The 56235-nt window shown below is 67.2% G+C and carries 56 protein-coding genes and 1 tRNA gene (2 of these 57 cut by a window edge); 43 read left to right on the forward strand and 14 right to left on the reverse strand.

All coding sequences use genetic code 11. The annotated features are described in order from the left end of the window. Nucleotides 1–408 carry the 5' portion of an IclR family transcriptional regulator gene (locus tag CAL26_RS07005; protein ID WP_094846221.1) on the reverse strand. The gene continues 354 nt to the left of window position 1, outside the view, so the window shows 408 of its 762 coding nt (coding positions 1–408); the start codon lies at nucleotides 406–408; its stop codon lies beyond the left edge, outside the window. 240 nt (nucleotides 409–648) lie between these two features. Between CAL26_RS07005 and CAL26_RS07010 the strand changes: the two genes are divergently transcribed. Beyond that, entirely contained in the window at nucleotides 649–1635 is a 987-nt protein-coding gene (locus CAL26_RS07010) for a Bug family tripartite tricarboxylate transporter substrate binding protein (RefSeq protein WP_094846222.1), read from the forward strand. A gap of 19 nt (nucleotides 1636–1654) precedes the next feature. Here CAL26_RS07010 and CAL26_RS07015 read toward each other — a convergent pair whose 3' ends face one another. After that, on the reverse strand, nucleotides 1655–2452 hold the full coding sequence (locus CAL26_RS07015) for an RNA methyltransferase (RefSeq protein ID WP_094846223.1): 798 nt from the start codon (nucleotides 2450–2452) through the stop codon (nucleotides 1655–1657). Nucleotides 2453–2533: 81 nt separating this feature from the next. Between CAL26_RS07015 and CAL26_RS07020 the strand changes: the two genes are divergently transcribed. The 3 genes from CAL26_RS07020 (at nucleotide 2534) to CAL26_RS07030 (ending at nucleotide 6096) form a co-directional block, all read left to right on the forward strand. Then, entirely contained in the window at nucleotides 2534–3316 is a 783-nt protein-coding gene (locus CAL26_RS07020; protein ID WP_094846224.1) for an inositol monophosphatase family protein, read from the forward strand. Between the two features lie 282 nt (nucleotides 3317–3598). Next, a complete protein-coding gene (locus CAL26_RS07025) occupies nucleotides 3599–5188 on the forward strand; it encodes a TerC family protein (RefSeq protein WP_094846225.1) in 1590 nt (529 codons plus the stop codon). Nucleotides 5189–5238: 50 nt separating this feature from the next. Beyond that, entirely contained in the window at nucleotides 5239–6096 is an 858-nt protein-coding gene (locus CAL26_RS07030; protein WP_094846226.1) for an undecaprenyl-diphosphate phosphatase, read from the forward strand. Between the two features lie 104 nt (nucleotides 6097–6200). Here the strand turns inward: CAL26_RS07030 and CAL26_RS07035 are convergent, their stop codons facing one another. The 3 genes from CAL26_RS07035 to CAL26_RS07045 all read right to left on the reverse strand — a co-directional run bounded on the left by CAL26_RS07035 (nucleotide 6201) and on the right by CAL26_RS07045 (nucleotide 8312). Next, a complete protein-coding gene (locus tag CAL26_RS07035) occupies nucleotides 6201–6980 on the reverse strand; it encodes a UDP-2,3-diacylglucosamine diphosphatase (protein ID WP_094846227.1) in 780 nt (259 codons plus the stop codon). Further along, nucleotides 6973–7482 carry a peptidylprolyl isomerase gene (locus CAL26_RS07040; protein ID WP_086067731.1) on the reverse strand — a complete coding sequence of 170 codons (510 nt, stop codon included), beginning with the start codon at nucleotides 7480–7482 and terminating at the stop codon, nucleotides 6973–6975. Before CAL26_RS07040 ends, CAL26_RS07035 begins: the two co-directional genes overlap by 8 nt. A 134-nt stretch (nucleotides 7483–7616) precedes the next feature. Further along, a complete protein-coding gene (locus tag CAL26_RS07045) occupies nucleotides 7617–8312 on the reverse strand; it encodes a tetratricopeptide repeat protein (RefSeq protein ID WP_094846228.1) in 696 nt (231 codons plus the stop codon). A gap of 242 nt (nucleotides 8313–8554) precedes the next feature. Here CAL26_RS07045 and cysS point away from each other — a divergent pair, with 242 nt between their 5' ends. The 6 genes from cysS (at nucleotide 8555) to CAL26_RS07075 (ending at nucleotide 14400) form a co-directional block, all read left to right on the forward strand. Then, nucleotides 8555–10003: a cysteine--tRNA ligase gene (cysS, locus tag CAL26_RS07050; RefSeq protein WP_094846229.1), complete on the forward strand. Its 1449-nt coding sequence runs from the start codon at nucleotides 8555–8557 to the stop codon at nucleotides 10001–10003. Between the two features lie 23 nt (nucleotides 10004–10026). Continuing rightward, nucleotides 10027–10665 (forward strand): DNA-3-methyladenine glycosylase family protein, encoded by a 639-nt coding sequence (locus tag CAL26_RS07055; RefSeq protein WP_094846960.1) that lies wholly within the window; start codon nucleotides 10027–10029, stop codon nucleotides 10663–10665. 44 nt (nucleotides 10666–10709) lie between these two features. Beyond that, the gene (locus tag CAL26_RS07060) at nucleotides 10710–11675 is read left to right on the forward strand and encodes an acetyl-CoA carboxylase carboxyltransferase subunit alpha (protein WP_094846230.1); all 966 of its coding nucleotides are present in this window, start codon (nucleotides 10710–10712) and stop codon (nucleotides 11673–11675) included. Nucleotides 11676–11774: 99 nt separating this feature from the next. Next, nucleotides 11775–12779 (forward strand): tRNA lysidine(34) synthetase TilS, encoded by a 1005-nt coding sequence (gene tilS, locus CAL26_RS07065; protein ID WP_256988127.1) that lies wholly within the window; start codon nucleotides 11775–11777, stop codon nucleotides 12777–12779. Between the two features lie 171 nt (nucleotides 12780–12950). Beyond that, entirely contained in the window at nucleotides 12951–14216 is a 1266-nt protein-coding gene (locus CAL26_RS07070) for an aspartate kinase (RefSeq protein ID WP_094846232.1), read from the forward strand. Nucleotides 14217–14307: 91 nt separating this feature from the next. Continuing rightward, nucleotides 14308–14400 (forward strand) — tRNA-Ser (locus CAL26_RS07075). Nucleotides 14401–14594: 194 nt separating this feature from the next. Here CAL26_RS07075 and CAL26_RS07080 read toward each other — a convergent pair. Together CAL26_RS07080 and CAL26_RS28040 are read right to left on the reverse strand one after the other, a co-directional pair. Beyond that, nucleotides 14595–14834, reverse strand: a complete 240-nt coding sequence (locus CAL26_RS07080) for a type II toxin-antitoxin system Phd/YefM family antitoxin (RefSeq protein ID WP_256988319.1) — start codon at nucleotides 14832–14834, stop codon at nucleotides 14595–14597. Nucleotides 14835–14958: 124 nt separating this feature from the next. Then, nucleotides 14959–15696, reverse strand: a complete 738-nt coding sequence (locus tag CAL26_RS28040; RefSeq protein ID WP_179283286.1) for a GntR family transcriptional regulator — start codon at nucleotides 15694–15696, stop codon at nucleotides 14959–14961. 275 nt (nucleotides 15697–15971) lie between these two features. Between CAL26_RS28040 and CAL26_RS07095 the strand changes: the two genes are divergently transcribed. Genes CAL26_RS07095 through CAL26_RS28565 form a run of 3 tightly spaced genes read left to right on the forward strand, consistent with a single transcriptional unit; the run spans nucleotide 15972 to nucleotide 18232 of the window. Then, entirely contained in the window at nucleotides 15972–16970 is a 999-nt protein-coding gene (locus tag CAL26_RS07095) for a Bug family tripartite tricarboxylate transporter substrate binding protein (protein WP_179283287.1), read from the forward strand. Between the two features lie 37 nt (nucleotides 16971–17007). Further along, complete coding sequence (locus CAL26_RS07100) at nucleotides 17008–17988, forward strand: hypothetical protein (protein ID WP_094846235.1); 981 nt, start codon at nucleotides 17008–17010, stop codon at nucleotides 17986–17988. Continuing rightward, the gene (locus CAL26_RS28565) at nucleotides 17915–18232 is read left to right on the forward strand and encodes a 2-hydroxymuconate tautomerase (RefSeq protein WP_256988129.1); all 318 of its coding nucleotides are present in this window, start codon (nucleotides 17915–17917) and stop codon (nucleotides 18230–18232) included. The genes CAL26_RS07100 and CAL26_RS28565 overlap by 74 nt, the downstream gene beginning before the upstream one ends. Nucleotides 18233–18241: 9 nt before the next feature. On the opposite strand, the gene CAL26_RS07110 is transcribed toward CAL26_RS28565, so the two are convergent. After that, nucleotides 18242–19231 carry a LysR family transcriptional regulator gene (locus CAL26_RS07110; protein WP_094846237.1) on the reverse strand — a complete coding sequence of 330 codons (990 nt, stop codon included), beginning with the start codon at nucleotides 19229–19231 and terminating at the stop codon, nucleotides 18242–18244. A 125-nt stretch (nucleotides 19232–19356) separates the two neighbouring features. Between CAL26_RS07110 and CAL26_RS07115 the strand changes: the two genes are divergently transcribed. The 3 genes from CAL26_RS07115 to CAL26_RS07125 are packed head-to-tail and all read left to right on the forward strand — an operon-like array spanning nucleotide 19357 to nucleotide 22504. Further along, nucleotides 19357–20340, forward strand: a complete 984-nt coding sequence (locus CAL26_RS07115) for a Bug family tripartite tricarboxylate transporter substrate binding protein (protein WP_256988130.1) — start codon at nucleotides 19357–19359, stop codon at nucleotides 20338–20340. A gap of 25 nt (nucleotides 20341–20365) precedes the next feature. After that, the gene (locus tag CAL26_RS07120; protein WP_179283288.1) at nucleotides 20366–21325 is read left to right on the forward strand and encodes a glutamate cyclase domain-containing protein; all 960 of its coding nucleotides are present in this window, start codon (nucleotides 20366–20368) and stop codon (nucleotides 21323–21325) included. Nucleotides 21326–21373: 48 nt separating this feature from the next. Continuing rightward, the gene (locus CAL26_RS07125) at nucleotides 21374–22504 is read left to right on the forward strand and encodes a M24 family metallopeptidase (RefSeq protein ID WP_094846239.1); all 1131 of its coding nucleotides are present in this window, start codon (nucleotides 21374–21376) and stop codon (nucleotides 22502–22504) included. Nucleotides 22505–22541: 37 nt separating this feature from the next. On the opposite strand, the gene CAL26_RS07130 is transcribed toward CAL26_RS07125, so the two are convergent. After that, a complete protein-coding gene (locus tag CAL26_RS07130; RefSeq protein WP_094846240.1) occupies nucleotides 22542–22721 on the reverse strand; it encodes a DUF3606 domain-containing protein in 180 nt (59 codons plus the stop codon). A 113-nt stretch (nucleotides 22722–22834) separates the two neighbouring features. Then, on the reverse strand, nucleotides 22835–24019 hold the full coding sequence (locus CAL26_RS28450) for a GNAT family N-acetyltransferase (protein ID WP_218831517.1): 1185 nt from the start codon (nucleotides 24017–24019) through the stop codon (nucleotides 22835–22837). A gap of 88 nt (nucleotides 24020–24107) precedes the next feature. On the opposite strand from CAL26_RS28450, the gene kdsA reads away from it, so the two are divergent. Continuing rightward, entirely contained in the window at nucleotides 24108–24962 is an 855-nt protein-coding gene (kdsA, locus tag CAL26_RS07145) for a 3-deoxy-8-phosphooctulonate synthase (RefSeq protein WP_094846241.1), read from the forward strand. A 1-nt stretch (nucleotide 24963) separates the two neighbouring features. On the opposite strand, the gene CAL26_RS07150 is transcribed toward kdsA, so the two are convergent. Next, nucleotides 24964–25920 (reverse strand): LysR substrate-binding domain-containing protein, encoded by a 957-nt coding sequence (locus CAL26_RS07150; protein WP_094846242.1) that lies wholly within the window; start codon nucleotides 25918–25920, stop codon nucleotides 24964–24966. 158 nt (nucleotides 25921–26078) lie between these two features. Here CAL26_RS07150 and CAL26_RS07155 point away from each other — a divergent pair, with 158 nt between their 5' ends. Both CAL26_RS07155 and CAL26_RS07160 read left to right on the forward strand, forming a co-directional pair. Beyond that, nucleotides 26079–27278 carry an MFS transporter gene (locus tag CAL26_RS07155; protein WP_256988320.1) on the forward strand — a complete coding sequence of 400 codons (1200 nt, stop codon included), beginning with the start codon at nucleotides 26079–26081 and terminating at the stop codon, nucleotides 27276–27278. An 84-nt stretch (nucleotides 27279–27362) separates the two neighbouring features. Continuing rightward, nucleotides 27363–28109: an SDR family oxidoreductase gene (locus CAL26_RS07160; protein ID WP_094846244.1), complete on the forward strand. Its 747-nt coding sequence runs from the start codon at nucleotides 27363–27365 to the stop codon at nucleotides 28107–28109. Between the two features lie 3 nt (nucleotides 28110–28112). On the opposite strand, the gene gcvA is transcribed toward CAL26_RS07160, so the two are convergent. Next, on the reverse strand, nucleotides 28113–29018 hold the full coding sequence (gene gcvA, locus CAL26_RS07165) for a transcriptional regulator GcvA (protein WP_094846245.1): 906 nt from the start codon (nucleotides 29016–29018) through the stop codon (nucleotides 28113–28115). A 173-nt stretch (nucleotides 29019–29191) separates the two neighbouring features. Between gcvA and leuC the strand changes: the two genes are divergently transcribed. The 24 genes from leuC to CAL26_RS07285 all read left to right on the forward strand — a co-directional run bounded on the left by leuC (nucleotide 29192) and on the right by CAL26_RS07285 (nucleotide 54629). Then, on the forward strand, nucleotides 29192–30673 hold the full coding sequence (leuC, locus tag CAL26_RS07170) for a 3-isopropylmalate dehydratase large subunit (protein ID WP_256988136.1): 1482 nt from the start codon (nucleotides 29192–29194) through the stop codon (nucleotides 30671–30673). After that, complete coding sequence (gene leuD / locus CAL26_RS07175; RefSeq protein WP_094846247.1) at nucleotides 30670–31317, forward strand: 3-isopropylmalate dehydratase small subunit; 648 nt, start codon at nucleotides 30670–30672, stop codon at nucleotides 31315–31317. Before leuC ends, leuD begins: the two co-directional genes overlap by 4 nt. Continuing rightward, entirely contained in the window at nucleotides 31314–32195 is an 882-nt protein-coding gene (locus CAL26_RS07180) for an isocitrate lyase/PEP mutase family protein (RefSeq protein ID WP_094846248.1), read from the forward strand. The genes leuD and CAL26_RS07180 overlap by 4 nt, the downstream gene beginning before the upstream one ends. A gap of 52 nt (nucleotides 32196–32247) precedes the next feature. After that, nucleotides 32248–33252: an ABC transporter substrate-binding protein gene (locus CAL26_RS07185; RefSeq protein WP_179283289.1), complete on the forward strand. Its 1005-nt coding sequence runs from the start codon at nucleotides 32248–32250 to the stop codon at nucleotides 33250–33252. Continuing rightward, entirely contained in the window at nucleotides 33253–34140 is an 888-nt protein-coding gene (locus CAL26_RS07190; protein WP_256988140.1) for an ABC transporter ATP-binding protein, read from the forward strand. It abuts the gene before it with no gap. After that, nucleotides 34137–34889 (forward strand): ABC transporter permease, encoded by a 753-nt coding sequence (locus tag CAL26_RS07195; protein WP_094846250.1) that lies wholly within the window; start codon nucleotides 34137–34139, stop codon nucleotides 34887–34889. Before CAL26_RS07190 ends, CAL26_RS07195 begins: the two co-directional genes overlap by 4 nt. Continuing rightward, the gene (locus CAL26_RS07200; RefSeq protein WP_094846251.1) at nucleotides 34886–35638 is read left to right on the forward strand and encodes an ABC transporter permease; all 753 of its coding nucleotides are present in this window, start codon (nucleotides 34886–34888) and stop codon (nucleotides 35636–35638) included. Before CAL26_RS07195 ends, CAL26_RS07200 begins: the two co-directional genes overlap by 4 nt. Before the next feature lie 78 nt (nucleotides 35639–35716). Continuing rightward, on the forward strand, nucleotides 35717–36226 hold the full coding sequence (locus CAL26_RS28570; protein WP_256988141.1) for a DUF2946 family protein: 510 nt from the start codon (nucleotides 35717–35719) through the stop codon (nucleotides 36224–36226). Nucleotides 36227–36376: 150 nt separating this feature from the next. Beyond that, on the forward strand, nucleotides 36377–38644 hold the full coding sequence (locus CAL26_RS07210) for a TonB-dependent receptor (RefSeq protein WP_373454465.1): 2268 nt from the start codon (nucleotides 36377–36379) through the stop codon (nucleotides 38642–38644). 278 nt (nucleotides 38645–38922) lie between these two features. After that, entirely contained in the window at nucleotides 38923–39747 is an 825-nt protein-coding gene (locus CAL26_RS07215; RefSeq protein ID WP_373454466.1) for a nitrilase family protein, read from the forward strand. Nucleotides 39748–39835: 88 nt separating this feature from the next. Continuing rightward, nucleotides 39836–40999: a substrate-binding protein gene (locus CAL26_RS07220; RefSeq protein ID WP_094846254.1), complete on the forward strand. Its 1164-nt coding sequence runs from the start codon at nucleotides 39836–39838 to the stop codon at nucleotides 40997–40999. A 44-nt stretch (nucleotides 41000–41043) separates the two neighbouring features. Then, nucleotides 41044–41877, forward strand: a complete 834-nt coding sequence (locus CAL26_RS07225; RefSeq protein WP_094846255.1) for a branched-chain amino acid ABC transporter permease — start codon at nucleotides 41044–41046, stop codon at nucleotides 41875–41877. After that, on the forward strand, nucleotides 41870–43696 hold the full coding sequence (locus CAL26_RS07230) for an ABC transporter permease subunit (protein WP_094846256.1): 1827 nt from the start codon (nucleotides 41870–41872) through the stop codon (nucleotides 43694–43696). Before CAL26_RS07225 ends, CAL26_RS07230 begins: the two co-directional genes overlap by 8 nt. Next, on the forward strand, nucleotides 43693–44394 hold the full coding sequence (locus tag CAL26_RS07235; protein WP_094846257.1) for a branched-chain amino acid ABC transporter ATP-binding protein: 702 nt from the start codon (nucleotides 43693–43695) through the stop codon (nucleotides 44392–44394). Before CAL26_RS07230 ends, CAL26_RS07235 begins: the two co-directional genes overlap by 4 nt. Nucleotides 44395–44421: 27 nt before the next feature. Further along, on the forward strand, nucleotides 44422–45564 hold the full coding sequence (locus CAL26_RS07240; RefSeq protein ID WP_094846258.1) for a transporter substrate-binding domain-containing protein: 1143 nt from the start codon (nucleotides 44422–44424) through the stop codon (nucleotides 45562–45564). A gap of 4 nt (nucleotides 45565–45568) precedes the next feature. Further along, nucleotides 45569–46180 (forward strand): ANTAR domain-containing response regulator, encoded by a 612-nt coding sequence (locus CAL26_RS07245; RefSeq protein ID WP_179283290.1) that lies wholly within the window; start codon nucleotides 45569–45571, stop codon nucleotides 46178–46180. A gap of 179 nt (nucleotides 46181–46359) precedes the next feature. After that, nucleotides 46360–48726, forward strand: coding sequence for a hybrid sensor histidine kinase/response regulator (locus CAL26_RS07250; protein WP_094846259.1), 2367 nt, complete (start codon nucleotides 46360–46362; stop codon nucleotides 48724–48726). 112 nt (nucleotides 48727–48838) lie between these two features. Next, complete coding sequence (locus CAL26_RS07255; protein ID WP_094846260.1) at nucleotides 48839–49552, forward strand: succinate dehydrogenase/fumarate reductase iron-sulfur subunit; 714 nt, start codon at nucleotides 48839–48841, stop codon at nucleotides 49550–49552. A gap of 8 nt (nucleotides 49553–49560) precedes the next feature. Continuing rightward, complete coding sequence (locus CAL26_RS07260; RefSeq protein WP_373454458.1) at nucleotides 49561–49899, forward strand: succinate dehydrogenase; 339 nt, start codon at nucleotides 49561–49563, stop codon at nucleotides 49897–49899. Then, nucleotides 49899–50252, forward strand: coding sequence for a succinate dehydrogenase, cytochrome b556 subunit (gene sdhC / locus CAL26_RS07265; RefSeq protein WP_094846262.1), 354 nt, complete (start codon nucleotides 49899–49901; stop codon nucleotides 50250–50252). Before CAL26_RS07260 ends, sdhC begins: the two co-directional genes overlap by 1 nt. Before the next feature lie 67 nt (nucleotides 50253–50319). Continuing rightward, nucleotides 50320–51345 carry a Bug family tripartite tricarboxylate transporter substrate binding protein gene (locus CAL26_RS07270; RefSeq protein ID WP_094846263.1) on the forward strand — a complete coding sequence of 342 codons (1026 nt, stop codon included), beginning with the start codon at nucleotides 50320–50322 and terminating at the stop codon, nucleotides 51343–51345. 58 nt (nucleotides 51346–51403) lie between these two features. Then, nucleotides 51404–52279: a fumarate hydratase gene (locus CAL26_RS07275; RefSeq protein WP_094846264.1), complete on the forward strand. Its 876-nt coding sequence runs from the start codon at nucleotides 51404–51406 to the stop codon at nucleotides 52277–52279. Nucleotides 52280–52281: 2 nt separating this feature from the next. Then, a complete protein-coding gene (locus CAL26_RS07280; RefSeq protein ID WP_094846265.1) occupies nucleotides 52282–52896 on the forward strand; it encodes a fumarate hydratase C-terminal domain-containing protein in 615 nt (204 codons plus the stop codon). Further along, nucleotides 52893–54629 carry an L-aspartate oxidase gene (locus CAL26_RS07285; protein WP_094846266.1) on the forward strand — a complete coding sequence of 579 codons (1737 nt, stop codon included), beginning with the start codon at nucleotides 52893–52895 and terminating at the stop codon, nucleotides 54627–54629. Before CAL26_RS07280 ends, CAL26_RS07285 begins: the two co-directional genes overlap by 4 nt. 13 nt (nucleotides 54630–54642) lie before the next feature. On the opposite strand, the gene CAL26_RS07290 is transcribed toward CAL26_RS07285, so the two are convergent. Together CAL26_RS07290 and CAL26_RS07295 are read right to left on the reverse strand one after the other, a co-directional pair. Continuing rightward, nucleotides 54643–55425, reverse strand: a complete 783-nt coding sequence (locus CAL26_RS07290; RefSeq protein WP_094846267.1) for a sulfite exporter TauE/SafE family protein — start codon at nucleotides 55423–55425, stop codon at nucleotides 54643–54645. Between the two features lie 21 nt (nucleotides 55426–55446). Then, nucleotides 55447–56235: the 3' portion of a thiamine pyrophosphate-binding protein gene (locus CAL26_RS07295; RefSeq protein WP_094846268.1), read on the reverse strand. Its footprint extends 858 nt past the window's final position; 789 of the gene's 1647 nt are visible here — the last part of the coding sequence; the start codon falls outside the window, past its right edge — the gene reads right to left on this strand; the stop codon is at nucleotides 55447–55449.

Consider the following 56235-nt stretch of genomic DNA (forward strand, 5'->3'; position numbering starts at 1 on the left):
CTTGCCGGCGTAAGTGGCCAGGATCTGCACCGGATAGCCGCCGATCTCGCGATGCAGGCTGATCGATTCATCGCCGTCGCGCACGACCAGGAACACCGCGTCGCCGGTGCGTTCGGCCAGGCGCCGGAGCGCGGGCAGGGTCTGCCGCAGCCGCGGATCGGAATCCGGCGCGCCGGCCTCCTGCGCCAGCCGCGCCCGATAGCGCTTGCTGCCCGTCACCTGCTGCGCCAGGCCGGCTTCCATCAGCGCGGCCATCAGGCGATAGATGGTGGGGCGCTGGATGCCGGTATAACGGGCCAGGTCCGTCACGCACAGGCCGTCCGTGCCGTGATCGCGCAGGGCCGCCAGGACCTGCAGGCCTCGGCGTAGCGTCCGCGGGCCGGCGGCGGTGGGCGTAAAGTCTTCCATAGGTCTAGCGGCCGGGGCCGTTGTCGATGTACGCGCGCGGCCGGCGCGGAAAGCAAAATGAAGGCGAAACGTCCGCCTGACGGACGAAAGAGCGACAAGGTGTTGCAGCGGACGCGGGTTTCGGGAAAATCCGCCGAGAAAAATTCCAAACGTCCATTACCTGGACGATAAATTTAGCGTCCATCACCTGGACATTCAAGCCTAAACGTCCATTACCTGGACACTATTGGAGTGAGACAGATGAGTCAAAAGCTTGCCCTGTTCAAACGGGCGGCCGCCGCCTTGGTCGCGGCCGCCGCATTCTGCGCCGTCAGCGCGCCGGCCCAGGCCGCCTATCCCGACAAGCCGGTGCGCATCGTCGTGGGCTTCAGCGCCGGCGGTACGACCGACGTGATCGCCCGCATCATGGCCAAGGAGCTCACCGAAGCCCTGGGCCAGTCCTTCGTCATCGAAAACAAACCGGGCGCCGGCAGCAATATCGGCACGGAATACGTCGCGCGGTCCACCCCCGACGGCTACACCCTGTATTTCGTCGCGGTCACCAGCGCCATCAACCAGACCCTGTATTCCAAGCTGAACTTCGACCTGGTGAAGGATTTCGCGCCGGTGGCGCTGGCCGCCAAGGTGCCCAACGTGCTGGTGGTCAATCCGCAGGTGCCCGTCAAGTCGGTCAAGGAACTGGTCGATTACGCCAAGGCCCATCCCGGCAAGCTGGCCTTCGCGTCCTCGGGCAGCGGGACGTCCATCCACATGGCGGGCGAGCTGTTCAAGCTGAAGGCCGGCGTCGACGTGCTGCACGTGCCTTACAAGGGCAGCGCCCCGGCGTTGACCGACCTGATCGGCGGCCAGGTGCAGTTCATGTTCGACAACATGCCGTCTTCCTGGCCGCACGTGCAATCGGGCAAGCTGCGCGCCCTGGCGGTCACCACCAAGGAACGCTCGCCGACGGCGCCGGATCTGCCCACCATGGCGGAATCGGGTTTCCCGGGCTTTGACGTGTCCTCGTGGTTCGGCCTGATCGCCCCCAAGGGCACGCCGCCGGAGGTCATCAAGACCCTGAACGCGGCCATGCTCAAGGCCCTGGACAAGCCGGAAGTGAAGGACGCCTTCGACAAGCTGGGCGCCGTGCCGGCCAAGACCACGCCGGAGCAGTTCGGCCAGTTCATCCAATCCGAAGTGCAGACCTGGGCGACCGTCGTCAAGGCGTCCGGCGCGCGCGTGGATTGACGCTTGCCGCGCGGACGGGCTATCGCTCCGTCCGCGCGGCCTTCAGCATCGCGGTGCAGACGCCCCTGAGCATGTCGACCTCGTCGCGGGTCAGGGCGCTGCGGCTGAACAGGTGCCGCATGCGCGGCATCAGTTTCTTCGGATGCTTCGGATCCAGGAACTTGACCGCCACCAATGCCTCTTCCCAATGCGCCAGCAGCGCATGCACGGCTTCGGCCGGGGCCGGGGCGGCGCCCGGATCGGGCGCGTGCGCGGTCGTCGTGGGCAGCAGGCTGCCGCCCTGCGCCGAAATCAGGGCATAGCGCAGCTCCCAGGCGGCCAGCTGCAAGGCCTGCGCCACGTTCAGGGAGCTGTATTCCGGATTCGCCGGGATATGGCAGATGCGGTGGCAGGCGGCGATCTGGGCATTGGTCAGCCCCGCCCGCTCCGTTCCCAGGACGATGGCCACGCCGCCCGTTTCGTGGGCGCCCAGATGCTCGCGCGCCAGGACGGCCGCTTCGCGGATATCGCAGGGCGGGGGGCCCAGGTCGCGCACGCGCGCGGTCAGGGCGAAGGCCAGCGTCACCGGGCCCAGCGCGGCTTCCAGGGTGTCGTGCACGCTGGCGGCCGCCAGCACGTCGCCCGCGCCGCTGGCCAATGCCACCGCTTCCGGCTGCGCCGTCATGTCCGGCAGGCGCGGCGCCACCAGCGCCAGATCGCCGAATCCCATGGTCTTGATGGCCCGCGCGGCCGAGCCCACATTGCCCGGATGGCTGGGCTCGACCATGACAAAACGCACGCGTTGGAACCCCGGCGGGGTGGTGGAAGCCTGAGTCATTTAAAATGCCACGTTTGGCGCGGCGGAACCGGCCATCCGGCAGGCTGCCGACCGCGCATTAGCGAAATCGTACGGAATTCTATGCACCCGATGCTCAACATCGCCATCAAGGCGGCCCGGCGTGCCGGCACCATTATCAACCGTGCCAGCCTCGACCTGGAAAGACTGAACGTGGCCAAAAAGGGGCCGCGGGATTATGTCACGGAAGTCGACCAGGCGGCCGAGACCTCCATCGTGGAGACCTTGCGCACGGCGTATCCCGATCACGCCGTCATGGGCGAGGAATACGGCCTGCAGGGCGACGAGCAGGCCGAGTTCCGCTGGATCATCGATCCTCTGGACGGCACCACCAACTTCATCCACGGGCTGCCCAACTATGCGGTATCGATCGCCCTGATGCAGCGTAACGTCATGACGCAGGCCGTGATCTACGACCCGTCGCGCAACGAGATGTTCACCGCCAGCCGCGGCGGCGGCGCCTTCCTGAACGACCGCCGGGTGCGGGTATCCGGCCGCACGCGCTTCCATGAAGCGCTGCTGGGCGCGCATTGGCCGGGATCGGCCGGCCCCGACCAGGGCGGCGGCAAGTTCAAGCAGATCGCGCAGGGCAGCGCCGGCGTGCGCCGCATGGGCGCGACCGTGCTGGACCTGGCCTATGTCGCATGCGGCCGCCTGGATGGATTCTGCGGCGTGGCGCTGCAGCCCTGGGACATGGCGGCGGGCAGCCTGCTGGTGCTGGAAGCCGGCGGCCTGGTGGCCGATTTCACCGGCGAACAGGGCTGGCTCGAATCCGGCAACGTGCTGGCGGCCAGCCCCAAGGTCTTCACGCAGATGCTGGGCATCCTTCAAGGCCCCGCGGCCTGAAGGCGGAAATGGTCAGACCCGTCGGTCTGGCGTTGCGCGCGCGGGGCCAAATGGGTAGGCCGGGGGAGAGGGGGGCCGCGGGCGCTCGGGCAGAAAACCGATCGGGTCTGTAGGCGTATTTCAGCGCCGGTCGACTGAGCGCGCCATCGTCCAGACGGTCTACGGCATCGCCCCGCCGCGATACGGGGCATGGCGCGGTCCGCGCGCCGCCTGCTGTTCCGTGACCGGCGTGTTGCTGGTTTTCCATGTACGATTACCGGTCCCTTACTGCTGGAGTTGCCAATGGAGTGGCTGCTGGACCCCGCTGCCTGGGTCGGCCTGCTTACCCTAGTCATCCTCGAAATCGTTCTCGGGATCGACAACCTCATTTTCATTGCCATCCTGGCGGACAAGCTGCCACCCGCGCAACGGGACCGCGCGCGGATCATGGGCCTGTCCATGGCCCTGGTCATGCGGCTGGTGCTGCTATCCGTCATGTCATGGCTCGTCACGCTGACGGAACCGCTGTTCTACGTCGGCCCGCTCCATCCATCGGCACGCGACCTCATCCTCCTCATAGGCGGTTTCTTCCTGCTCTTCAAGGGCACCATGGAACTGCACGAGCGCCTGGAAGGCAGCGCGCAGGTCAGCTCCGGTCCGCGCGTCTACGCCAGCTTCTGGGTCATCGTCACGCAGATCGTCGTGCTGGACGCGGTGTTCTCGCTGGATTCCATCATCACGGCCGTCGGCATGGTCGATCATCTGGCGATCATGATGATCGCCGTCGTCATCGCGATCGGCATCATGCTGGTGGCGTCCAAGCCGCTGACCCGCTTCGTCAATGCGCATCCCACAGTGGTGGTGCTGTGCCTGGGCTTCCTGCTGATGATCGGCTTTTCCCTGGTGGCGGAGGCCTTCGGCTTCAAGGTGCCCAAGGGCTACCTGTATGCCGCGATCGGCTTCTCGGTGCTGATCGAGGCGCTGAACCAGGTGGCGCGCCGCAACCTGCTCAAGTTGGATGCGCGCCGGCCCATGCGCGAACGCACGGCGGAAGGCGTGCTGCGCATGCTGGGCAAGCGGCCGCCGCAGCCGGTCATGGACGAGCCCGACGACGCCGAATCGATCGAGCCCGGGGACGTGCCGGCCTTCGGCGTGGAGGAACGCAACATGGTCAGCGGCGTGCTGACACTGGCCGAGCGCTCCATCCATTCCATCATGACGCCGCGCACGGATATCTCGTGGATAGACATCAACGATGACGCGCAGACCATGCGCGCCCAGATCGAGGCCGCGCCGCACACCTTCTTCCCGGTCTGCCGCGGCAGCCTGGACGAAGTCCTGGGCATCGGCCGCGCCAAGGAAATGGTGGCCGACCTGATCACCGAAGGCGCCATCCGCCGCAATCGCCTGCGCGAGCCCATCATCGTGCACGAATCCATCGGCATCCTGCGCCTGATGGACACGCTCAAGCGCGCGCGCGGCCAGCTGGTGCTGGTGGCCGACGAGTTCGGCGCCATCGAAGGCCTGGTCACGCCCATGGACGTGTTCGAAGCCATCGCCGGCGAATTCCCCGACGAAGACGAACTGCCCGACATCGTCCATGAAGGCGATGGCAAGTGGAAGATCGACGGCGCCGCCGATCTGCATCACGTGGAGCAGGTGCTGGAAACGGACGGCCTGGTCGACGAGGCCCAGGACTACGCCACGCTGGCGGGCTATCTGCTGTCGCGTTTCGGCCATCTGCCGCAGCCCGGCGACAGCTGCGAATTCGTGGCGCCGCATCAGCGCTATCGATTCGAAGTCCTGCAATTGGCCGGAAGGCGTATAGCTTCGGTTGGTGTCGAACGCCTACCCTTCGAACTTTCGTCCACCGACGAAGTCGAATCGTCCTGATCCGTCCTGATCCGTCCTGACCCCGTCCCGACCCCTCCGAGCCGCACATCGTGACCGACTACACGCTTTACCTGATCAAGGCTTTCTTCCTGGGCATCATCGAAGGCCTGACCGAGTTCATCCCGGTCTCCAGCACGGGCCACCTTATCCTGTTCGGCGACTGGATCAATTTCCAGTCGAGTTCGGCCAAGGTGTTCGAAGTCGTCATCCAGTTCGGCTCCATCCTGGCGGTGATGTGGATCTTCCGCGCACGCCTGTGGCAGTTGATCCACGGCACCCTGACCGGCGTGCGCAGCGAAGTCATGTTCACCCGCAACCTGTTGGTGGCCTTCCTGCCCGCGGCGGTCATCGGCGCGATCTTCATCCACGCGATCAAGAACCTGTTCTATCACCCGGGCGTGGTGGCGACCACGCTGGTGCTGGGCGGACTGATCATGCTGTATGTGGAGCGCCATACGCACCACGCCCGGGGCGCGGCCGCGGGCGATGACAGCGCGTCGCAGGTTCAGGCCACGGCGCACCGGCTGGAAGAGATCACCTGGAAGCAGGCCCTGGGCGTGGGCTGCGCGCAATGCGTCGCCATGATCCCGGGCGTATCGCGCTCGGGGTCCACCATCATCGGCGGCATGATCGCCGGCATCCAGCGCAAGACGGCGACGGAGTTTTCCTTCTTCCTGGCCATGCCCACGATGCTGGGCGCCGCCGTCTACGACTCCTATCGCAACATGTCGGTGCTCAGCCAGCATGACGTGGTGGGCATCGCCGTCGGCTTCATCGCTGCTTTCCTGAGCGCGCTGCTGGTGGTGCGGGCGGTGCTGCGCTTCGTGGCGAACCACACCTATCGCGTGTTCGCGTGGTATCGCATCGCGCTGGGCATCGTGGTCGCGCTGGTGCTGATCACCCGCTGATTGGCGGATAGGGCGACGGGGCGTTCAGCCCCGCGCCTATCGTGCTCGTTGTGCCAGTCGTGCCAGTCGTGCCAGCCGCGCTGTCCGGGCGGACCCGGGCGGCCTCAGGCCACTTCCAGATCGAAGAATTGCAGACCGTCGCGATCGATGGCCAGCCAGCCGCCGCGCGGCGGTTGCGCATGATCGCAGTCCCAGTCGGGCAGCACCCAGCGTTCGCGGCGCCTGCCGGCGATTTCCAGCACGTGCCGGTCCGGGCGATGGGTATGGCCGTGCACCAGCGTGGGCACGCCGGTATCGCGGAACAGCGCTTCGACCGCGCCGGGATTCACGTCCATGATCTCCGCCCGCGAGGCCTGCAGCGCCTGCGTCGCGGCCTTGCTTTCGCCACGCGCCTGCTGCGCCAGCGCCAGGCGTTCGGGAATGGATTTGCCCAGGAATTCCTGCTGCCATTTAGGGTCGCGCACCATGGTCCGGAAGGCCTGGTAGGCTTCGTCGTCCAGGCAGAGCTCGTCGCCGTGCGTCAGCAGGACGAGACCGTAGTCCGTATCCAGCACCGCCGGCTCGGGCAGCAGGCGGGCCCCCACGGTCTCGGCCAATTCCTGGCCGATCAGGAAGTCGCGATTGCCGCGGCCCAGCCACACGGGCGTGGTGCCTGTCGTGCGCTTGATGGCCTGCAGGATGGCGGCCAGCCAGGGCGGTGCCTGCCGGATGACGTCGTCGCCTATCCAGGCGTCGAAGATGTCGCCCGGCAACAGCACTGCCGATGCTTCGGCCGCCGCCGCTTCCAGAAAACCCAGGAAGGCTTCGGACGTGGCCGGCGTCGCCGGCCCCAGATGCATATCCGACGCCACCCAGATGGTTCCGGGCAGCGTAAGCTTATTCAAGGACTTCGGCCTTTTCGATCACGACGTCCTGGGCCGGCACGTTCTGGTGGAAACCGCTGTTGCCGGTCTTGACCGCCTTGATCTTGTCCACGACGTCGGTGCCTTCGGTGACCTTGCCGAACACCGCGTAGCCCCAGCCGTTGGCGGTGGGCGCGGTGAAGTTCAGGAAGTCATTGTCGGCGACGTTGATGAAGAATTGCGCCGTCGCCGATTGCGGATCGCTGGTGCGTGCCATGGCGACGGTGTACTTGTCGTTCTTCAGGCCATTGTTGGCCTCGTTTTCCACGGGCGCGTGGGTCTGTTTCTGCTTCATGCCGGGTTCGAAGCCGCCGCCCTGGATCATGAAGCCGTCGATGACGCGATGGAAAACCGTGTTGTTGTAGAAGCCTTCCTTGGTGTAGGTCAGGAAATTGGCCACCGTCTTCGGGGCCTTGTCGGCGTCCAGAGTAATGACAAAGGCGCCGTAGTTGGTGGTCATCTTGACGCGGGGGGAAGAAGACATGGACTGTTTACCCTCGGTAGTGTTGGTTGATGCCGCGCCGGTGGGCGCGGCGCCGGCGGCCGCCGGCAGGATCGCGGCGAGCGCCACGCCGCATGCCGCATGGCGCAGCACACGCAGTACAGAATCTGAAAACATCATTGTTTGCTTGGTTCCTTCAGCAGGTTGTCAACGGCGCGGGCCTTGTTGCCACTGCCCGTGACGCCGAGTTTCGCCGCTTCGCCATACGAGCGCTTGGCCTGCGCCAGCTGGATGTCGGCCAGGTTGGCGCGCGCCGCCGCGTAGTTGGGATCGGCGCGCAAGGCGTTGCGGACGGCGGTTTCGGCGCGATCGATTTCGCCGCGCTTGGCATAGATGACCGCCATGTTATTCCACGGTTCCGGAAGTTCCGGAAACCGGGACGTCATGTCTTCGTAGATGTCCAGCGCTTCCTGGTCCCGGCCCATCGCCGCCAGCACGCGGGCATGCTGGAACTCCAGCTGCACGTCGGTGCCGCCCGGCGGCGGGGGATTCGCCGTTTCGGCCAGACGCTTTTCTATCATCTTCAGCGCTTCATCGTTGCGGCCGGCGGTGATCAGTTGCTCGATCCGGTCGGTGATCTGCGAAGGCGTGGGCTGCAGCCGCGTATCGACGCCGGGTTTCGCGGCTTCCAGCAGGCGCGCCAGCGCGTCCCAGCCGCCTTCGGGCGGGGGCTCGTCCAGCGTGGTGGCGTTGGCGTTGCGACCGGGGGTGCCGCCGCCGCCCGGCATGCCCTGGGCATGGCCGGAATCGGGGGAAAGCCATAGCAGGGCGGCCGCGAGCAGGGCCGGCAGGAATCTGGTCTTGATGGTCACAGGGGTTTCCGGTGTTGGCCAGGCCCTGCGCGATGGGCGCACGGTCGGGCTGCTTGCTATACTTGACGACCGCCATTTTAGCCTTGGTTCAGTTTCAGGGTCAGGCTTGTCCCTGCGACCCGCGGCGGAACCGAACATGGGCAACCTGGGGCAACCCGGGGCAACCCTAAGCCATCACCCACGAGACCTATCCCAAGGGTAGTGCCAGGAAGCGCCTGGACGCCCGCGGCAGTCTTCTTTTTATGCTGCACATCCACGACACGTTATCGCGCACGAAAGTCCCTTTCACCCCTGTCGAAGCCGGCCGGGTGCGCATGTATGTGTGCGGCATGACCGTCTACGACTATTGCCACCTGGGCCACGCCCGGATGCTGGTCAGTTTCGACATCGTGCAGCGGTGGCTGCGGGCCAGCGGCCTGCAGGTGGATTACGTCCGCAACATCACCGACATCGATGACAAGATCATCCGCCGCGCCGTGCAGACCAACCGGCGCATCGGCGACGTGACGTCCTTCTACATCGACGCGATGCATGCGGACGAGCGCGCGCTGGGCGTGCAGCGGCCCGACCACGAACCGCGCGCCACGGCCCATATCGGCGACATGCTGGACATCATCGGCCGCCTGGAAGACAAGGGCCTGGCGTACCGCGCCGAAGACGGCGACGTCAATTTCGCGGTGCGCGGCTTCGCCGGCTACGGCAAGCTGTCCGGCAAGTCGCTGGACGATCTGCGCGCGGGCGAACGCGTGGCGGTCGCCGCCGGCAAGCGCGACCCGCTGGATTTCGTGCTGTGGAAGTCAGCCAAGACGGATGAACCGGACGACACCAAATGGCAGTCGCCCTATGGCCTGGGCCGTCCCGGCTGGCATATCGAATGCTCGGCGATGAGCAAAAGCCTGCTGGGCCTGCCGCTGGACATCCATGGCGGCGGTCCGGACCTGAAATTCCCGCATCACGAAAACGAGATCGCCCAGACCGAAGGCGCTTTCGGCGGCGTGCTCGCCAACGTGTGGATGCACTGCGGCCCGCTCATGGTCGACGACGACAAGATGTCGAAGTCCCTGAATAATTTCCGCACCATCCGCCAGACCGTGGCGATGGGCGAACCCGACGACACGCGCGCCGACTATGCCGTCAATCCGCGCGAAGCGGAAATGGTGCGCTTCTTCATCGCGCGCAACCACTATCGCAGCCCGCAGAACTACACGCCCGACAATCTGAACGACGCGCAGAACGCGCTGGATCGCCTGTACCAGGCCCTGGCCAACGTCGCGCCGGACGACCAGGGCGTGGACTGGAACGAACCGCAGGCCCAGGCCTTCAAGGCCGCCATGGACGACGACTTCAACACGTCGGGCGCGGTGGCCGCGTTGTTCCAGCTGGCCAGCGACGCCAACCGCACGGGCAGCGCGCGCACCGCGGGCCAGCTGAAAGGGCTGGCCGCCATCCTCGGCCTGCTGCAGCAGGATCCGCAGGCCTACCTGCGCGCGCCCACCCGCTACAAGCTGGGCGCGGCCGCGCCGTCGGCCGCCATGGACGACCAGGCCATCCAGGAAATGATCGACGCGCGGGCCGCCGCCAAGCGCGGACGCGACTTCGCCGAAGCCGACCGCATCCGCGCCGCGTTGCGCGACGCCGGCGTCGAGCTCGAAGACAAGCCGGGCGGCGTCACCAACTGGCGCCGGGTTTGAGCCGCATCCAGGAGCCGCCCGTCATGCCGAGCGCTGAAGTCGCTGTAAGCAAGCCGCACTATTGGGAAGACGCCGTCGCCCACCTGGTGCGCCGCGACCGCATTTTGAAAAAACTCATCCCCCAGCATCCGGAGGTCTGGCTGACTCCGCTGGGTACGCCTTTCGTCACGCTGGCCCGTTCCATCGTCGGCCAGCAGATTTCCGTCAAGGCCGCCGAAGCGGCCTGGCAGCGGTTCGTCCAGGCCGCCGGCGCGCGGCCATCGCCGACTTCCGTGCTGCGCGTGGGCGTGGACGGGCTGCGCGAAGCCGGCCTGTCCAAGCGCAAGGCCGAATACGTGCAGGACCTGGCGACGCATTTCAGCGAACGCAAGGTCCATCCGGACCGCTGGCCCCTGATGGAAGACGAGGCGGTGATCGACGAACTGGTCGCCATCCGCGGCATCAGCCGCTGGACAGCGGAGATGTTCCTGATCTTCAATCTGCAGCGGCCGGACGTCCTGCCGCTGGACGATCCGGGATTGCTGAAGGCGATCTCGCTACACTACTTCAGCGGCGAACCCGTCTCGCGCTTCGAAGCGCGGGAGGTCTCGCTGGCCTGGCAACCCTGGCGTACCGTGGCAACCTGGTATCTGTGGCGCAGCCTGGACCCGCTCGCGGTCTAGCCTGCTCCCGATGCCGCATGGCCCAACAACGGAACCACACCTACATGCGCAATACCTTCCTGGATTTCGAACAACCGCTGGCCGAGCTCGACAATAAGATCGAACAGCTGCGCTTCGTGCAAGCCGACTCCGCAGTCGACATCTCCGACGAAATCGCACGCCTGCAGCAGAAGAGCCAGGCCCTGGCCAAGGAAATCTACGGCAAGCTGACGCCGTGGCAGACCGCGCTGGTCGCCCGCCATCCGCAGCGGCCATATACCTTGGACTACGTGCGGGAAATCTTCACGGATTTCCATGAACTGCACGGCGACCGCATGTACGCCGACGACCAGTCCATCATCGGCGGCCTGGCGCGCTTCAACGGCACGTCCTGCATGGTCATCGGGCACCAGAAGGGCCGCGACACCAAGGAGCGCGCCGCGCGCAACTTCGGCATGCCGCGCCCCGAAGGCTATCGCAAGGCCATGCGGCTGATGCGCCTGGCGGAAAAGTTCGATATTCCCGTGTTCACCTTCGTCGATACCCCGGGCGCCTATCCCGGGATCGGCGCGGAAGAGCGCGGCCAGTCCGAAGCCATCGGCCACAATTTGTATGCCATGGCTGAATTGCGCGTGCCCATCATCGCCACCATCATCGGCGAAGGCGGTTCGGGCGGCGCGCTGGCCATTGCCGTGGGCAACGCGGTGCTGATGCTGCAGTTCGCCACCTATTCGGTGATCTCCCCGGAAGGCTGCGCGTCCATCCTGTGGCGCAGCGCCGACAAGGCGCCCGAGGCCGCCGAGGCCCTGGGCATCACCGCGCCGCGCCTGAAAGACCTGGGACTGATCGACCGTGTGGTCAACGAACCCGTCGGCGGCGCGCACCGCGATCCGCGCGTCATGGCGCGCTTGCTGCGGCGTTCGCTCAGCGACACCTTGCGCCAGTTGTCCGGCATGAGCGCGGACCAACTGGTGGAACAGCGCCTGCAACGCGTCCTGGCATACGGCCGCGTCCAGGAAGTGCGCGTCTAGGTATCCGGTACCCGTGCCATGGCGTCCGGCGCAACGATCCCAGGCACCGGCGCCGGCCGTGGCGATCCTGCTTCCAAACCGGGGGATTCCGCACTTGCGTTGACCCGCGCGTTGCGCGATGCCCTGCGGCCCGACCCGGTCGCGTCGCCGCCCCTGGGCGTCGCGGTCAGCGGCGGGGCGGATTCGGTGATGCTGGCGGTCCACGCCGCGATGGTCCTGCGCGAATTCGCGCAAGATGCCGAAAAGCCCTTGCATCTCCTGCACGTGCACCACGGCCTGTACGACCAGGCCGACCAGTGGGCGGATGCCGTGCGCCAACTGGGCGCCGCGCTGAACGCCCATGTCCATATCCTGCACGTCCAGGTCGACACGGCGGACGGAAGCGGCATCGAGGCCGCCGCCCGCCAGGCGCGTTACGCCGCCATGGCCGACGCCGCCGCGCGCCACGGCCTGCGCCGCATCCTGCTGGCCCATCACCGCGACGACCAGGCCGAGACTGTCCTGCTGCGCCTGCTGCGGGGCGCCGGGCCCGCCGGGCTGGCGGCCATGTCGCCGCGCACCGAGCGCGACGGCGTGGTCTACCTGCGGCCATGGCTGGACGTGCCGCGCGCCACCATCCGCGAAGCCGCCGCCGCGTATGCGGCCGCGCACGGCTGGCAGCCGGCCCAGGACCCCGCCAACGCCGACGAACGCTATACCCGTGCCGCCCTGCGCAAGCTGCTGGCGCCGGCGCTGGATGCCCGCTGGCCGGGCTGGCAGGCAATCGTGGCCCGGCATGCCCGGCAGGCCGGCGAAGCGGCCCAGATCCTGGAAGAGGTCGCCCGCGAGGATTTCGCCGCCCTGGAGCCCTCGGCTTCGGCGGACAGCTTTTCCCTGGCGAAATGGCGGCAGCTGTCGCCCGCCCGCCAGGCGCAGGTGCTGCGCCACTGGCTCGCCGGGCAGGGCGCGCGCATGCCGACCGAAGCCCGTCTGGCGGAGCTGCTGAAGCAATTGCGCCAGCTGCACAGCCTGGGGCACGACCGCCATCTGGTGTGGAACCATGCCGATCATTGCGTGCGCTGCGTGCGCGGCCGCGTCAGCGTCGGGCCCAGGGAAGACCGTTGATCGGCGCGCCCCGTGGTGGCGGCCGGTAGCGCGGTGCGGCGACCCGGGCGGTCGTGCGGTCGCGTCCCTGAGCACCGAACGCCGTTGAACTTCAGCGATTTTTCCCGAACACGCTAAAATACCCAGCTTTGCCTGCCGCGCATGACGGCAAGTTTCCAGCCAGAGTACGAGATGTCCCTGATCGTTCACAAGTATGGCGGTACCTCGATGGGCTCGGTCGAGCGCATCAAGAACGTGGCGCGCCGCGTCGCGAAGTGGCATGCCGCCGGCCACAAAGTCGTGGTCGTGCCCTCCGCCATGGCAGGGGAAACCAACCGCCTGCTGGGCCTGGCCCGCGAAATCATGCCGCAGCCCGATGGCCGCGAGCTGGACATGATCGCCGCCACCGGCGAACAGGCGTCCAGCGGACTGCTGGCCATCGCGCTGCAGGCCGAAGGCGTGCCGGCGCGCAGCTACGCCGGCTGGCAGGTGCCGGTGCGCACCGATTCCGCCTACACCAAGGCCCGCATCACCTCGATCGACGACGCCCGCATCCGCGCCGACCTGGACGCCGGCCGCGTCGTCATCGTTACGGGCTTCCAGGGCATCGACGAAGAAGGCCACATCACGACGCTGGGCCGGGGCGGTTCGGATACCTCCGCCGTCGCGGTGGCCGCCGCCCTCAAGGCCGACGAATGCCTGATCTACACGGACGTGGACGGCGTCTACACGACCGATCCGCGCGTCGTGCCGGAAGCGCGCCGCATGCCCGTGGTGTCCTTCGAGGAAATGCTGGAAATGGCCTCGCTGGGCTCCAAGGTCCTGCAGATCCGCTCCGTCGAGTTCGCGGGCAAGTATCGCGTGCCGACGCGCGTGCTGTCCTCGCTGACCGACCCCATGATTCCGCTCGACGAGGAAATGCGCTCGGGCACGCTGATTACCTTTGAGGATGACGAAAAAATGGAAGCCGCCGTTGTCTCCGGCATCGCCTTCAGCCGCGACGAAGCCAAGATCACCCTGTTCGCCGTGCCGGACAAGCCGGGCATCGCCTACGCCATCCTGGGCCCCGTCGCCGCCGCCAACATCGACGTCGACATGATCGTGCAGAACCAGTCGGTCGCGGGCACCACGGACTTTTCCTTCACCGTCAACCGCAACGAATTCCTGCGCACCATCGACGTCCTGAAGCGCGACGTCATGCCGGCCGTGCACGCCCGTGAACTGGTCACCGACGACAAGGTCTGCAAGGTCTCCATCGTCGGCATCGGCATGCGCTCGCACGTCGGCGTCGCCAGCCTGATGTTCCAGACGCTGTCGAACGAAGGCATCAATATCCAGATGATCAGCACCAGCGAAATCAAGACCTCGGTGATCATCGACGACAAGTACATGGAGCTGGCTGTCCGCTCGCTGCACAAGGCCTTCGGCCTGGATCAGGCGCCGGGCGAAAAGGCCTGACTCTGTTGAATTCGCTGCCTTCGCTCCTGGTTGACCGGGGGCCGGATGGCAGCGAACCCCGCGGTTCTTATGCTAGAATCGCGAATTCTTCGGAGACGTGCCCGAGAGGCTGAAGGGGCTCCCCTGCTAAGGGAGTATGTGGCTAAAAACTGCATCGTGGGTTCGAATCCCACCGTCTCCGCCAAGACACCCATCAGCCCGCCCTGATGACACAAAACCCGCATAGCGCAAGCTCTGCGGGTTTTTTGTTCACACCAGAATGATCGAGTCGCTATATGCCGCGACTTTTTCGTCGTGTGTAATCAGGCGGCGTGCTTCCGGGGAGCGCTCGACTCCCAGCAATCGCCCGCGGGGCGATGTAGGTGTCCGGCAGACCATTCATCGTATGGGGCCACCTGAGAACAGGTCAGCGATCTGATCATTGTCGCCGTCGATATCATCGGGGACTTCGAAGCGGCCCATCGCCACGCCGAGCTGTTTGCTCGTTGCCAACTTTGGCATTGCGACCAACTTCGCCGCCGGCCGGCCGTTGCGCGCTATGACGACGTCATTTTCCTTTCCAAGTTCGATCGCCTCGATCAGTTTGGAGAGCGTTGTTTTGGCCTCATGAATGTTCACGTAACGCAAGTTTCCCTTCCTGGGAGCAACGTTTAACCTAGGCCAGCTACGGTCGTGCGGCACGGACGACTTTGGCGCAAGAGTTGGTTCGTTTTGTAACGCCAGCTTGCTGCCCAGCCGCAGCCTACTTCCCACTCCGCCGTTCCCGCACGTAATCCCACGATGCGCCGATCAACGCGCGGGCGGCGGCTTCGCTGGCGGTGGGGTCGCGGTCGGCCACGGTGCGGGCGAGCGTGGTCCAGTCGGTGGCGGATTGCTGGCGGCGCTCCTTGGAGCCGAACACGACGCTCTTGCCGCGGACCATGACGCGCCATAGGGACTGGTTGGAGATCAGCTGGTACATGTCCGACAGCCACTTGCTGTTGGACATGGCGATCAGCAGCGCCTGGGCGGACAGCACTTCGCGCTTGTAGATCGTGGCGCTGGCGTCGTTGTCGGCCAGGATGCGCAGGTGGTGCGTGGCTTCGACGAACTGCTCGATGTCTTCCTGGGACGCCAGGCGTGCCGCCCGCGACGACGCCAGGCCGAGCAGCATGGCCCGCAGCTCGTACAGCTCCGCGATTTCCGCCATGTCGACCTCGATCACCCGGCAGCCGAAACGCGGCAGCTTTTCGACGAAGTGATGCCGTTCCAGCTGCGCCAGCGCGTCGCGTATGGTCGCGCGGCTGACCTTGTATTCCTCTGCCAGTGCGATTTCGGGAAGGCGCGCGCCGGAAGGGATTTCGCCGTCCAGGATGGCTTGCAGCAGCTTGTCCGCGACCTGCTCGGGCAGGGATTGGGGGCTGTAGTTGCCGCCGTCGGCGCGGCGGCGCGGCGTGCTGGGCGAGCGGGGAGTGCGGGGCGTGGCGTCGGCCTCGGTCATGGGCGGCAAGTAAATCCAGTGTCCTGATGCGCGCGGCTGCGTGAACGAAGGGCATCTTACCGCGCCGCGTACCCGCCGGCGCGCGGCCGCGCTGCGGGAAATCCCCGGGTTCACACAGTATGTCGACATGTCGACAATGGTACCGACCGTCATACGGGGGGCTGGCTCGCCTGGCCGCGTAGCCAAGGCCAACCGCCCGCCAGACGGATCCGACGCGCGCACGTACGCGCCTACCGCGACCTCGACGCCAGGTCGCATCGTCAAGGGGAATTGACGTGAACAATGCTGTTTCCAAGCGGAGTCGGCCGGGCTGGTTCCTGGCCCTGTCCGCCGCATCCTGGGTAATCCATTCCGCCGCCACGGCCGCGAGTTCGCTATGTCCCACGGGATCGATACAGCTGATCGTGCCCTGGCCGGCCGGCGGCGGTACCGACCTGCAGGCGCGCGTCATCGCGGAACCGTTGGCGCAGCGCCTGGGCAAGCAGATCGTGGTGGTGAACCGGCCGGGCGCGGGAGGCGTGGTGGGCACCAACAGCTTCGTCAACAATGCGAAACCCGATGGCTGCACGCTCTTGCTGGCGACCGGCGCCGCCAATACGGCCGCGCCCTATCTGTTCAAGGACTTGCAGTACGACCCTGTGGCCGACTTCACCCCCGTCGCATTCGTCGCCGCCGCACCCAACGTCCTGTACGTGGGCAACAAGTCGCCGTACAGAACCGCGCAGGACTTCATCGCGGCCGCCCGCGCCAACCCAGGCAAATACACCTACGGCAGCGGCGGCATCGGCGCATCCAGCCATTTGGCCGGCGCCTTGTTCACCAAGCTGGCCGGCCTGGATATGGTCCACGTGCCATACCAGGGCGCGGCGCCCGCGCTGGCCGCGCTGCTGGGCGGGCAGGTGGATATCTCCGTCGATACGGCGGCGCAGATCGCCCAGGTGCGCTCGGGCGGGCTGCGTGCGCTGGCCGTGGCGTCCCAGCGTCGCCTGCAGGCGCTGCCCGACGTCCCGACCTTCGATGAAGTCGGCGTCAAGGGGTTGTACTACGCCTTCTGGGGCGGCGTGGCGGGGCCCAAGGGCATGCCGCAGGCGATGGTCCAGGAGTTGAACCAGGCCGTCAACGACGTCGTGAACGAGCCCAAGGTGCGTGACTATTTCATCGCCAACGGCGGCGAAGTGAACCCCATGACGCCGGCCGCGTTCCGGTCCTTCTGGCTGGACGAATTGAAACGCAACAAGGACATCGTCGCGCTGGCGGGAGCGAAGGCGAATTGAGCGCCGGCGAACCCCGGCATTCGGAGGAGACTAGCGTATGAAAGAAGTGAAAATCGTCGTCACCATGGATTGCGAGCCCAGGAAGCATGCGGCCCATCCCGAAGCCACGGGGCCGGCGGAGTGGTCGCTGGGGCAGCGCGCGGTCGAGGGCTACGCGGCCATCGCGAGCCGCTTCGGGCTGCCGGTGAGCTTTTTCGTCCATCCCGAGACCGCCATCGAGCAGGCGGCGGTCTACGACCGCTTGCGCAACCAGGGCGCCTGCCTGGGCCTGCACGTGCACGCATGGAAGTTCGCCATGTCGTACCACGCGGGCAAGCGCTATATGTCGCACTACGGCGCGTTGTCGGACGCGGAGCAATACGGGGTGCTGGGCGAGGCTGGCGCGCTGTGGAAACAGGCGCTGGGCGACTGGCCGCTGTACTTCCGGCCGGGCACGTTCTCGGCCAACGACAGTATCTTCAGGATCCTGGCGGACATGGGGTTTCGCGGCGGGTCCTGTTCCGTACCGGGCCGGATGATGCCGGAGATGCAGGCAATCTGGGCCGGCGCGCCGGCGGACGCGCATCGCACGCATCCGAGCTTCCGGCAGATCGCCGGCGCGATGGACTTCGTCAACATGCCCGTGGCGGTGGATTTCTCGCGCTCGCTGGCCACGTCCAAGGGCTGGGCCTTCCATCCCGACCTGCGACCGGACACCGATTGGGCCACGCAGTACGGGTTGAGCTACGACGAAATCGCGGAAAGCATGGTCCGGCAGCTTATCGAGCGCGCGCCGCGCGTGCCGGTCATCAACCTGATCTCGCACAACCACTACGACTATCGCGATGACAGCGATCCGGCGCGGATCCGCTACGAACAGTCCTTGACCGCTCTTCACGCGGCGTGCGACAGGGCGGGTATCAAGCCGGTAGGCGCGACCTTGCAGCAGGTGGTGGACGAAGTGCTTGCCCTGCCGGCGGACGTCGCCGCGCCGGTTTTCGAAGGCAACATCATGGACAAAGAGGCCGGCAAGGCCTGAAAATCCCACGGCACTTCATTCACCGCGAACCAAGGAAAACGCAATGCCGTACGTACGTATAGAAATGCTGGAAGGCCGAACCGAGGAACAGAAGGCGGCGATCGCCAAGGTGGTGACCGAAGCCCTGGAGCAGCACGCCGCCGCCACTCCGCAAAGCGTCTTTGTCGTGTTCGAGGACGTGGCGCGCGAGAACTGGGCCGTCGGGGGTACGCTGATTTCGCAACGCAAGCCCGTCGCATCCTAGACGGGTTATTCAATCAGGGGAACGAGCGCCACGGCGCCTGGTGCTCCGCGCCGCGCCGGCGGCGACCAATGCGCGCCGCAGCCGCGCCAGGAGCGGGTCGGCGCCGCTGGCGCGGCGCCAGATCAACGAGATCGACATGCGTGGCAACAGGGCGTCGGTAGCGATCGCGTGCAGCCGCCCCGTGGCAATGTGCGGGCGCGCAAGGGCCTGCGGCGCGATTCCCAGCAGATCCGTCGCGGCCACGATCTCCATGTTCGAATGGGCCGACACCGATTCGATCGTCGGGGCCGGCGGCACCATGCCGCGCTCCAGGAACAGTTCGTCAAACACCAGCCGGGTGGATGACGGGACGGGCTGAAGCACCCAGCGATATCGGCCCAGCGCCGCCAGGTTCACGCGGCGGTGCGTGGCCAGCGGATGCCCTGGCCGGCACACCAGGCAGCGCTGCTCGTCATACAGCTTGAGCTGTTCGATGCGCGCTTCATGCGGCGCCTTGGCCCAAGGCGCGCCGACGCGGCCGATGATGCAATCGAGTTCGCCGCGCATCAAGGCGTCGGTCAATCCTTCGACCGTGCCTTCCGAAATCTCGATCTGCACGTCGGGCGATTCGTCGAGCAGCAGCGATAAGGCTCTGGGAAGCAGCTCCAGCGTGGCCAGGGTGAGCGCGCCGACGCGCAGGCGCAGTCCTTCATGCTGCTGGGCGCGCAGGGCTTCTTCGTGGGCAGCGCCGACTTCAGCCAGCGCGATCGAAAACCGCCGCAGCGCGGCGCGCGCGGCCGGCGTCAACAGCACGCCCTGCGCGGTGCGCTCGACCATGCGGATGCCGAACTGGGCTTCCAGTTCTTTCAGCATGGCGCTGACCGCGGGCTGGGTCAGGTGCATGGCCTGTGCCGCGCGGGTGATGGATTTCTCGCTTTCCAGCAGATGCATCAGGTGCAGGTGCCTGAGCTTGAGGTGCCCGTAGGCGAATTCGCGGTCGTCCGGCATCGTGGCAGTCATAGGCTTTTTTTATATCCCCATCCAAATTATCCGTTACTTGCCGGCGCACAGGTAGGTGGATACTGGCATCACCAATACAAAAGACATGCGGTCGTTCAACAGCCGCGGATCCAAGGGGTTAGACCATGAAACGAGTAATGGCCGCGATGGCGTTCGCGGGTGCGATTGTGTGCGTGGCGGGCGCGATGCAGCCCGCGTCGGCCGCGGGTTATCCCGACCGGCCCATCCGGCTGATCACGCCGTTCCCGCCGGGCGGAGGCTCCGATGTGGTGGCGCGGATCATCGGCGAAAAGCTGGGCAGCCTGCTGGGGCAGGGTGTCATCATCGAGAACAAGGCCGGCGCCGGCGGCAGCCTGGGCACCGCCTTCGTCGCGCGCGCCGCGCCCGATGGCTACACCCTGGTGCTGGGGAGTACCGCCACGCACGCGATCAACCCCAGCCTGTACAAGGACCTGGGCTATGACCCCATCAAGGACTTCGCGCCGGTGTCGCCGGTCGCCTCCACGCCGCTGCTGCTGATGGTCAATGCCTCGGTGCCGGCCACCAACGTGGCCGAACTGATCGCCCTGGCGAAGAAGCGGGGCGCCAGCAACGAAATGACGTTCGCATCGGCCGGCACGGGGTCAGCGCAGCATCTGGGCGGCGAGCTGTTCAAGATGATGACGGGCACCAAAATCATGCACGTGCCCTATAAGGGTGCGGGCCCGGCCCTGGTGGACCTGATGGCGGGCCAGGTCGATATGGATTTCGACACCATGGGGTCGGCGCTTCCGCAGGCAGGCTCGCCCAAGCTGAAGGTGCTGGGCATCAGCAGCCTGTCGCGCAACCCGGTGCTGCCGAACGTGCCCGCGATCGCCGAAACCGTGCCGGGCTACGAGATGATCACCTGGTACGGATTGTTCGCACCCCGCGGCACGCCGCCGGAGATCGTCGAGCGGCTGAACGCGGCGGTCAGACAGGCGCTCGACGCCAAGGACGTGCGGGACAAGTTCGGCACCCTGGCGATCGAGCCCACGTGGAGTTCCTCCGCCGATTTCGCGGCCCTGGTGGACCGCGACGTGCCGAAGTGGCGCAAGGTCATCGAACAATCGGGAGCCAAAGTTGATTAGCGAGTCATCCATGGAGCGGCCGGCGGTGGATACCGTCGCTTGCGAGAACATCGACCGCGCGATGAACATCGAGATGCGGGACCACGGCAGCCTGCCGCGCGGCATGAAATGGTCCATGTACCTGATGGCGCGCGAAGCCGCTGGCATGTCGCTGGTACACGCTGCCGCGCGGGAATTCGATCGCGCGCCGTGCCAGGTCCTGCTGGCCAGCGGGGCGGCCGTGCCTGAACACATGCCGGTGGGCGAGAACGACGGGCCCATCGGCACGGTGACGCTGGCGCGCGCGCTGGTGGCGATCGGCCACACGGTGCGCATCGTCACCGACGGCGCGGCCGCGGCGCCATTTCGCGGGCTGCTGCGCGCGCTGGGCGTCCAGGCCGACGTGCTGGAGATCGGGCTGGACGACGCGGGCATGCAGCAGGAGCTGGCGCAGGCCCATGACGTTTTTTGCGCCATCGAACGGTTGGGCGGCAACGCCAACGGCATCATCTACGGCGCCACCGGCGTGTCGCGCGCGCCGCACCGCGCCAACCTGGACCTGCTGTTCGATACGGCCCGGTCCCTGGGCAAGCGCACGATCGGAATCGGCGATGGCGGCAACGAAATCGGCTTCGGCAATGTCCACGCGCGCCTGTCGCGGGAGTGGCCGCAGTACGACTATCGGCAGGCCACGTCCTGCGGTGGCGGCGTGTATTCGGTGGCCGAGACCGACGTACTGCTGGTGGCCAACAGTTCGAACCTGGGCGCGCATGCGGTGACGGCGGGGCTTGCCTTGCTGCGCGGCGATCTGTCGCTATGCCACACCGCCGAGCAGGAACTCGCGCTGGCCCATGTCGGCGTGGGCCTGGGCCTGATCGACGGCGGCAGCGGCCAATTGCGCCCCTGGTGCGATGGCGTGCCGCCGCGGGCCAACGCCGCGGTAGTGGAGATCATGCGCACCATCGTCGCCCAGTCGCTGGCGCCGGCGGGACGCCGCGCCTTCTGAGCGCCGGTCGTCCGGCGCCCACCCCCTATTCCATTGGAGACCCCTGAAATGACCGCAAGAAGAACGCCGACCGCCAACCTGGAGCGGCTCAATCGCCTGATGGACGAGGCCGGGCTGGATGCTGTGGTCCTGCGTTCCGGCCAGAACTTCACCTATCTGTCCGGCGTGGTGTATCCGGGTACGCTCGCCCGGCATCAGGATCTGTCGGATTCGACGCGCGCGGTGCTTCTGGTGTGGCCGCGCCATGGCACGCCCGTGATCGTCGCCAACAAGACGGCGGCGGGCCTGGCGCGGCGCGACGCCTGGGTCGAGCAGGTCGTCACCTACGAGGGCTATGTGCAATCCCCTTATGAAATGGTGGCGCAGGTTTTGCATGATGCCGGGCTGGGCAGCGCTCGCGTGGGCCTGGAGCGCGACTACGTCAACGTGCGTGACTGGGAGCTGCTGCGGCAGCATGCGCCCGCGCTGCAGATGATGGACTGCACGGCGGTGATGGACCGCGTGCGTTGGGTCAAGACAGACGAAGAAGTGCGGATGATCCGGCGCGCGGCCGATCTGCTGGACGATGTCTACCAGGAAGTGTTCGAGCGCATACGTCCCGGCGATACGGAGCGCAAGATCCACGCGGACATGATGGCCACCTGCCTGTCCAAGGGCTTCGAATGGGCGCATGGCATCCTGAATTCCGACAAGAACACGATCCCCTACGCGGGTGAAAGCGACGTCGTGATCGGCGTCGGCGACGTGATACGCACGGACTATGTCGCCTACCTGCACGGGTATCCCGGCCATCAGTCGCGCAACGTGGTCCTCGGCGAGCCGAGCGCCGAACAGCGGCGCGACTATGAGATCAACCTGGACATCTATCGGACCGCGATCGACCGCTGCCGGGTGGGCGCGCGCGTGGGCGATCTATACGACTACGTGATGACCGAGTTCCAGAAGAACGATTGGTCGTACAACTCGCTGCTGATCGGCCATGGGGTCGGTGCGTGGTGGCACCAGCAGGAACCCATATTGCGCCGTGGTTCGGACGTCTTGCTGGAACAAGGCATGGTGCTGGCGTTGGAGCCGCACAAGGACCACTGGCACGTGCAGGACATGGTGCTGGTGGGAAAGGGGGCGCCCACGCTGCTGTCGGCGAAGTTCAACACCGATCGGCCGTACATCGTGCGGTGAAGGGGCCCGCGACCGCGGACCCCTGGCCGCGATCCCGCTACTTCTTCAGGTATTCGCGGACCTTGTCGACCGAGTTGCTGCCGGCCTTATGGACGGCGTCGCGCAGTTGCTCGGGCGTGCAGCCGAATTCCTTGGTCCAGTAGCGCATTTCCCAGTCTTCTTCCAGCGCGATGCGGGAACGGTCGCGCGGGCCGCGGTCGGTCAGGTTGTCGGACATGTTTTCCTCCTGGCTGAGAACGAGTCCGATATCTAGCAAACTCCATGCCGACGGTGGGGGGCTGCTGCGCTGTGATGCTTGGGTTCGGGCAGGAGGCGGGCTGCCGGCAAAGCCTACTCCACGGGGAAATCGAAGTAGGTGCGCGGGTAGGGCTCGTCGGCGAGCTGGAAATGCCACCATTCCGTCTCGATCGGCTTGAACCCCGCCTGGACCATCAAGGTGCGCAGCAGCAGCCGGTTGGCCCTCTGCATCGGCGACAGCGCCGGGTACGACGGGTGGGATTCCCGGCCGAAATAGTCATACGCCGTGCCGAAATCCAGCATTTCGCCCGGCGCGCCGTCGATCGCCGCAATGGCGACATCCATGGCGCTACCCCGGCTGTGGCTGGATCTTTGCGCCAGATAACCTTCCTTGAACAGGTTCTGTTTGTCGACCTCGGGATAATAGGCAGGCTTCATCTTTTCATCGCCTGGCGTTCCCGCCCAGGCGATGAAATCGTCCACGGCGCGCTGGGGACGATAGGCGTCCAGGAATCGCAAGGTCAGGCCATAGGGTTCGAGCGCATCGACGACCCGCATGGCGGCGCTCGCCGCCGCCCGCGTAAGCAGGCACTTGTTCGCGCCGTATCCCGCGACAGGCCGCCCGATGAAGTTATCGCCGCCCGCATACCGGATGTCGATCTGGACGCGGCGCGGCTTGTCCTGCTGGCTATATGCCGCGACATCGACGAAATCGGCGGGCCGTTGCTGTGTCGGGAGCATCGTCATATCCAAGGTTTTGCTCAGGACCACGCTTCGGTAGTTGGCGTGCTTCCACTGCACGTACTCGACGAAGCGGTAGCCGAGCGATTCGTACCAGCGTCGCAAATGCGTGGCCGGCTCCGCCGTATCGAGAGCGATCTCGCGCGCGCCGCACGCTGAGGCGCGCGCCTCGACCAGGGCCATCAGGCGCGTCCCCAGCCCGTGCTTCTGTAGGACAGGATCCACCGCCAATTGCGCCACGCCCGCCACGTCCGGACGCTCCAGCCAGGGGCTGCCGCTGGTGCGTTCCGGGGGCTTGAAGAGGACGGTCCCGACGTAGGCGCCGTCCAGCAAGGCGACATGGCATTCAGCCTGCGCCATGCGCGCCAGCGTGACTTCGTCGGTCTGGTCGACAGCCATGTAGCGCAAGCCCATGTCGCCAAGTTGCGCGTAGGCGCGGTGCAGCAGGGCCGTCAGCCGCGTAATGTCGTCGCTCGGCGTGGCCAGGCGAAACTCGATGGAATCGGATAGAGGGCGATTGGCGTGCTGATCGGGCATGTGCGTCGGTCAAGTAACAGGCGTGCCCGTTTTCGCAGTCAGGGCCGGCAGACTATGATTCTACTTTTCCCCCGTCGGACCCAAGATCATGTCCCACTCCATCGTTTCCATCGCGCCGGATATCGTTTGCGGCAACGACAGGCCTTTCGTGCTGTTCGGCGGCATCAATGTGCTGGAGTCGCTCGATCTGGCCTTGCGGGCGTGCGAGCACTACCAGAACGTGACGCGCAAGCTGGGCATCCCTTACGTCTTCAAGGCGTCGTTCGACAAGGCGAACCGGTCGTCGATGCACTCCTATCGGGGGCCCGGGCTGGAAGAAGGGCTGAAGATATTCGAAGCGGTGAAGGCGGAATTCGGTGTGCCGGTGCTGACCGACGTGCATGAGCCCTGGCAGGCCGATCCGGTCGCGCAGGTCGTCGACGTGCTGCAATTGCCGGCCTTCCTGGCCAGGCAGACGGACCTGGCGGTGGCCCTGGCCCGGACCGGGCGGATCATCAATATCAAGAAGCCGCAGTTCATGAGCCCGTCGCAGATCCAGAACGTGGTCGAGAAGATCGTCGAAGCCGGCAACGAGCAGGTCATCCTGTGCGATCGCGGCAGCAGTTTCGGCTACGACAATCTGGTGGTCGACATGCTGGGCTTCGGCGTGATGAAGAAGGTCAGCGGCAACCGGCCGGTGATTTTCGACGTCACCCACGCGCTTCAGCAACGCGCCGCCGGCGCCGCGGCCTCCGGCGGGCGCCGTGAACAGGTGGTGGAGCTGGCGCGGGCCGGCATCGGCGCCGGCCTGGCCGGGCTGTTCCTGGAGGCCCATCCGGACCCGGACAACGCCAAATGCGATGGCCCCAGCGCCTTGCCGCTGGACAAGCTGGAGCCTTTCCTGACGCAGCTCAAGCGCCTGGACGACCTGGTCAAGTCCTTCGAGCCCCTGGACATCCGCTGACTCACCCCGCCGGCGCACCCTGCGCCGCGACCGCCATGATCCAGTTCCTGAATGCGACGACGGCGTCGTCGTCCGCGCGATCGGTGTTCACCACCAGGGTGTAATCCGGGCCCCGCCAGATCGGCTCGGACAGGGGGCATACGAGCCGGCCCGTCGCGATCTCGCGCTCGATGAGCGGCAGCGACGCCAGCGTGACGCCCAGGCCTTCGGCGGCCGCGCCCAGTTGCAGATACACATGATCGAAATGCAGGTCGCGCAGGCCGCGCAATCCGGAAATCCCGGCCGCGCGCGACCAGTCGGACCATGCGGTGCGCGTGCTCGCCGAATGCAGCAGCGTGTGATTGCGCAAGTCCGCCACCGTCCTGATCGGCCGGTTCGACAACAAGGACGGACTGCAGGCGGGCAGGCGCAGGTCCGGCATCAAGGTCGTGGAAACGACACCTGCCGCGTCCTCGAGGCCGGAGCGTACGCCGATGTCGTAGGCGTCGCCCACATAGCGCAGCCTGCGCGAACTGGTCGACAGCCTGACCTCGATGTCCGGGTAGCGGGTTTGAAAATCCGCCAGCCGTGGTATCAGCCAGCACAAGGCGAAGCTGGCCAGGGCGTTCACACGCACGATGCCGCTGGCGCGCCGCGTGGTCGACGCGCGTCGCAGCCGGGTGGAGGACTGGTTCAGTCGGCTGAAGGCGCTCTTGACGTCATTCAACAGCGCGGCCCCTTCGTCCGTGGGCACCACGCCGCGTGGACGGCGTTCGAAGAGCGGCACGCCAAACCAGTTTTCCAGCAGGCGGATCTGCTTGCCGACCGCCCAGTGCGTGACGTGCAGGTCGGCCGCCGCGGCCGCGAAGCTGCCCAGGCGGGCGACGGCCTCGAAATGGCGTAGCGCATTCAAGGGTGGCAGATGCTCTGCGTCTGGCGACGCGGGCGGACTGCCGGTGTCATGATCTTCGCTGGCCATGGGTGACTTTTTCTCCCGTCTTGGGCAATTTTACGTCAGTTGTTGCCGGCTTTCGAGGCGCCTAGAATGACGGAGTCATGGACCATTACTCCCGGAGCCAGCTGTCGAGACCATCTGGCGCCGTCCGAATCATGCGACGTTTTTCGTTCTCTTCCGCGATGGGCCGGCTGGCCGACGGTCCCAAGCCACGGGAATCCGGCGCTCCCCGGCGGGTTCTGTGGATGGCCTGCATGGCGCATGCGTTGCACGACGGCTACACGGACATGATCTACGTCCTGCTACCCGTGTGGCAGACGGATTTCGCGCTCAATTACGGCGCGCTCGCCATCCTGCGCGGCATCTACGCGGGCACGATGGCCACGCTGCAACTGCCTGCCGGCCGCCTGGCGCGCAGGTTCGGGACGCGCGCCACGCTGGCCGCCGGTACGCTGCTGGCGGCGCTGGGCTATGCCGTCGCCGGCTGGTCCACCAGCCTGCTGGGCCTGTGCATCGCGCTCGCCATCTCCGGCATGGGGTCCAGCACCCAGCACCCGCTGGCATCGGGCGCCGTCTCGCGCGCCTACGGCCGCGACGCGAGAGGCCCGCTGAGCATCTACAACTTTTCCGGCGACCTGGGCAAGTCCGCGCTGCCGGCGGCCGTGTCCCTGCTGATGATCGTCATGCCCTGGCGCCATTCCTTGTGGGCGGTCTCCACACTGGGCGTCGCGGCCGCCGCGGTGATCGCCTTCTTCCTGCCCGCCGTGCTGAAAGCGCCGGCCGCCGCGAAGGAAGCGCCCGGCCGGAGCGCGCGTGGAACGGGTTCCGGTTTCTGGCTGCTGTTCGCGATCGGCGCGCTGGATACGGCCGTGCGCATGGGCGTGCTGACCTTCCTGCCTTTCCTGCTGAAGGCCAAGGGCATCTCGCCGCCGATGATGGGGACGGCGCTGGCCCTGGTGTTCATCGGGGGCGCCGCGGGCAAGTTCGTGTGCGGTTGGCTGGGCGCGCGCGTGGGAGTGATCGGTACGGTGCTGGCGACCGAAGCCGGCACGGCCGCCCTGATCCTGGCCTTGATCGCGCTGCCGCTGGAACCCGCGCTGGTGCTGCTGCCCGTGCTCGGCCTGATGCTGAACGGCACGTCGTCCGTCCTGTACGGAACCGTGCCTGAATTGACGCCGATCGAACGCACCGAACGCGCGTTCGCCCTGTTCTACACCGGCACGATCGCATCGGGCGCCTTGTCGCCTGTGGTCTATGGCGTGCTGGGCGACCATATCGGCGTGAACGGGGCGACGGTGGCGGCGGCGCTGACCGCGCTGGCGATAGTGCCGCTGGCGCTCGCGCTCGCGCCGCGCCTGCGCGCCGCCGGCGATGAACGGTAGGCAGCCATGCGGCTCGCGGACGCTTCGCCCGCGTATGGGGCGCGCATGGGAAACAGACACGTGTTCAATCAGGAGAGTTGATTCATGGCCAGGACATTGGTAATCACCGGCGGGAGCCGGGGCATAGGCGCGGCGACCGCGAAGCTTGCCGCGCGGCAGGGGTATGCGGTGTGCATCGGCTATCGATCCGACACGCCGTCCGCGCAGGACGTGGTGAACGCGATCCAGGCGGCCGGCGGCGAAGCGATCGCGGTGCAGGTGGACGTGGCGAAAGAGGAGGAAGTGATCGCCCTGTTCGATACGGCGGAGCGCACCCTGGGGCCGATCGCCGGACTGGTCAACAATGCGGCCATCATCGCCAGCCATGGCCGTGTGGAGGACATCACGCTCGAGCGCCTGCAGCGGATGTTCGCGGTGAATGCCATCGGCCCGTTCCTGTGTTCGCGCGAGGCCGTGCGCCGCATGTCGACCCGTCGCGGCGGCGCGGGCGGCGCGATCGTCAATGTGTCGTCGTCTTCGGCCCAGATGGGTTCGGCCAACGAATACGTCGACTATGCCGCCACCAAGGGCGCGCTGGAGTCGATGACGATAGGCCTGGCCAAGGAAGTCGCGCGCGAAGGCATCCGCGTGAACGGGGTGCGGCCCGGGCACATCTACACCGAGATGCATGCCAGCGGCGGCGAACCGGGCCGGGTCGACCGGCTGAAGGACACCATCCCCATGGGCCGCGGCGGCCAGCCGGAGGAAGTGGCCGAAGCCATCGTCTGGCTGTTGAGCGACAAGGCGTCCTTCGCCACCGGCGGCTTCCTGAACGTCAACGGCGGCAAGTAGGCCTTACTCGCCCGCCTCTTCCATCTGCGTGGTTTCCTGCACGATCCACGCTTCGAAGGCCGTGATCAGCGGCGACGCCTGGCCGCCCTTGGGATAGGCCAGATAGTAGGCGTTGCCCGTTTCCACGCGCAGGTCGAGCGGCGCCAGCAGGCGCCCCGTTCGCAGATCGTCTTCCACGAAGGCGCGCTGCGCCATCACGATGCCCAGTTCATCGATGGCCGCCTGATAGGCCAGCGCCGAGTTCTCGAACTTCAGGCCGCTGTTGCCGTCTATCGTCGCCACCCGCGCGGCGGCCAGCCAGTCGGGCCAGTCGGACGCGCGGTGCATCGAACAGAGCAGGACGAAGCGCGACAGGTCGGCGGCGTCGCGGGGCGGTTCGGCGTTCCTGAACAGGCCCGGGCTGCAGACGGGCAGCAGGATTTCACCGAACAATCGCCGGCATATCGCGCCCGGAATGGGGGCGGGACCGGAATGGATGCACAGGTCCACTTCGTCGCGATCGAATTCCACCTGCTGGTGCGACGTCGTGATGTGCACGTCGATGTGGCGATGCAAGGCATGAAAGCGCGCCAGGCGTGGCACGAACCAGCGGATGGCGAAGGTGGGCGGCAGCTTGATGCGCAGGATGTTGTCCGTCGGCCGCGCCCGCAGCTGGCGCGTCTGTGCTTCGATCAGGTCGAAGGCCGCGCGCAGGGTCGCGGCGTAGCTGGCGCCTTCCGCGGTGGTCTCGATGCCATGGCGCAAGCGCTGGCACAGCGGCACGCCCAGCCACGCCTCGAGCTGGCTGACGTGGCGGCTGACGGCGCCTTGGGTCACCGACAGCTCCTGCGCGGCGCGCGTCAGGCTGCCATTGCGGGCGGTGGCCTCGAAAGCCCGCAGCGCATTCAACGGGGGAAGGCGTCTGGCCATCTGCTCTGATTTTTTCTCAGGGGAGCCTGCATTAATTTTGGTTTGAGCCGCCGGGGCTTGCAATTATCCTAACGCAAAACCTCCGTGAACGAAGCGGAAAACCGTGCGGCCCGCGTGCCGCGCGCCAAGGATAAGCCGGGGTGCGGTGCAGCATCCCTGGAGGAGAAAAAATCATGCCAGCCACGATGGACGATGGCGGTGGGGCGGGCGTCCCGCGCGCCGGCGGCGCCTTGCCGCCGGACGCCGCGCGGCCCGCGACCGTCTTCGACAAGATCTGGAACGCGCATCTCATCGCCCGCCTGGACGACGGGCGCGACCTGATCTTCGTGGATCGCCACGTGCTGCAGGAAACCACCAGCGCCGTGGCCTTCGCCAACCTGAAACGCGAAGGCCGCGCCGTGCGGCATCCCGAGCTGACCATCGCCACGCAGGACCATATCGTGTCCACCGCGCCGGGCCGCGACGAAGACAGCTATCCCGGCGGCCGCGAACTGCTGACCCTGATGCGGGCCAACGCCCTGCACGGGCATATCCGGCATTTCGGCATCGAGGACCCGCGCCAGGGCATCGTGCACGTGATCGCGCCGGAGCTCGGCTTCGCCTTGCCGGGCAGCATCCTGGCCTGCGGCGACAGCCATACGTCGACGGCGGGCGGCCTGGGCGCCCTGGGCATAGGGGTGGGCACCAGTGAAGTCGAGCACGTGCTGGCGACCCAGACGCTGGCGCTGGCGCGGCCGCGCAATATGCGCGTGCGCTTCCAGGGCAGGCCCGGCGCGGGCGTTACCGCCAAGGACCTGATCCTGCTCGCCATGGGCGCGCTGGGCGTGGCGGGCGGCCGCGGCTGCGCCGTGGAATACGCCGGCGACGCCGTGCGCGCCCTGTCCGTGGAAGGACGCTTGACGCTGTGCAATATGTCCATCGAGCTGGGCGCGCGCCTGGGGCTCGTCGCGCCGGACGAAGCGACCTTCGATTACGTGCGCGGCCGCGAGTTCGCCCCGCTGGGCGCGGACTTCGAACAGGCGGTGCGGGCATGGCGTACGCTGCGCAGCGACGACGGCGCGCCGTTCGATCGCGACGTGGCGGTCGATTGCGAGGGCGTGGCGCCGCAGGTGACCTGGGGCACCACGCCGGCCCACGTCGGCGGCATCAACGGCAAGGTGCCGGACCCCGCCGGCTACGCCGACGCCAGGCAGCGCGACGGCGTGGCGGCCGCGCTCGCCTATATGGGCCTGACGCCCGGCATGCCGCTGGAAGGCATACCCGTGGACGTCGCCTTCATCGGATCCTGTACCAATTCGCGGCTGTCCGACCTGCAGGCCGCGGCGGAAGTCGTGCAGGGGCGACGCGTCGCGCCGGGCGTGCGCGCCCTGGTGGTGCCGGGCTCGATGGCGGTGAAGCGGGAAGCCGAGGCCCTGGGCCTGCATCGGATCTTCCGCGCCGCCGGCTTCGAGTGGCGCGAAGCGGGATGTTCGATGTGCGTCAGCATCAACGACGACATGGTGCCGGCGGGCGGACGCTGCATCGCCACCAGCAATCGCAATTTCGAGAACCGCCAGGGGCCGGGCAGCCGCACCCATCTGGCCAGCCCCGCCATGGTCGCGGCGGCCGCGCTGCGCGGACACATCACCGACGTGCGCCGGGAGATGCGCTCATGAGACCCGCCGTTCGCGAGATCGAAGGCGTCATGGCCGTGATGCCCATGGCGAACATCAATACCGACGCGATCATTCCGTCAGTATGGCTGCGCACCGCCACGGCCGACATGGGCAAGGGCCTGTTCGGCGGCTATCGCTACGATGGCCAGGGTCGCGAGCGGCCGGATTTCGTGCTGAACCGCGAGCCGTACCGCCACGCGCGCATCCTGCTGGCCGACGAGAACTTCGGCTGCGGCAGCTCGCGCGAAGCGGCGGTATGGGCGCTGACGGGCTTCGGCATCGGCTGCGTGCTGGCGCCCAGCTTCGCCGACATCTTCTACGAGAACGCCTTTCGCAATGGCCTGGTGGCGGCGATCATCGACGGACAGACCTATCAGCGGCTGCACGACGGCGCGTCCGCCGACGCGGGCGGACCGGCGCCGACGTGCCGCGTCGATCTCGCGGCCGCGACCGTCACGGGCCCCGACGGGGCCTCCCATTCCTTCACGATCCCCGCGTCCCGCGCGCAGGCCCTGATGCGCGGCGACGACGAGATCGCCATGACCCTGGCCCATCTGCCGGCCATCGAAGCGCACTACGAACGCATGCGCGCGGCCAGCCCCTGGCTGTTTCCCGCCACGCTGCAAAGGAGCAATGCATCATGACCCGTCCCAGCCTGCGCGATGCCTTGAAGCGCGAAACGCCGCTGGTCACGCCGTTGGCGCACGACGCCCTGTCGGCGCGTCTGATCGAACAGGCCGGCTTTCATGCCTTCGCGGTCGGCGGCTCGGCCATGCTGGCGGCGCGCCATGCCTATCCGGACATCGGGCTGATCGGCCTGACCGATATGGTGCAGGGCTTGCGCGATATCGCCGCGGCGTCCAGCCTGCCTTTCCTGGCCGATGCCGACGATGGCTATGGCGACGTCAAGAGCGTGGCGCGCCTGGTCGCGGCGTACGAGGCCATCGGCGTCAGCGGTTTCCTGGTGGAGGACCAGAGCCGCGACCACAAGCAGCAGCGTGCCGACAAAGCCGCCCTGGTGGTCGACGAGGCCGTCATCGAAGCCAAGCTGAAGGCCGCCATGCAGGCGCGGCGCAACCCGGAGACCTTCATCATCGGACGCACCGATGCCTACGGTCCCCTGGGCCTGGATGCCGCGCTGCGGCGCGCCGAACGCTTCCTGGCGCTGGGCGTCGATGGCGTCTTCATCGCCGGCCTGCGGCGCGAAGAGGATTACCGGCGCGTGGGCGAGGCGCTGAAGGGCGCCTATCTGTCGGCGGCGATGTTCGAAGGCGGCGACACGCCCTGGTTGAGTCCCGCCGAACTGGGGGCGATGGGGTTCACGCAGGTTTCCTATCCGGCCAGCCTGATCCTGCGCGTGGTGCAGGCGCTGCGCGACGGCCTGTCGGCCCTGCGGCGCCATGCCGACGGTGTCGAGCCGCTGGCGCCCATGCGGCAGGGGGCGGACGTGCGGCAGGCGCTCGACCGCGCGACCGATCTGGCGGGCTGGCGGGCGATCGAGTCGGGCCAGCTGCGCGCCTGACGCAATACGAGCCGGCGCAGCCCGGACCATCACGGATAAAACGGAGGAGACCATGCATAGACTATCCACCCCCCAGGCGCTGATGCGCTGCGCCGGCGCCGCCGTGCTGGCGCTGGCCTTGCAGGGCGCCGCGCAGGCCGAGGAAATCGTCGTCAGCAATTACGGCGTTTCCGCCAACGGCATGCCTTTCGCCGTGGCGATGGCCAAGGGCTTCTTCAAGCAGGAAGGCGCCAACGTCACCGGCATCCTGACGTCGGCCGGCGGCGGTACCACGCTGCGCAACATGCTGGCCGGCAATGCGCCCTATGCCGAAGTGAATCCCAACGCCGTCATCGCCGCCGCGCAGCAGGGCGCCGACATCAAGATCGTCAGCGACAACGTGCTGACGGTGGCCGAGTTCGTCTGGGCCGTCAAAAAGGACTCGCCCATCAAATCGGTGCGCGACCTGAAGGGCAGGAAGATGGGCTATACCAATCCGCGCTCCACCAGCCAGGCGCTGGCGACCCTGGTGCTGCAATCGGGCGGCCTGAAGACGGAAGACGTGGAACTGGTAAAGACCGGCGGCTTCGGCGAAGGCGTCGCCGCGTTGGACACGGGTCTGGTCGACGCCACACCCATACCCGAACCGCTGTGGTCCAAGTACCGCGACAAGTACCGTGCCGTCGCCGTGGCGCAGGACATGCTGCCGCCCATCGCCAACGTCATCGGCATTGCCGCCGGATCCGGCGTGTCGCCGGAACGCGAGGCCTTCATCAAGGGCGTGATCCGCGCGCGCCGGCTCGCCGTCGAATACATGGAGAAGCACCCCGACGAGTCAGGCGACATCGTCGCCCAGGTCTATAACCTGGAGCCCGCCGTCGCCCGCGCCGCCGTGCGCAACCTGGTGGCCAGCCGCACCAGCGGCGTGCCGTACTGGGGGCCCGGCGACATCCACATGGACGGGTTGAAGCGCGCCGTCGATGTCCAGAAGATGGTCGGCGCCATCAAGGGCGACGTCGACCTGGACAAGCTGATCGACACGCGCTACCTGCCCGACGATCTGAAAAAGGTGAAGTAGATGGCCCAGGTCGCGCAAGTCCTGCCGCATGCCTTGCCTGGCCGGCAGCCCGGCGATCCCCGGCCGGGCGCCGGCGTGGCGCATGTTTCCATGCGTGGCGTCGACAAGCTCTTCACCCGTCCTGGAGGCAGTCCCGACGATGCCGTCCATGCGCTGGGACCGATCGACCTGGAGTTGCGCCAGGGCGAGTTCTTCGCCGTCGTCGGCCCGTCCGGCTGCGGCAAGAGCACGCTGCTGGAGCTGGTGGCGGGACTGTCCACCGCCACGCGCGGCGAAGTGGCCTTCGAAGGCGACCCCATCGTCGGCCGCATTCCGGACGGCGTCGGCGTGGTGTTCCAGGAAGACGCGTCCTTTCCCTGGCTGACGGTGCGCGAGAACATCGCCTTCGGGCTGCGCCGCCTGAAGATCGACGCGGCGGAGAAGCACCGGCGGGTGGACCGCGCCCTGGCCATGATGGGCCTGGCGCCGTTCGCGGACAGCTATCCGGCACAGCTGTCCGGCGGCATGCGGCAGCGCGTGTGCATCGCCCGTACGCTGGTGACCGAGCCGCGCCTGATCCTGCTGGACGAGCCCTTCGGGGCGCTCGACCAGCAGACCCGGTTGCTGATGGGCGACGAAGTGCTGAACCTGTGGCGCAAGACCGGCGCGACGGTGTTCCTGATCACCCACGCGCTGGACGAGGCCGCGATGCTGGCCGACCGCATCGGCGTGATGTCGGCCCGGCCCGGACGCCTGATCGACATCGTGGAAACCGGCTGGTCCCGCGACCGCGACAGCCGCATCGTGCAGGACGAGCGCTTCGGTGCCATCACCGCGCGCCTGTGGCGCGCGCTGCGCGAAGAATCCATGAAATCCATCGGCGCCATGCAAGCCGGAGCGCGGCCATGAATCGTGCGCGCGCCTGGCGTATCGCCATCCTGGCCGGCTGCGTGGCGCTGCTGGAGGTCCTGTGCCTGACCGGCGTCATCGACAAGCTGACCATGCAGCCGCCGCACCGCATGGTCGTCGACATGTTCAACATGCTGGTGTCCGGCTCGCTGAACGGCGCCATCGCCAAGACGCTGGGCAACGCCGCCGTCGCCTTCGCGGCGGCCGTCGTGCTGGGCGTGTCCGGCGCCATCATCATCCATCGGCTGCGTCGCGTGCGGGACACGCTGGAACCCCTGTTCGCCACCTATTACGCGATCCCCGTGTTCGCCTTCTACCCGCTGCTGATCATCGTCTTCGGCCTGAACGCGGCGCCGCAGATTTTCATCGGCGCGATGCTGGGGGTGGTGGCGGTCATCGTGAACACCCTGAACGGCCTGGACCGCGTGCCCAATGTCCTGCTGAAGACGGCGCGCATCCAGCACATGGGCGTGCGCGAAACGGCCTGGCGCATCACGCTGCCTTACGCCACGCCGTACATCCTGACCGGCGCCAAGCTGGCGGTGGCGTATTCGCTGATCGGCATCATCGGCGCGGAGTTCATCATGTCCAACGGCGGCATGGGATATGAGATCAGTTTCGCGTACAACAACTTCGACAACACCACGATGTACCCCTTGATCCTGCTGATCCTGGTGGTGTCCGTGTCCATCAACATGCTGTTCGCGCGTTGGGAAAAGTCCATCCTGGCGCGCAGGGGACTGCGATGAAAGGCCGCGCTCCGATCCTGCGCAATACCCTGACGCTGCTGGTCGCGATCGTGGTGCTGTGGCAGCTGCTCTATTGGCGGGTCGGCGACGTCGCCCTGCGGTCGCCGGCGCAGACCGTGGAGTTCACGCTGCGCTTCGTCACCACCCCGCAATTCGCCGCGCATCTGGCGGAAACGGCCCGCGCCTTCAGCATGGCCCTGGTGCTGGCGGTGGTGATCGGGCTGGGCATCGGCTTCGTGCTGGGCGGCCATCGCTTCCTGGGCGAAGTGTTCGAGCCCATGCTGATCGCCCTGTATTCGATTCCCAAGATCACCCTCTATCCCATCCTGCTGCTCGCCTTCGGGCTGGGCATCTCGTCCAAGGTGGCGTTCGGCACCATCCATGGCGTGATCCCGATCGCCTTGTTCACCATCAACGCGGTGCGCAACGTGCGGACGGTGCATATGAAGACCGGGCGGGTGATGGGGCTGCGGCCCTGGGATATGGTCACCCGCATCATCTTCCCGTCCGCCTTGCCGGAGATCTTCGCGGGCCTGCGGATCGGCTTCTCCCTGACCCTGATCGGCACCTTGCTGGGCGAGATGTTCGCCTCGCAGCGCGGGCTGGGCTTCCTGCTGATGAGCGCCATCGGCCTGCACAACGTCGACCTGATCATGACCCTGACGCTGCTGCTGACCTTGTTCGCCGGGACGGCCAGCGTGATCCTGCTGGCGATCAATCAACGCTTGCGCGCACGCATGAGCGCCTGAATCGCGGCCCCTGGACAATTTGTCCATGCCGCGGCGGGACGCGGGCGGTTAAACTCCAGCCGCTCATATTCCGCCATCATGACCTACCGTGCTCGCCGACAACTGACCGCCTGGCTTGGCCTGATCGCCATGTGCCTGGCCGCGTTCGCGCCTACGGCCAGCCATTTCGTGCGGGCGGCGCGCACCTTCGTGATTCCGGTATGCACGGTGGAAGGCGAACAGGCGGCGCGGGCCGTCAGCCTGGTCGCCGGATCGACGACGCCGATGCCGGCAAGCGCGATGTCGGCGGCGTCGGCCATGGCGGCCATGGCCGCCGTGATGACCATGGACGACATGCCGTCCATGCATCATGCCCCGTCCGCGGGCCACGGCGCGGGCGGCCATGCCGACCATGAATCGCAGCCCATGGACGACTGCGGGTATTGCGACCTGCTCAATCACGTACCCGCGCTGTCCATGGTCCCGCCGGCGCCCGCCGCGGCCCTGTTGCTGCTGTTCGCCGTCTTCGTCCTGCCGGCTCTGAGGCGTTACACGCCCCTGGGCGCCTTTCCCTCCGGCCGCCCCCGCGCCCCGCCCGCCTTTTCCTGACCACGCCTGGTAACCGGACGCCGCTTCATCGCGAAGCGCGTGTCCGCCCGTCCTTTCCCGTCAGGAAATTCCATGTCCTATCCTTGCTCTTGCCGCGCGCCGTCCCGGGTGCGCCTGGCGGCCGGGCGCATGGGCGGCGCCTTGCTGCCCATGCTGCCCATGCTGTTCGTCGCCGGCCCCTGCCTGGCGCAGGGCGCAGAACCCGCGCCCGCCCCCGCCACCCTGGCCGCCGTCAGCGTCACCGCCGACGCGGATACGCCGCCGCCCACCGATCCCAATCTGCCGGCGACCGTCGAATCGGTGACGCGCGACCAGTTCGACAAATGGAACGTCGTCAACAGCGAAGACGCGCTGAAATACATGCCCAACCTTGCGGTGCGCAAACGCTTCATCGGCGACCAGAACTCCATCATCGCCGTGCGCGGCACCAGCAATAGCCAGAGCGCGCGCGGCCTGGTCTACGCCGATGGCCTCTTGCTCAGCAACCTGCTGGGCAACAGTTTCACGTATCCGCCGCGCTGGTCCATGGTGGCGCCCGACGAGATCGATCGCGTCGACGTCATCTACGGGCCCTATTCGGCTCTCTATCCCGGCAACTCCCTGGGCGCCACCGTCCTGATTTCCACGCGCATGCCGGACAGCTTCGAGACGCACGCCGACGCCAAGGGCTACACCCAGCATTTCAGCCTGTTCGGCGTCGATCGCGATTTCACCGGCGGGCAGGCGTCCGCCTCCATCGGCGACCGCATCGGCAAGCTCTCGTACGTGCTGGGCGTCAGCCATCTGGAGAACACCAGCCAGCCGCTGCAGTTCGCGACCCTGCCACGTTCGACTACGCCGGCGCGTCCCGGCGATACTCCGGTGAGCGGCGCCCGCTACTACAACAACCAGACCGGTGCGCCCACCGTCGTCCTCGGCGTCAACGGCGAAGGCATCGAGCGCACCATCGAGGACCAGCTCAAGCTCAGGCTGCGGTACGACTTCACCCCCACGCTGCAGGGCGGCGCGACGCTGGGCTATTGGCGCGACCGCTATCGCAGCGATACGTCGAGCTTTCTGCGCGACGCCGACGGCAACAAGGTGTACCAGGGCAGGGTGGACATCGGCGGGTATGGGTACGACATCCCGGCCTCCGCCCTGGCGCCCAGCCGCGGCGACAGCGAAAACTACTTGTACGGACTCTCGCTGAAGACGCGCCATGCCACCGGCTGGAACGCGGAAGCCATCGCGTCCTACTACGACGTCGCCCGCAACGTCGCGCGCAACGCCAACCAGGGCGGGCCGGGCGACGGTCCCGGCACGGTCACGTACGGCGATGGCACCGGCTGGAAAACGCTGGACCTGAGATCGACCTACACCCAGGCGCCTTCGGCCTCGGGCCTGGCCGCGCACGACCTGGCCTTCGGCTATCACATCGACAGCTATTTTTCCGACAGCCGAACGTTCAATACGGACGACTGGTCGGATGGCGGCGCGGGTTCCTTCGCCAATGCCTTCCAGGGGCGCACGCGGACGCAGGCCTGGTACGCCCAGGATGCCTGGCGTTTCCTGCCCCGCTGGAAGCTGGTGTACGGGCTGCGCTACGAAGACTGGCGCGCCTATGGAGGATCGCAGGCGGTGGGCAGCGTGCGGGCGCCTTACGCGAATGCCGACCAGCAGCACGTCTCGCCCAAGGCGTCGCTTTCCTTCGAGGCGACCGAGGAACTGACGCTGCGCGCGTCCTTCGGACGGGCATATCGCTTTCCGACGGTGGGCGAGTTGTTCCAGGGCAAGATCAACGGCTCGACCCTGGTCAACAACAATCCCGACCTGCAGCCGGAAAACGACCTGTCCAAGGAGCTGACGGCGGAATGGGCCCATGGCAGCGGCATCTATCGGGTCTCGCTGTTCCAGGATGACGTGAAGAACACCATCTTCAGCCAGACCGATACGACGGCCATCCCCAACGTGACCAGCTTCCAGAACATCGACAAGGTGCGTTCGCGGGGCGTGGAGACCAGCTACCAGGGGCAGGACGTCGGCGTGGACGGCCTGGACGTTATCGCCAACGTCGCCTACACGCAGTCGAAGATACTGGCCAATTCGCAGAATCCGGCCTCGGTGGGCAAGTATTTCTATCGCATCCCGCTGTGGCGCGCCAACCTGGTGGGCACCTATCGTTTCGGCGACAAGGCGTCGCTGACCGGCGCCGTGCGTTATTCAGGTCGCCAGTACAACACGCTGACGAACCAGGACAGCAACCCGGACGTGTTCGGCGGCACCAGCACGTACACCGTGGTCGATGCCAAGTTCACGTACAAGCTGAACCGCTACAGCGAGGTCAGCGTGGGCGTGGACAACCTGTTCGACGAACGGTATTTCGTCTATCACCCTTATCCGGGACGAACGCTTTACGTGGAAACCAGGTTGCACATGTAGCGCATTGGCAGGGCCCTAGGGTATCCACCAACCCGCTCCGCATTGACAGCGTGGCGCGGCAATCCGGATAATCCGCACAGGCTCGCGACAGGACTGTCGCGAGCCGAACACAGCAGGATTGCTGTGCCAACCACCGGCTATGAAAGCCCTCGACTCGCGCCTCCGGCGTGTTCGAGGGCTTTTTCGTTTTTGGAGCTCGCATGTCGTCTTCCCATTCTGCCGGCCTGGCGCCGCCGGGTGAGCGTGTATTCCCGGACACCCTGGTCGCCGCGGTGCAGATGGATTGCCGTATCGGCCAGAAGGCCGCCAACGTGGCGCGGTCGCTGGCCCTGATCGAGCAGGCCGCGGGGCAGGGCGCCGCCATCGTGGTGCTGCCGGAGCTGTGCAACACGGGCTATGTGTTCGACAGCCGCCCGGAAGCCTTCTCGCAGGCGGAAAGCGTGCCGGACGGTCCCACCGCGCAGGCCTGGATCGCGACGGCGGCGCGGCTGGGCGTCCACATCGTCGCGGGCATCACCGAACGCGCGGGCGATCGGCTGTACAACGCGGCGGTGGTGATCGGCCCGCGCGGTTACCTGGGCACCTACCGCAAGCTGCATCTGTGGGGGGAGGAAAATCTTTTCTTCGAACCGGGCGACCTGGGACTGCCGGTGTTCGATACGGAGCACGGCCGACTGGGGGTGGCGATCTGCTATGACGGCTGGTTCCCCGAGGTCTATCGGCTGCTCGCCGAGCAGGGCGTCGATATCGTCTGCATGCCGACGAACTGGGTGCCGATGCCGGCGCAGGATCCGCGCCATCCGACCATGGCCAATACGCTCGCGATGGCGGCCGCGCACAGCAACGGCCTGAATATCGTCTGTGCCGATCGCGTGGGCATCGAGCGCGGCCAGCCTTTCCTGGGGCAAAGCCTGGTGGTCGGCGCGCAGGGCTGGCCATTGGCCGGGCCGGCCAGCGCGGATCAGGAGGAAATCATCTACGCGGCCATCAATCTGAAGCATTCGCGCGCCGCGCGCCAGTTGAATCCCTACAACGTCGTGCTGCGCGACCGGCGCCAGGATCTTTACCGGATCGTGCGCGTGGGCGACGCCACGCGGACATAACCTGCCAGTGCCCGGCGGCCGCCGGGGCGACCCCAGGTGGGGTATCGCGTCCGCGGCCGTTCCATCCACCTTGAAATCAGGATCGATGATGAAAACCACCACGACTTCCCTAGTCTCCATCGTGCTGGCCGCGGCCGGCGTACTCGCGCTGCCCGCCATGGCGGCCGAGCCTGTCCGTATCGGCGTGGCCGTCGGCTTGTCCGGCGCCAATAGCGTGGTCGCGCCCGCGGCCGTGCAGTCGTCGCAATTGGCGGTCGATGAAATCAATGCCGCCGGCGGCATCCTGGGCCGCCAGGTGCAGCTGGAAATCGCCGACGACGGCTCGGGCGCCGTCGGCGCCCAAAAGGCCTTCGACACGCTGGTCTTCCAGAAAAAGGTCGACGCCGTCATCGGCATGGAAACCAGCGCGGCGCGCAGCGCCGGGCTGCCCGTGGTGGCGCGTGGCAAGACGCCTTACATCTACACCTCTTTCTACGAAGGGCGGGCATGCAGCAAATGGCTGTATGTCAACGGCTGGGTGCCGGAGCAGCAGGTCGCGCCCGTGGTCGATTACTTCACCGGACATGAGAAGGCCAAGACCTTCTTCCTGGTCGGCAGCGATTATTCCTTCGGCCGCGGCATGCTGGGCTTCACGCGCAAGTACATCGAGCAGAAGGGCGGCAAGGTGGTGGGCGAGGAATACCTGCCCATGGACGGCAGCGACTGGACCGCGGTGATCGCCAAGATCCGCTCGGCCAGGCCCGACGCCTTGATCAGCTCCACGGCCGGCGGCGCGCCCAATGTGTCGCTCGCCAAGCAGCTCAAGGCGGCCGGGATCGCCATCCCGTACGGCAACCTGGCCATCGACGAAGGCACCGCCAAGACCATGGGCGACGTGGCGTCCGGCATGTATCTGTCGGCCTCCTACCTGACCAGCATCGATAACGCCCGGAACAAGCGCTTCCTGGATGCGATGCGCAAGAAGTTCGGCGGCGAGCTGAAAACGCCCAACGAGTTGTCGGAACCGCAGTACGAGGCCTTTTTCCTGTACAAGGCCGCCGTCGAAAAGGCCGGCACCACCGACTCCGACAAGGTCATCCCGGCGCTGGCCCAGGTGTCCTACGATGGTCCGCGCGGCCCCGTCAGCATGAACAGGAGCCGGCATGCCGCCTTGAACATGCACCTGGGGCAGATCCAGGCCGACGGTTCGGTGAAGATCCTGCAGACCTTCAGAGCCGTCGACCCCGGTCCGCAGTGCCCCAACATCAAATGAACGCGGTGTCGCGCGGACGGTTGCGTCCGCGCGAGGAGAACGAGATGGGTCTGTTGCTGGATGTGCTGACCACGGCGGCCATGCTGTTCGTCGTGACCGTCGGCCTGATGGTGATCTTCGGCGTGATGAAGATCGTGAACTTCGCGCATGGGTCGCTGATTACCTTGGGCGGCTACGTCAGCTACGTGGTGACCCGCCTGGGCCTGGATCCCTGGCTGGGTTGGCCGCTGGCGGTGCTGTGCGGCATCCTCGCGGGCATGGCGATCGAATGGCTGGTGGTGCGCCCGCTGTACCGGCGGCCGCTGGACGCCATCCTGGCGACCTGGGGCCTGGGCATCATCATCGGGCAGTTGATCGTGCTGGCGTTCGGCCGCGAGGTGCAGTTCGCCGACGCGCCGCTGGGCGGCATCTGGACCCTGGGCGATACCGGGTACTCGGCCTATCGCATCCTGCTCATCCCGGTGGCGCTGGTGCTGTGGGGCCTGCTGGCGGCCCTGCTGAACGGCACGCGCTTCGGCGTGCGGACGCGCGCGGTGATCATGAACGAGACCCTGGCCAGCGGCCTGGGCATCAACGCCGCGCGCATCCGGTTCGTGACCTTCAGCCTGGGCGCGGGCCTGGGCACGCTGGGCGGCGCGCTGGTCACGCCGCTATCCAGCGTCGATCCGAATATGGGGGTGGGCTGGTTGATCAGCGCCTTCATGCTGGTGATGGTGGCGGGACACTCCATTTCCAGCCTGATGCTGACCTGCCTGGTATTCGGCGCCTGCCAGGTGTTGGTGAGCATCTATGTCAATCCGGTGCTGGGCGGCCTGACGATCGCGGTGCTGGCGGCGCTGACCCTGCGCGTGCGTCCCAAGGGATTCGCGCATGAGTGACGCCATGATCGACCGCAAAGCTCCGGACGGCGCCAGCCCTGCGCGCCGGCACGCCACGGGGCATGGATTGGCGGGATTGGCCGTCGCCGGCCTGGTCCTGGTGGCCGCCGGGCCGTTCCTGTTCGACACCTATCTGCTCAATGTCCTGATCAAGGCCTACTTCTTCGCCATCGCCGCCTTGACGGTCGATGTGCTGTGGGGATACACGGGGTACCTGACTTTCGGGCAGTCGGCGTTCTTCGGCGTGGGCGCCTACGCGGCGGGCCTGGCCTTCACGCATTACGGGTTCACGCCGGGCGTGGTGGCGCTCGCCCTGCTGGCCGCGGTGGCGGGGACTGCGCTGTTGGCCGGCATCGTGGGCTGGCTATCCTTCTATCGCGGCGCCTCGCCTTTCTTCGCCACGGTGATTTCGCTGGTGCTGCCCATCGTGCTCACGCAACTGGTGCTGTCGGGAGGCGAATGGACCGGCTCCAGTTCCGGCCTGACCGGCTATGACAGTTTCGACCTGTCGCTGCAGGGGTGGTATTGGGTGGCCGGTATCGCGCTGGCGGCCGCCAGCCTGGCCGGTTGGCTGCTGGTGCGCAGCGACGCCGGCCGCGTGCTGACGGCGATCCGCGACAACGAAACGCGTTGCGAATACCTGGGACTGCGTGTGTCGCGCGTGCGCATCCTGCTGCTGGTGGCGATGGCCGCCGTGGCAGGGGTGGCCGGCTTCGGCTATGGCGCCTTCAGCGGCGTCGTCGCGCCCGAGCTGACGGGGTTCGTGCTGGGCACCGAATTGATCATCTGGGTCGCGCTGGGCGGCCGCGGCACCCTGTGGGGGCCCCTGATCGGCGCCGTGTTGATCAACGTCGCCACCGCATACCTGAGCGGCAGCATGCCCTTCGCCTGGCAACTGATCGTGGGTGTGTCCTTCGTCGCGGTCATCCTGCTGCTGCCGCGCGGCCTGGTGCCCATGCTGTTGCGTCCTTTCGGCCTGGGCCGCCTGGCGCCGCGGATCCCGACGCTGGTTCAGCGCGACGCCGCGCCGCCCGCCCGCACGGACGCGCCCGCGCTGGAAATGCGCGATGTCAGCCGCAGCTTCGGTTCCCTGCACGTGCTGCGCGGGATCACCCTGACGGCACGGGCGGGCGAGCTGGTGGGGCTGATCGGTCCCAACGGCGCGGGCAAGACCACCTTGATGCGCGCGTTGAGCGATGGCGCGGAACGCAGCGGCGGCGCCGTGGCGCTGTGCGGCCACGATATCGGCCGCCAGCCGCCGCAGGACTGCGTGCGCGACGGCCTGGGACGCAAATTCCAGAACGCCAATATCTTCGACACGCTGACCGTCGCCGACAGCCTGCGCATCGCCAGCGCGCTGCACGACAGGCCATCGCCCTGGCGGCGGTCGGATACCCTGCGTCTGCCAGCCTATGCGCTGGAAGTGCTGCGCGCCACGGAACTGGACCGCAAGCTGGGTACGGTCGCGCGCGATCTTTCGCATGGCGAACAGCAGGCGCTGGAACTGGCGATGGTGCTGGCCCTGTCGCCGCGCATCGTATTGCTGGACGAGCCCACCGCGGGCCTGAGCAGCCATGAGCGCGCCCGGGTGGGCGAAATCCTGGCCTCGCTCGCGCACCGCCACGGCCTGTGCTGCCTGCTGGTGGAGCACGACCTGGATTTCGTCGAACAGATCGCCACGCGCATCGTCGTGTTGCACCAGGGCGCCATCGTCATGGACGGCAGCTTTGCCGACGTGGTCGGATCGGAGCTGGTCAGGACGATATACGCCGGGACGGGGCAGGCGGGCGCCGCGCCCGCACGGGAAGGTGTCCAATGAACGGGCTGCAACTGGATGGCGTGACCAGCGGCTATGGGGCGTCGGTCGTGCTGCGGGACCTGTCGATGCACGTCGGCGCCGGCCAGGCCGTGGCGTTGCTGGGCAAGAACGGCATGGGCAAGAGCACCTTGCTGAAGACCGTCATGGGCTACCTGCCCACGCAAGGCGGGACCGTCTCGCTCGACGGCCAGGACATCACCCGCCTGCCTCCGCACCGCGTGGCGCGCCGGGGTGTGGCTTACGCCGCCCAGGAACAGGCGATCTTCACCGAGCTCAGCGTGCGCGACAATCTGTGCCTGGGGCTGGCGCGCGAAGCGGACTTTCCGGCGCGGTTCGCCGCCCTCGAGCCGGTTTTCCCTGTGTTCAAGGACCGGCTCAGGCAGCCGGCCGGCACGCTCTCGGGCGGCGAGCAGAAAATGCTGCTGGTGGCGCGCGCCCTGATGCTGCGTCCGTCCGTTATCCTTCTGGATGAAATCACGGAAGGCTTGCAGCCCTCGGTGATCGACCGCCTGGCGCAGGCCCTGTTGTGGGAGCGCCAGGAAAACGGCACCACCATGCTGCTGATCGAACAGAACGTCGCCTTCGCCCTGCGCGTGGCGGACCGCTTCCTGGTGATGAAGCAGGGCCGCATCGTCGAACAGGGCGATGCCAGGGCGGATACCGCGGCGGAAACGATATTCGCCCATCTGCGCGTGTAGCAACGCGCGATGGGCCGGGATGGAGTCATGACGGAAAGCAAGGGATCATCGGCTGACTGGCGCATCGGCATACTGTTTTCGCGCACGGGCGTGACCCGGGTGACGGGATCGGAGCATTTCCTGGGCACCGCCCTGGCGGTGGCGGAAATCAACGCCGCGGGCGGCGTGCTGGACCGGCAACTGGCGCCGGTATGCTACGACCCGGCCAGCAACCCGGCGGAATACCGTCGCCTGGCGACCAAGCTGATGGCGGAGGACGACGTCAATATCATCTTCGGCTGCTCGACGTCGTCCAGCCGCAAGGCGGTCCTGCCGGTGGTGGAGCGCAACAACGGCCTGCTCTGGTACTGCTCCTTCTACGAAGGATTCGAATACTCGCCCAACGTCATCTATACGGGCGCCGTGCTCAATCAGAACGCCATGCAGCTGGCCGCCTATCTGCTGCAGCACAACGGCTCGCGTTTCTTCCTGGTCGGGTCCGACTACATCTACCCGCGCGAGTCCAACCGCGTCATGCGCGACATGGTCGAACAGCATGGCGGCGAAGTGCTGGATGAAGTCTACCTTCCGCTATCGGCCGGTGCTTCCGAGGTGGCCGAGGTCATCCGGGACATACGCGCGGCGCAGCCGGAAGTGGTGTTTTCCACCGTGGTGGGAGATTCGGCGCGCATGCTGTACCGGCAGTACGGCGAAAGCGGGCTCGATCCGCGCCGCGTCCCCATCGCCAGCCTGTCCATGGCGGAAGAGGAAATCCGCCTGGTGGGCGCGCCCCTGTGCGCCGGCCACATCACCGCGGCCACCTATTTCAATTCGCTGGACAACGACAGCAACCGGCGCTTCACCGCGCTGTGGCGCGAACGCTATGGCGACCGGCCGACCAGCACCTGGTCGGAATCCGCATACAACCAGGTCCACCTGTTCGCGCGGGCGCTGGAACGTACCGGCAGCCTGGATCCTGCCCGGCTCGTGCGCACGGCGCACTCGGTGCGCTACGATTCGCCGGAAGGCCCGCTGGCCATCGATTCGGAAAACAATCACTGCCTGCTGACGCCGCGTATCGGGGTCTGCCGCGAGGACGGCCAGTTCGATGTGGTGTGGCAAGGGGCCGGACCCGTCCGCCCGGATCCCTATCTGTCCACCTTCGGCCTGGCGGAATTCTGGCTGAAATGACGCCATGAGCAGCATACGCCGCCTCTACGAAGACCTGCGCAGCATCAGCGTCGCGGTGGTCCATCCGCCGGGGGAAGACCGCGACCTGCTGATCGAGCAGCTCAAGCGCATCGGCTGCCGCCTGCAGGTGCTCTGGCCCTATTGCCAGGAGCCGCCGCGCGGGGCCGACGTGGTGTTCTTCCATTTGTCGCAGGATATGCCGACCGGCGGCATGTGGAGCGCCAGCGCGACCGACGCCACGCTGATCGCGCTCTCCGACTACGAAAGCCCCACCACCCTCAAACTTCTGCTCGACAGCAGTGCCCACGGCGTGCTGACCAAGCCATTCCGCTCCTCCGGCGTGCTCAGCACCCTGGTGCTGGCGAGGTCGGCCCAGGGCTTCCAGCAGCGCCAGCAGGCCAAGATCCAGAAACTGGAAGCGACCATCAAGTCGCGGCGCCAGATCGATAAGGCGATCAAGGTCCTGGTCGACCATCAGGGCATGGACGAGGTCAAGGCCTACGAGCACATGCGCGCGCGGGCGACCAGCCTGCGCGTGACGGTGGCCGAAGTGGCGGCCATGGTCATCGACGCGCAGGAGGTCATGGAAAAGCTCGGCCTCGGGCGGGCCGGCTAGGCATATTTCACATTACGCTGTTTCGCGGCACACTATGCTGCCGAGGCGGTCGGCGGGGGCGGAGAAAACCGCGCGCGCCCCGCGTCTAGCCTGTAAAGACACATCCGGACGGCCGTCGCGGTTGAGCAGGCAGGGCAGGCAACTTGCTGGTATCCGGCGCTGATGCGCATGGAGGCGTGATGAGCGAAGTCGAGAGGGAGCGGCGCAAGCGGCGCGAGGCCACGGACCGCGTTGCCCGTGCGTTGCTGGAAAGCGCGACGGACTTCGCCATTTTCACGGTCGATCTGGCGCTCGTCATCACAAGCTGGAACTCGGGCGCCCGCCACCTGTTCGGCTGGGATGAGGACGAAGCCCTGGGCGCCGATTCGTCGATGATCTTCACGCCCGAGTCGCGCGCGCGGGGCGACCACCTGGCGGAAGCGGAGACCGCCCGTATGCGCGGCCGCGCCGAGGACGAGCGCTGGCATCTGCGCAAGGATGGCTCGATGCTGTGGGCCTCCGGCCTGATGCAGCCCTTCCTGGACGACCGCACGGGCGAACACATCGGCTACCTGAAGATAGTACGCGACCGTACCGAACAGCACCTGACGGAGAGCCGCGCCAAGGCCGTCGACGCGCGTTTCCGCGCGCTGGTGGAAAGCTCGCCGCAGATGACCTTCTTCACCGACGCCAAGGGACGTGTCATCTACACCAGTCCGTACTGGGTCCGCTATACCGGCTGGAACCAGCAGGACGGGCGGGGCGGCGACTGGACCGAATCCCTGCATCCCGAAGACCGCGTGCCGCTGCAGCAGGCCTGGCGCGCCGCCATGGCGAACGGCACCGGCTGCGAAATGGAAATCCGCTTCAGGTGCGCCGCCGACGACAGCTGGCGCTGGTTCATGGCGCGCGCCGCGCCCATCGAGGAGGATGGCCGGGTCAGCGGCTGGCTCATCATCGCCTTCGATATCGACCTGGTGGTGGCGGCGCGCAACGATCTGCGCCGCAGCCAGAAGCTGCTGCTGAACGAGGTGGCGCGCGGCAGGGCGGAGCGCGACCGCACCTGGCAGCTGGCCAACGACCTGATGGTGGTGACGGATTTCGACGGCTACGTGCTCGACGCCAACCCGGCATGGACCGCGCGGCTGGGCTGGCAGCACGAAGAACTGCTCGGCAACAACATCCTGGGGCTGGTCCATCCCGACTACAGTTCGCTGGCGCAGAACCAGCTCGATCGCCTGCAGCGGGGCCATGCCGCGTCGCGTTTCGTGTGCGAATGCCGGCACCGGGACGGCAGCTACCGCACGCTGTCCTGGACCGCCGTGCCCGGGGACGGCCTGGTGCATGCGGTCGCCCAGGACGTCACGGCGGAGAACGAAGCGACCGCCGAACTGGAACTGGCGCAGGAAGCGCTGCGCCAGTCGCAGAAGATGGAAGCCGTGGGACAGCTCACCGGCGGCATCGCGCACGATTTCAACAATCTGCTGACCGGCATCATGGGCGCGCTGCAGCTCATGCAGAAGCGCGTCGAGCGCGGCGAACCCATGGACATGCTGCGCTACACGGATATGGCAATGGAGTCGGCCAAGCGCGCGGCGGCGCTGACACACCGGCTGCTGGCGTTTTCGCGGCGCCAGCCGTTGGCGCCCAAACCCACACCTCCGAACCGGCTCGTGGGCAACCTGACGGAACTGTTCGAGCGTACCTTGGGCGAAAAGATCGCCCTGGACGTGGACCTGCAGGAGGATCTCTGGAATGTGCTGTGCGACGCGCACCAGCTGGAGAACGCCATCCTGAACCTGGTGATCAACGCGCGCGACGCCATGCCCGACGGCGGTACGCTCACCATCACCACGCGCAATGTGGATCTGGACAATATCGCGGTGGCGCGCGCCGTCATCCTGACCGCGGGGGAGTACGTCTGTATCTGCGTGGCGGACACCGGCGTGGGCATGCCGGCCGACGTCGCCGCCAAGGCCTTCGAACCTTTCTTCAGCACCAAGCCGCAGGGCGAAGGCACGGGGCTGGGGTTGTCCATGGTCTATGGCTTCGTGCGGCAGTCCGGCGGCCACACGGAGCTGGACAGCCGGCCCGGCGAGGGAACCGCCATCCGCATGTATCTGCCCCGCTACGGCGGGGCGGTCGTCGAAGAAACCGCCGCCGGCGGCTCGCGGAACCGTCCCGCGCCGCGGCTGCCGCCGCGCCACCCGCTGGTGCTCGTGGTGGAGGATGACCCGCGCGTGCGCAATCTGCTGGTCGAGGTCCTGCAGGACCAGCAGTGCCGGGTCGTGGAAGCCGCGGACGGACTGTCGGGGCTGCGCATCCTGCAGGAAACGCCGGGCATCCAGCTGGTGCTCAGCGACATCGGCCTGCCGGGCATGGACGGCAGGCTCATGGTCGAAAAGGCGCTTGCCGCCAATCCCGGGCTGAAGGTGATCCTGATGACCGGGTACGCGCAAAGCCTGGCCTTGACCGAAGGCCTGCGCGAGCCGGGCATCGAACTGGTCACCAAGCCCTTCGGCATCGACGAGATCACGCGCCGCATCTGCGCCGTCCTGGGCAGTTGAGATAAAGAATCTCTTTGCTCGAATCGCACAATTATTCGCTTTCGCTTTCCAACGACGTCCGTCCACAATACGTCCCACCGGAGGCCCGCCTCCGTACCGTGGACGAGACGGCATGGACATGTTGCAAGCAAGGATATGGCGCAGCGCCGGCGCGGGCGCCTTCGTGACCTACCGCGTGCCGCGCCATACCAGCCAGACCGTGCTGGACGTGGTGACGTATATCCAGCGCGAACTGCAGCCCGACCTGGGCTATCGCTATGCCTGCCGCGTGGGCATGTGCGGCTCCTGCGCCATGACCGTCAACGGCAAGGCCCGCTGGACCTGCCGCACCCACGTGTCCAAGGTCGCGCCGGACGGGCAACTGGAGATCGCGCCGCTGTCGAACCTGCCGGTGATCAAGGACCTGGTGACCGACATGAGCGGCTTCTTCGACAAATGGAGCCAGGCCAAGGGCAGTTTCACCGGGTCGCTGTCGCGCCATGACGAGTTCGCGCGCGTGCCGCCCGCGTCCCCCCGGCGCCAGGCGGTGGATGCCGGGATCGAATGCATCGGTTGCGGCGTTTGCTACGCGTCCTGCGATGTGGTGACCTGGCGGCCCGACTATCTGGGGCCGGCCGCATTGAACCGGGCCTGGACCTTGATGAATGACGAACGCGATATCGACGGGGCGCAGCGCCTGCGTGCCGTGGCGGGCGACGCCGGCTGCCATTCCTGCCACACGCAGGGCAGCTGTACGGAGCGCTGTCCCAAGGCGCTGGCGCCGACCGCCGGCATCGCGGGCCTGAAGCGGCTGGCCGCCAAGGCGGCGATCAAGGGCGAGCTGTGATGGCGGCCATGAGCATACGCACGCAGGCCCGGCTCTGGTATCTGCAGCGCATCAGCGCGATGGCCCTGGCGCTGTTCGTCGCGGTCCATATCGCGATCATCGTGTATGCCGTGCAAGGTGGACTGAGCGGCGCCGAGATCCTGGCGCGCACGCGCGGCAGCATCGGGTTCGCCGCGTTCTACGGCCTCTTCGTGCTGGCCTGCGCGGTGCACGTGCCGATCGGCCTGCTGCGTATCGCGGAAGAATGGCTGCGCTGGCGCGGGCGTTCGGCCGTGGCGGCCGCGCTGGCCTTCGCCGTGCTGCTCGCCGTCATGGGCCTGCGGGCCGTGTACGGGGTGGTGGCGTGATGCGCCGCAACGACGTCCGCGCGCGCAATCATCCCGCGTACTGGGCGTTCCTGGTGCATCGTCTTTCCGGCCTGGCGCTGGCCCTGTTCCTGCCCGTGCATTTCTGGGCGCTCGGTCAGGCCATCACGGGAGAGCAGGCCCTGGACGGTTTCCTGCGCCTGGCCGATCGGCCGCTGTTCAAGTTCGCCGAGTGGGGACTGGTGGTGCTGCTATCGCTGCACCTGATGGGCGGCCTGCGCCTGCTCATCATCGAATTCGCCCCGTGGACCCACCTGCGCAAGGACTGGCTGGCGGTGGGCCTGGGCGTGGGCGCCTGTACGGGCCTGGCGTTTCTGCTGGCGCTGTTGCGGTAAGGGCGGCGCTTGTCGCGGTACGAGCCTCGCCCCGATGCGAGGCCGCATAACCAAGGAGACAAGCATCATGCACGACTACCTGTACGAGTTGTCCCTGCGCGCCCGCCAAGGCGGACGCCGGCGCTGGCTGCACACCTGTATCCTGGCCTTCGCCGCCACGGCGCTGGCGATCTCGGGCGGCGTTCAAGCCGATGCGCCCTGGCCCGACAAGCCGGTGCGCATCATCGTTCCCTTCACCGCGGGTGGCACCACGGACGTGGTCGCCCGCGTGGTGGGCGCGGAGCTGGGCCAGATGTGGCACCAGTCGGTGGTCATCGACAACCGGCCCGGCGCGGGCGGCGCCATCGGCGCCACGTTGACGGCCAAGGCGCCGCCTGACGGCTACACCCTGCTGATGGCGTCCGGCAGCATGTTCACCGTCAATCCTTATCTGTACCGCAACCTGCCCTACACCCTGAAGGATTTCGACTACATCACCAACGTGGCCAGCGGCCCGATGCTCGTGCTGGTCAACAGCGCGCTTCCCGCGCATGACCTGAAGGAGCTGATCGCGCTGGCCAAGGCGCAGCCGAAGAAGCTGAACTTCGGCTCGGCGGGGAACGGCAGCCAGGTGCACATGGCCGGCGAAGCCCTGGCCGACGCCGCCGGCATCCAGATCACGCATGTGCCGTACAAGGGCGAGGCCCTGGCCTACAACGATCTGCTCGCCGGCCAGGTCCAGCTGGTGGTCGGCAATATCGCCGCGGCCTCGGTGTTCGCCAAGAGCGGCAAGGCCCGCGCGCTGGCCGTCACGGGGCCCGCGCGCTCGCCGATGATGCCCGACGTGCCGACCGCGAAGGAAGCCGGCCTGCCGGGCTACGAAACGACGGGCTGGTTCGCCCTGGTCACCGCGGTGGGGACGCCCAAGGACATCGTCGACAAGATCCAGCGCGATACCGCCAAGGTCCTGCAGAATCCCGCCGTGCGCGAGAAGCTGGCCGGGCAGGGCATGACGCCGGTGGGCAACACGCCGGCCGAGCTCGTCAAAAGCATTCAGGACGAATCCGGAAAGTGGAAGGCGATCGTCGCCCGCCGCAATCTTTCCATTGATTGAACGCCGCGCCGGTCGCGGCCGGTGCGGCCGCGACGACGCGCGCGATGGGAGCAGCAGCATGAAGCCAGATCTCGCGGCGGTGGAAGAAGCCGCCAAGGACCTTTACATCCGCGCCTTGAAAATCCTGCCGCCGGACGTCAAGGCCGGCATAGACAGGTTGGCCGCCGATGAAACGCACGAAGTCGCGCGCGGTGTGCTGCAGACCATGCGCACCAATATCCGCGTCGCCGAGGACAACGAGAACCTGCTGTGCCAGGACACCGGCATACCCATCTACAACGTCGCCATCGGCCGCAACGTCCAGGTCGACGGCCACGCGTTGAAGCAGGCCATCCGCCGGGGCTGCGAGCGGGCCACGCGCGAGCATCCGCTGCGATCGTCGGTCGTGCATCCGCTGACGCGCGGCAACAACCACACCTCCTGCGGCTTCGAGGTGCCCGTCATCCATATCGATTTCGACGAGGCGCCGGACCGCCTGTCCATCGAGATGATTCCCAAGGGCAGCGGCTCGGAGAACAACTCCTTCCTGAAGATGGCGGTCCCGGCGGAAGGCATCGACGCCATCAAGACCTTCGTGGTCGATTGCGTCATCGCGGCGGGCGGCAAGACCTGTCCGCCGACCATCGTGGGCGTGGGCGTGGGCGGGACGTCGGATCTCTGCGTGGCGCTGGCCAAGCGCGCGGCGACGCGGCCGCTGGGCACGCAATGCGCGGATCCGGAGGGCGCGCGGCTGGAGCAGGTGCTGTCGGCCGCGGTCAACCAGCTGGGCGTGGGGCCGCAAGGCCTGGGCGGCGATGGCACGGCGTTCGCCGTGCACATCGAGCTGGCCCATACCCACATCACCATGAACCCGGTGGCGGTGAACATGCAATGCCACTCGGCGCGGCGGGCCCGCGCCGTCATCACGCCGCAAGGCATCGATTACGGATTCTGACCATGGCGCACCACGAACTGATCATGCCGGTGACCGAGGCGCAGGCGCGGCAGCTGCGCGTCAACGATACCGTCACCTTGCAGCGCACGCTCTACGGCATCCGCGACGCCACGCAGATCCACATGTTCGACAAGGGCCGCAGGACGCGCATGGACCTGGCGGGCCATGCGGTCATCCATACCGCGCCCAATGTCCGCAAGGTGCCGCCCAGCGACGCGCACCCGGCGGGCTATGAGCCCGTCTGCATCGGCACGACCACGTCCGACCGCATGGAGCGCTTCACGCGGCCGCTGATGCAGCAGTACGGCGTGCGGCTGGTGATCGGCAAGGGCGGCCTGCGGCAGGGCTCGCAGGATGCCTTCCGCGAACTGGGCGGCGCCTACCTGGCCATCATCGGCGGCACGGCGGCGCTCGAGACCACCTGGATCGAGCAGATCGAGGACGTCGACCTCGACGACCTGAACCCCGAATCGCTGTGGCGCTTCCGTATCCGCGACTTCGGTCCGCTGCTGGTCGCGATGGACAGCCACGGCGCCAGCCTGTACGACGCCGTCAGGCAGGACACCGAGGCGCGCCGCGCCGCCGTCCTGGCCGGCCTGGGAGTCAGCGCGTCATGAACCTGGCCCAGCCCATCAAACGCCTGCGCACCGATATCCTGATCCTGGGCGCCGGCGGCGCGGGATTGTTCGCGGCGCTTCACGCGCATCAACGCGCGCCCGATCTGTCGATCACCGTGGCCGTCAAGGGCCTGCTCGGCAAATGCGGCTGCACGCGCATGGTGCAGGGCGGCTACAACGTCGCGCTGGCGCCCGGCGATTCGGTGGAACGCCACTTCATGGACACCATTGAAGGCAGCAAGTGGCTGGCGAACCAGGACCTGGCATGGACGCTGGTCAGTACCGCCATCGAGCGCATCCACGAACTGGAAAACGAGCTGGGCTGCTTCTTCGACCGCAACCCGGACGGCACGGTGCATCAGAAGGCCTTCGCCGGACAGACCTTCGACCGGACCGTCCACAAGGGTGACCTGACCGGCATCGAGATCATCAATCGCCTGGCCGAACAGGTATGGCGGCGCGGCATCGGCAGGCTGGAGGAACATCGCGCGCTGGCCCTGGTGCGCGGCGCCGACGGCGAGTCGCTGGCGGGCGTGCTGATGATAGACGTGCGTACCGGCGGCTTCGTTTTCGTGCAGGCGCGCGCGGTGCTGCTGGCGACTGGCGGCGGCCCGACCATGTACAAGTACCACACGCCGTCCGGCGACAAGAGCTGCGACGGACTGGCCATGGCCCTGGCGGCGGGCCTGCCGCTGCGCGATATGGAGATGGTGCAATTCCATCCCACCGGGCTGCTGGCCGGCACCCAGACGCGCATGACCGGCACCGTTCTGGAAGAAGGCCTGCGCGGCGCCGGCGGCTACCTGTTGAACGGCGACAAGGAGCGGTTCATGGAGCGCTACGATGCGCGCGCCGACCGGGCCACCCGCGATATCGTCTCGCGCGGCATCTATGCGGAAATGCGCGCCGGACGCACGTCTCCCAACGGGGGCGTCTATATCCAGATGCACCACCTGGGCGTCGACGAGGTGCGGCGCCAGTTCAAGGGCATGGTGGAGCGCTGCGCCGACTGCGGTTTCGACCTGGCCGGCGGCCTGGTCGAAGTGGTGCCCACGGCGCATTACATGATGGGCGGCGTGGTGTTCCAGCCGGACTGCCGGACGGCGCTGCGCGGCCTGTTCGCGGCCGGCGAGGACACCGGCGGCGTGCACGGCGCGAACCGCCTGGGCGGCAACGGCGTGGCAAACTCCACCGTGTTCGGCGGCATCGCCGGCGACAGCATGGCGGACTGGGTGCGGCAGGAAGGACAATGGCACGCGCCCGACGAGGCGGCCATCACCGCCGCGGTCGACGACGCGCTGGCGCCCTTCGCGCGGCCGGCGGACGGATTGAACGCCATACGCGAAGCCCTGTACGACTGCATGTGGGACGACGTGGGCATCATGCGCGACGCCACGGGCCTGCTGCGCGCCCGCGGCACGCTGGCCGGCCTGCGCGATCGCCTGGCGCTGACCGGCGTGGCCGGCGCGGACCGGGCGTTCAATCCGACCTGGCATGACTGGCTGAACCTGCGCAGCCTGATCACCGTCAGCCAGGTCATCACCGAAGCGGCGCTGGCCCGCGAGGATTCGCGCGGCGCCCATTTCCGGGAAGACTTTCCCCTGGCCGGCGATATGCTGGGGTCCGCCTACACGGTGGCGCGGTGGCGGGACGGCGCGGTGGGCATCGCGCGCGAGCCTGTCGGCTTCACGCGCGTCGCGCCGGGAACGACGCTGCTGCGCGACGCCGCCTGACGGCGGCCGCGGCTCACCCGGCGATCGCGTTCGCCAGCAGGCTGATGCTGCCCAGGATCAGCACCGTCCACAGCAGGCGGAAGATGTGCGCGGGCGAGATGCGGTGCCGCAGCCAGGAGCCCACGCGCATGCCGAATAGGCAGCAGGGCACCAGCCACACCATCAGGGCCAGCACGGCGGGCTGCAGCAGCAGCCCCGTGATCGCGAACATCACCAGGCGGGTCACGCCGGTGAGCATGATCAGGGTGCCGACCGTCGCCCGCAATGCATGGCGGTCTTCCAGCCGGCCCGCCAGGTAGATCGTGTACAGGGGCCCGCCGGTGCCGAACATCGCCGTGAGTCCGCCGCCGCCCACGCCCAGGGGAATGGCCCAGCCCGCGCTCAAGCGGCGGAAGACGTCGCCGCCGCGCAGACGCCAGAGCGAGTAGCCGAGCACGCCTACGCCGAGCACGATCAGCAGCGGCCGCTCCGGGACGTACATCAGCATGCCCAGGCCGGCGACCATGCCGAGCAGCATCCATGGAACGATGCGGCGCAACTCCGTCATCTCCACGTCGCGGCGGCTGGTGGCGCCCAGCAGCATGCCGGAGACCATGTCGCACACCAGCATGATGGGCACCGCGCGGTGCAGGGGCATGACCTGTGTCAGCAACGGCATGGCGACGATGGCCGAGCCGAAGCCCGTCATCCCGAAAATGATGTAGCCGCCGGTCAGCGCCATGCCGGCGACCAGTAGCGGCCATGGGTCCACGCCGGTGACGGACGCGCCCAGATGCGATACCAGGAAATCCCACATCGTCGTCGATCCTGGCGCGGCTCAGGCGCCCGCCGGACGGCTGACGGTGGGGGCGGGCAAGCCTTCGATCATGATGTTCAGGCAGGCCGGCAGCCCCGAACGATAGGCCTCGTCGATGGCCGGCGCCACCTGCGCCGGGTCGGTCACCTGTCTGCCGAAGCCGCCGAACGCCGCGGTGACCGCGTCGTAGCGCGCCGGCAGCAGCTCGCAGCCGATCAGCCGGTCCTTGCCATAGTCGCGCAGCTGGATCTGGTATTCGGCGTTCCAGCGCGCGTCGTTGCCGACCACCGCGATGAAAGGCAGGCGATAGCGCACCGCCGTGTCCATTTCGGCGGTGTGGAAGCCGAAGGTGCCGTCGCCCATCACGGTGACCACCGGGGCATCCGGGCGCGCCAGGCGCGCGGCCAGCGCGAAGGGCAGGGCCGCGCCGATGGAACCGGCCACGCCGTTCACCACCCGGTTCGGCGCATGCAGGCAGGCTTGCGCCCATTGGCCGATTTCGCCGCCGTCGGCGATGAGTACGGAGTCGGGATGGCTGTCCAGCAGCCGCTGCACGGGCGCCAGCGCCTGGACGGGATGCATGCGGCCGGGCAGGGTGGAAGAGGCCGTCCGCCAGGCCTCGGGTCTGTAGGCGATGGCGTCGCGCACGTCCTGCGTCCACGATCCGTGCCGTGGCGATCTGGCGGATGCCATGGCGGCCCGCAGCAACGCGTTCATCGCCGATGCCGCGTCGGCCAGGGCCCACGCCTCCAGCCGCGATCCCACCGCCCGGCGCGTGCGTTCGAGCTCGGGCGCATCGGCATCGACCTG

Source organism: Bordetella genomosp. 9 (assembly GCF_002261425.1).
Taxonomy (GTDB): Bacteria; Pseudomonadota; Gammaproteobacteria; order Burkholderiales; family Burkholderiaceae_B; genus Bordetella_C.

Coding starts and splice junctions, on each gene's coding strand:
- CAL26_RS07010 (WP_094846222.1), top strand. CDS start 649: ATGAGTCAAAAGCTTGCCCTGTTCAAACGGGCGGCCGCCGCCTTGGTC.
- CAL26_RS07015 (WP_094846223.1), bottom strand. CDS start 2,452: ATGACTCAGGCTTCCACCACCCCGCCGGGGTTCCAACGCGTGCGTTTT.
- CAL26_RS07020 (WP_094846224.1), top strand. CDS start 2,534: ATGCACCCGATGCTCAACATCGCCATCAAGGCGGCCCGGCGTGCCGGC.
- CAL26_RS07025 (WP_094846225.1), top strand. CDS start 3,599: ATGGAGTGGCTGCTGGACCCCGCTGCCTGGGTCGGCCTGCTTACCCTA.
- CAL26_RS07040 (WP_086067731.1), bottom strand. CDS start 7,482: ATGTCTTCTTCCCCCCGCGTCAAGATGACCACCAACTACGGCGCCTTT.
- cysS (WP_094846229.1), top strand. CDS start 8,555: ATGCTGCACATCCACGACACGTTATCGCGCACGAAAGTCCCTTTCACC.
- CAL26_RS07055 (WP_094846960.1), top strand. CDS start 10,027: ATGCCGAGCGCTGAAGTCGCTGTAAGCAAGCCGCACTATTGGGAAGAC.
- CAL26_RS07060 (WP_094846230.1), top strand. CDS start 10,710: ATGCGCAATACCTTCCTGGATTTCGAACAACCGCTGGCCGAGCTCGAC.
- CAL26_RS07070 (WP_094846232.1), top strand. CDS start 12,951: ATGTCCCTGATCGTTCACAAGTATGGCGGTACCTCGATGGGCTCGGTC.
- CAL26_RS28040 (WP_179283286.1), bottom strand. CDS start 15,696: ATGACCGAGGCCGACGCCACGCCCCGCACTCCCCGCTCGCCCAGCACG.
- CAL26_RS07100 (WP_094846235.1), top strand. CDS start 17,008: ATGAAAGAAGTGAAAATCGTCGTCACCATGGATTGCGAGCCCAGGAAG.
- CAL26_RS07110 (WP_094846237.1), bottom strand. CDS start 19,231: ATGACTGCCACGATGCCGGACGACCGCGAATTCGCCTACGGGCACCTC.
- CAL26_RS07115 (WP_256988130.1), top strand. CDS start 19,357: ATGAAACGAGTAATGGCCGCGATGGCGTTCGCGGGTGCGATTGTGTGC.
- CAL26_RS07125 (WP_094846239.1), top strand. CDS start 21,374: ATGACCGCAAGAAGAACGCCGACCGCCAACCTGGAGCGGCTCAATCGC.
- CAL26_RS07130 (WP_094846240.1), bottom strand. CDS start 22,721: ATGTCCGACAACCTGACCGACCGCGGCCCGCGCGACCGTTCCCGCATC.
- CAL26_RS28450 (WP_218831517.1), bottom strand. CDS start 24,019: ATGCCCGATCAGCACGCCAATCGCCCTCTATCCGATTCCATCGAGTTT.
- kdsA (WP_094846241.1), top strand. CDS start 24,108: ATGTCCCACTCCATCGTTTCCATCGCGCCGGATATCGTTTGCGGCAAC.
- CAL26_RS07150 (WP_094846242.1), bottom strand. CDS start 25,920: ATGGCCAGCGAAGATCATGACACCGGCAGTCCGCCCGCGTCGCCAGAC.
- CAL26_RS07155 (WP_256988320.1), top strand. CDS start 26,079: ATGGGCCGGCTGGCCGACGGTCCCAAGCCACGGGAATCCGGCGCTCCC.
- CAL26_RS07160 (WP_094846244.1), top strand. CDS start 27,363: ATGGCCAGGACATTGGTAATCACCGGCGGGAGCCGGGGCATAGGCGCG.
- gcvA (WP_094846245.1), bottom strand. CDS start 29,018: ATGGCCAGACGCCTTCCCCCGTTGAATGCGCTGCGGGCTTTCGAGGCC.
- leuC (WP_256988136.1), top strand. CDS start 29,192: ATGCCAGCCACGATGGACGATGGCGGTGGGGCGGGCGTCCCGCGCGCC.
- leuD (WP_094846247.1), top strand. CDS start 30,670: ATGAGACCCGCCGTTCGCGAGATCGAAGGCGTCATGGCCGTGATGCCC.
- CAL26_RS07180 (WP_094846248.1), top strand. CDS start 31,314: ATGACCCGTCCCAGCCTGCGCGATGCCTTGAAGCGCGAAACGCCGCTG.
- CAL26_RS07185 (WP_179283289.1), top strand. CDS start 32,248: ATGCATAGACTATCCACCCCCCAGGCGCTGATGCGCTGCGCCGGCGCC.
- CAL26_RS07190 (WP_256988140.1), top strand. CDS start 33,253: ATGGCCCAGGTCGCGCAAGTCCTGCCGCATGCCTTGCCTGGCCGGCAG.
- CAL26_RS07195 (WP_094846250.1), top strand. CDS start 34,137: ATGAATCGTGCGCGCGCCTGGCGTATCGCCATCCTGGCCGGCTGCGTG.
- CAL26_RS07200 (WP_094846251.1), top strand. CDS start 34,886: ATGAAAGGCCGCGCTCCGATCCTGCGCAATACCCTGACGCTGCTGGTC.
- CAL26_RS28570 (WP_256988141.1), top strand. CDS start 35,717: ATGACCTACCGTGCTCGCCGACAACTGACCGCCTGGCTTGGCCTGATC.
- CAL26_RS07210 (WP_373454465.1), top strand. CDS start 36,377: ATGCTGCCCATGCTGTTCGTCGCCGGCCCCTGCCTGGCGCAGGGCGCA.
- CAL26_RS07215 (WP_373454466.1), top strand. CDS start 38,923: ATGGATTGCCGTATCGGCCAGAAGGCCGCCAACGTGGCGCGGTCGCTG.
- CAL26_RS07220 (WP_094846254.1), top strand. CDS start 39,836: ATGAAAACCACCACGACTTCCCTAGTCTCCATCGTGCTGGCCGCGGCC.
- CAL26_RS07225 (WP_094846255.1), top strand. CDS start 41,044: ATGGGTCTGTTGCTGGATGTGCTGACCACGGCGGCCATGCTGTTCGTC.
- CAL26_RS07230 (WP_094846256.1), top strand. CDS start 41,870: ATGAGTGACGCCATGATCGACCGCAAAGCTCCGGACGGCGCCAGCCCT.
- CAL26_RS07235 (WP_094846257.1), top strand. CDS start 43,693: ATGAACGGGCTGCAACTGGATGGCGTGACCAGCGGCTATGGGGCGTCG.
- CAL26_RS07240 (WP_094846258.1), top strand. CDS start 44,422: ATGACGGAAAGCAAGGGATCATCGGCTGACTGGCGCATCGGCATACTG.
- CAL26_RS07245 (WP_179283290.1), top strand. CDS start 45,569: ATGAGCAGCATACGCCGCCTCTACGAAGACCTGCGCAGCATCAGCGTC.
- CAL26_RS07250 (WP_094846259.1), top strand. CDS start 46,360: ATGAGCGAAGTCGAGAGGGAGCGGCGCAAGCGGCGCGAGGCCACGGAC.
- CAL26_RS07255 (WP_094846260.1), top strand. CDS start 48,839: ATGGACATGTTGCAAGCAAGGATATGGCGCAGCGCCGGCGCGGGCGCC.
- CAL26_RS07260 (WP_373454458.1), top strand. CDS start 49,561: ATGAGCATACGCACGCAGGCCCGGCTCTGGTATCTGCAGCGCATCAGC.
- sdhC (WP_094846262.1), top strand. CDS start 49,899: ATGCGCCGCAACGACGTCCGCGCGCGCAATCATCCCGCGTACTGGGCG.
- CAL26_RS07270 (WP_094846263.1), top strand. CDS start 50,320: ATGCACGACTACCTGTACGAGTTGTCCCTGCGCGCCCGCCAAGGCGGA.
- CAL26_RS07275 (WP_094846264.1), top strand. CDS start 51,404: ATGAAGCCAGATCTCGCGGCGGTGGAAGAAGCCGCCAAGGACCTTTAC.
- CAL26_RS07280 (WP_094846265.1), top strand. CDS start 52,282: ATGGCGCACCACGAACTGATCATGCCGGTGACCGAGGCGCAGGCGCGG.
- CAL26_RS07285 (WP_094846266.1), top strand. CDS start 52,893: ATGAACCTGGCCCAGCCCATCAAACGCCTGCGCACCGATATCCTGATC.
- CAL26_RS07290 (WP_094846267.1), bottom strand. CDS start 55,425: ATGTGGGATTTCCTGGTATCGCATCTGGGCGCGTCCGTCACCGGCGTG.